The organism is Streptomyces sp. CB02980 (genome assembly GCF_014451325.2).
Lineage (GTDB): Bacteria > Actinomycetota > Actinomycetes > Streptomycetales > Streptomycetaceae > Streptomyces.
On the sequence record NZ_JACSCH020000008.1, the window covers coordinates 284,190 to 339,567 of the forward strand.

Genomic DNA, 55,378 nt, shown 5'->3' on the forward strand with positions numbered 1-55,378 from the left:
CCGACGGCCACGGCGACGACCGGCCGAGCGCCGTGAGGCTCCGTCAGGGCCCGCACGGCCGGCAGGACCTGGTCGAGGAAGTGCCGGGCGGAGATGCCGCCGGGGCCGGTCCGCACCGGTTCGCGCGACGCGCGGGTGTCGAGCACGGTGCCGCTCGCCGCCTCGGCCAGCGCGATCCGGAGTCCCGAACCCCCGGAGTCGACACCGACGACCAGAGCGCCGGAAGGGTCGTTCACGGAAGCCACGGAGACGACAGGGGTCACGGTGCACCGTCCTCGCAACGAGTGGGGCGGGGGAGTGGGCGGAGTCTAGGGGGTGGCCCGTGACGGCGCCCGAACCGGGGTGTCACAGTGGGCCGGTAGAGTGACGGACCGTGACAGCGCGACCTTTGAAGGAACTGGTGGAGCCCGGCTGGGCGGAGGCTCTGAGCCCCGTGGCAGGCCGAGTGGCGGAGATGGGTGACTTCCTGCGGGCGGAGATCGCCGCGGGCAGGACCTATCTGCCGGCCGGACAGCACGTCCTGCGGGCATTCCAGCAGCCCTTCGACGACGTGCGGGTCCTGATCGTGGGTCAGGACCCCTATCCGACACCGGGAATGGCGATCGGGCTCAGCTTCGCGGTCGCGCCCGAGGTCCGTCAGCTGCCGGGCAGCCTGGAGAACATCTTCCAGGAGCTGCACACGGACCTCGGGATGCCCCGGCCGTCGAACGGCGACCTGACCCCCTGGACCCGGCAGGGCGTCCTCCTCCTCAACAGGGCGCTGACCACCGCCCCGCGCAAGCCGGCCGCGCACCGCGGCAAGGGCTGGGAAGAGGTGACCGAGCAGGCGATCCGCGCGCTCGCCGCCCGGGGCAAGCCCCTGGTGTCGATCCTGTGGGGCCGTGACGCGCGCAACGCCCGCCCGCTCCTCGGCGATCTGCCGGCGATCGAGTCCGCGCACCCGTCCCCGATGTCGGCGGACCGCGGCTTCTTCGGCTCCCGTCCCTTCAGCCGCGCCAACGAACTCCTCCTGGAGCAGGGCGCCCAGCCGGTGGACTGGCGCCTGCCCTGACCCGACCGCCGGCCTCTTTCGTACGGAGGAGGCCACGGAACGGCCCGACCACGGAACCGCTCGGGCTCGGAACGGCCCGGCCCGGAACCGTCCCGGCCTCGAAGCCGCCCCGGCTCGCGAGCGCCCCGCCTCAGATCGTGGCCGCCCGCACGCACAGCACGTCCGGCAGGTGTTCGGCGAGGAGTCGCCAGCTGTCGCCGTCGTCGGCGCTCGCGTACACCTCGCCGTTGCGGTTGCCGAAGTACACGCCCGCCGGGTCCGCGTCGTCCGTGCACAGCGCGTCCCGGAGCACCGTGCCGTAGTGGTCGCCCTCGGGCAGGCCCCGGCTCAGCGGCTCCCAGGTGGCTCCTGCGTCGGTCGTACGGTAGACCCGGCACCGGCGGCCGGCCGGGACCCGGTCGGAGTCCGCGGTGATGGGGAAGACATAGGCGGTGTCCGGGCGGTGCGGGTGCGCGGCGACCGCGAAGCCGAAGTCGGACGGCAGGCCGGAGCCGATGTCCGTCCAGCCGGCACCCCCGTCGTCGCTGCGGAAGACGCCCCAGTGGTTCTGCAGATAGAGCCGGTCGAGATTGCCCGCGTCCTGGGCGATCTTGTGGACGCACTGCCCGAAGACCGGGTGCGGGTCCGGCAGGAACACCGCCGACACGCCCTTGTTGGAGGGCTCCCAGGCGGCCCCGCCGTCCTGCGAGCGGAACACCCCGGCGGTGGACACGGCGACGGTGACGGCGGCCGGGTCGCGCCGGTCGGTCACCACGGTGTGCACGGCCTCGCCGCCCCCGCCCGGCACCCACTGGGAGCGGGTCGGGTGCTCCCACAGCGGGCGGACGAGCTCGAAGGACTCCCCGCCGTCCCCGGACCGGAAGAGCGCGGCGGGCTCCGTCCCCGCGTACACGACGCCGGGGGAGTGCTCCGGTGCCGGGTGCAGCTGCCAGACGCGCTCCAGGGAGGCGCCGGTGTCCTCGGGGAACTTGACGGCCGGCCGCGCCGGTTCGGTCCAGGTCCTGCCGAGGTCGTCGGAGTGGAAGACGGACGGCCCCCAGTGGGCGCTGTCCCCGCCCACGAGCAGCCGCGGGGTCGGCCCGCGGGTGTCGATGGCGACCGAGTAGACCGCCTGCGCGGGGAAGGCCGGGTCGTCGAACTCCCATCGGCCGTCGTGCCTGCGGCCGATGAAGAGCCCCTTGCGGGTGCCTACGGTGAGGAGTACGTCGGGCATGGCTGCCAACCTCCAGGACGCCGTTGTCGCGGATACGGGCCAGTCTGCACCCGGCCACTGACAACGGCTCCCGGACACTCCCGGAGCCGCCCGCGCCACGCCGTACCCCCGTGGTTCAGGGGCGGGCGCTCACCTCGCGGTCCTCAGATCGCCCAGGCGTACTGCGGCGGCGCCGCGTGCGTCGTCGCGCCCAGGTCGCGGGCGGCGCGGCGGGCCCAGGAGGCGTCCCGCAACAGCTCGCGGCCGAGGAGGACCGCGTCGGCCTCGCCGTTGGCGACGATCTTCTCGGCCTGGTCGCTCTCGGTGATCAGGCCGACGGCGGCCACCGGCAGCCCGGTCTCGGCCTTGACGCGGGCCGCGAAGGGCACCTGGTAGCCGGGGCCGACCGGGATCTCGGCCGGTCCGCCGTTGCCGCCGCTGGAGACGTCGAGGAGGTCGACGCCGTGCTCGCGGAGGAGCGCGGCGAACCGTACGGTCTCGTCGACCGTCCAGCCCTGCTCCTCCAGCCAGTCGGTGGCGGAGATGCGGAAGAAGACGGGCAGTTCCTTGGGCCACACGGACCGCACGGCGTCGACGACCTCCAGGGCGAGCCGGGTCCGGTTCTCGAAGGAACCGCCGTACGCGTCGGTGCGGTGGTTGCTGTGCGGGGAGAGGAACTCGCCGATCAGATAGCCGTGGGCGCCGTGCACCTCGATGACCTGGAAGCCGGCGTCGAGCGCGCGGCGGGCCGCGTCCGCGAACTGCCCGGTGATCTCCCGGATCCTGTCGACGGTGAGCTCGGTCGGCACCGGGTGGCCCTCGGCGAACTCGACGGGGCTCGGCGCGACGGGCTGCCAGCCGGGGCCACCCTCGGGGACGGGCCCGCGGCCCTCCCAGGGGCGCTTGGTCGAGGCCTTGCGTCCGGCGTGCCCGATCTGGATGCCGGGGACGGTGCCGTGGTCCTTGAGGAAGCCGGCGATGCGGCGGAGGGCCTCGGTCTGGGTGTCGTTCCAGAGGCCGAGGTCCGCCGGGCTGATCCGGCCCTCGGCGGCGACGGCGGTCGCCTCGACCAGGATCAGTCCGGTGCCGCCGGTGGCCCGGGAGGCGTAGTGGGCGAAGTGCCAGTCCGTGGCGACACCCGCGTTCGGTCCGGTCATCTCCGCCGAGTACTGGCACATGGGCGCCATCCATACCCGGTTGGGCACGGTCAGCGACCGCAGGGTGTAGGGCTCGAACAGGGCGACGCTCATGACGGACTCCGTTTCGGGATGCCTCGAAGGACGTTAGTACGGTAACCATCGTAGTACGGCATCTGTCAAACTACGAGGGTCCTCGTACAATGGCTCGTATCCCGGATGAAGTGGAGCCGCCGCCATGACGACCGCCACCAGCCCTCGCGCCCTCGAACACCCCGCGCGCGACCAGATCCGACTGGAGGCGGTGCTGCACGCGCTCGCGGACCCGGTGCGGCTCAGGATCGTGCGGGACATGGCGCGCGAGCGCGCCGAACTGAGCTGCTCGTACTTCGACCTCCCGGTGACCAAGTCCACGACGACGCACCACTTCCGGGTGCTGCGCGAGGGCGGAGTCATCCGGCAGACGTACCGCGGTACGGCCAAGCTCAACGCCCTGCGCGAGGACGACCTCGAAGCCCTCTTCCCGGGCCTGCTCGCCACGGTCCTGACAGCGGCCGGCGCCCAGGCCGTGCGCGAGGACGCGACGGGCGCCCAAGGCCGGTCGTGAGGACGCGGCCGGCGCCCAGGCCGGCCGTGAGGACGCGACGGCCTGGGCGCCGGTGAGGGGACGCGCCCCAGGGGGTGAGCCCCGCGGTGCCGTGCCCCTACAGTCCCCGCATCCTCCCGATCTCCGCCGACTGCTGGGCGATCACGTCGTTCGCCATCTCCTCCACGAGGACGTTGTTGCCCTCGCTCAGCACCTCGGCGGCCATCGTCACCGCCCCCTCGTGGTGCGTGATCATCAGCTTCAGGAACAGCTCGTCGAAGGCCTTGCCCTTCGCGTTCCCGAGCTGCTTCAGCTGTGCCTCGCTCGCCATGCCCGGCATCGAGTGGTGGTCGTGGCCCGCCTGTTCGCGCGGGCCGCCGTTGTTTTTCAGCCAACCTTCCATCGCGCCGATCTCCGGCTTCTGCGCCGCCGCGATCCGCTCGGCGACCCCCTTCACCTGAGCCGAGGCCGCCCGCTGCGGGGCCAGCGCGGTCATGGTGAGGGCCTGCCGGTGGTGCACGATCATCATCTGCGCGTAGGCGAAGTCGGCGCTGTTCGGGCTCTGGTCCGGCAGCAGCTTCGCGGCCTCCTCGGGGGATATCCGCCTGGCCGCTTCGCCGGGCTTGCCCGGCGCGATCACCGTCCCGGTCGATCCCTTCGCCGCCTCCGGAGAACCCTTGTCGGGCCCGGACTCGCAGGCGGTCAGGGCGAGTACGGCGACGGCGGACAGGGCCACGGCGACGACGGCACGCTGACGGCGGATCAACAACGCGACCTCCAGATGTTCTTGCGGGGACAGTGACCGTTCCTAGCACTTTTCTCGGGGCTACCGATCAAAAACCTTCATTACGTCTGTGTTGCCATCTGTTGAGATGTGCACGGCAAGGAAGATACTGCCGGGGTCCAACACCCGTTCAACGCTGAACGGATACCAGGGAGGACGGAGTGACTTCGTTGCGTACCCCGCGTACCACGTCCATCACGCGCGACCCGCGTGCCAGGCTCAGACGCCTTGGCGTGGCATCCGCCGCGGCCGGACTGATGGCCACACTGCTCGTGGCCGGCCCCGCCACCGCGACCCCCGACCCCGGAGACGTGCCCGCTCAGGGCAAGGTCTCCTCGGGGCAGGCGGCCGAGGCGCGTGCCGCGATACAGAGCGGTGAGATACCCGGCGTGGACGAGATCGTCCACAGCTCGAACATCGAGCACCTTGCCAACATCCCCAAGGACGCCCTCCCGGGCACCAACTCGGACCTCGCCTTCCAGGGCAGGTACGCCTTCGCCGGCAACTACGACGGCTTCCGGATCTTCGACATCAGCAACCCGAAGTCCCCGAAGACCGTCGCCCAGGTCCTCTGCCCGGGCTCCCAGAACGACATCTCCGTCTCCGGGGACCTGCTGTTCCTCTCGACGGACTCCTCCCGGAGCGACAACTCCTGCGCCAGCACGACGCAGCCCGCCTCGGTCAAGGAATCCTGGGAGGGCATGAAGATCTTCGACATCAGCGACGTCCGGAACCCGAAGTACGTCGCCGCCGTCGAGACCGCGTGCGGCTCGCACACCAACACGCTGGTTCCCAAGAAGCGGGACGTCTACATCTACGTCTCGTCGTACTCGCCCAACGCCGCGTTCCCGGACTGCCAGCCCCCGCACGACGGCATCTCTGTCATCAAGGTGCCCCGCAGGGCGCCCGAGAAGGCCGCGCTCGTCGGCTTCCCCGTCCTCTTCCCGGGCGAGGGCCCGGACGGCGGCGGCAACCCCGGTGGCCCGACCAACCCGGGTGTCTCCAAGACCACGGGCTGCCACGACATCACCGTGCTCCCGGAGAAGGACCTCGCGGCCGGCGCCTGCATGGGTGACGGCATCCTCTTCGACATCGAGGACCCCGAGCACCCGCGGGTGATCGACCGTGTCCAGGACAACGTCAACTTCGCGTTCTGGCACTCCGCGACCTTCAACCAGAAGGCCAACAAGGTCGTCTTCACCGACGAGCTCGGCGGCGGCGGCGCGGCCACCTGCAACGCCGAGGTCGGCCCGAACCGCGGTGCCGACGGCATCTACGACATCGTCGGCAAGGGCAAGAAGAGCAAGCTCGTCTTCCGCAGCTACTTCAAGATCCCGCGACACCAGGCCGACACCGAGAACTGCGTCGCCCACAACGGCTCGCTGATCCCGGTCAAGGGCAAGGACATCATGGTCCAGGCCTGGTACCAGGGCGGCATCTCCGTCTGGGACTTCACCGACTCCCGCAAGCCCAAGGAGATCGCCTACTTCGAGCGCGGCCCGCTGTCCGCCACCACCATCGCCACCGGTGGCTCGTGGTCCGCGTACTACTACAACGGCTACATCTACTCGAACGACATCGCCAAGGGCTTCGACGTCCTGAAGCTCTCCGACCGCCGTACCGACCCCGCGAAGCGGATCCGGATGGACGAGCTCAACGTCCAGACCCAGCCGGACTACTTCGACTTCGGTCACTGACCGGAGTCGTGACCGCCGGCCGTCGGCTCACGACGGCCGGCTGACGGCCTGACCACCGGCGCGCCGTCGGGCGGACCCCCGTCCGGCGGCGCGCCCGCCTCCCAGTCCAGGCCGTAGCGGTGGAACAGCTCCGACCGCAGCCGTGCCAGCGGCATCTGCGCCCCCGGCAGCAGCACCGCCACCACCGCGCCCATCAGCAGGGCGCGCAGCATCGGATAGTCCGTGTCCACGTCCTCGGAGCCGTACCGCGTCACCGTGTCCCGCAGCAGGAACGCGAGGCGCTGCTGCTCCGGGCACTGCACGAAGCCCTCGGCCTGCAGGATGCCCGCCATATGGGTCCGCATCAGGGTCGGCCGGTCCGCGGCGAGCCCCAGGATCGCGTCGATCGCGCGGGCCATGCGCTCGCGGCCGTCCTCCGTGCGCGGCTCGCGCTCCAGCGCCTCCTCCAGGGTGAGGTGCATCAGCCGGTGCACCGCCGACTGGAGGAGCTGCCGCTTGCCCGGGAAGTAGTACGAGATCAGCCCCCGCGCCGAACCGGCCCGCTCCGCGATGTCGCCGAGTGTCGTCGCCTCGTAGCCCCGAGTGTCGACGAGCTCCACCGTGGCCTGCAGAATGCGCTCCCGGGACCTGCGGCGGAGCTCTTCATTGACCGATGGGCTACGCGGGGACATGCTTGACTCCTGCGTTGACTGGCTGCCGGCCAATATACTCGGCGCATCCCGTCGGGCTGCCCTCGTGACAGACCGCCGGGGATGCCGTCTGTTCTGGGCGACACGGGGGATCGTCCAGAACAGGCGGCTTCATCCTGTTCCTCCCATTCTGCTCCCCTCGCCGTCGCCCTCTCCGGGGCCGGCCCGGGGGTCACGACGCTCGCGCCGGCGGTACGTCAGGACCGCGGTGGCCACACAGCACCAGCCGAGCAGCCAGCCCCCGAGCACGTCCGAGGGCCAGTGCACGCCCAGATAGACCCGCGTCCACCCCACCCCGAGCACCGAGACGACCGCCGCGCTCGCGAGGGCGCCCCAGCCGCGCCACTCGCCGCGCCACCGCAGCGCGAGGACCCAGAGCAGCAGCCCGCAGGTGACCATGGCCGTCATCGCGTGCCCGGACGGGAAGGCGGCGAAGCGCGCCGAGTCGACCGGATCGGTCCACTGCGGCCGGTCCCGCCCCACCAGCGTCTTGAGGGCTTGCTGGAGCCCCACGGCCAGCAGGCTCGTCACGGCCACCCACAGGGCGAGCCGCCGCTCCCGCCCCCACCACAGCAGCACCACCGTGGCGGCGGCCAGCGCGCGCATCGTCCACGGGTCCCACACCCAGTCGCTGAGGAAACGGTGCACCTGGGTCAGCCCGGGCTCGGCCACCGCGTCACGGTGGAGTGTCTCGGTCACCGACCGGTCGAAGGAGAGCAGGGGCGTCCACCCCACGGCGACGAGGACGAGCAGGAGAACGGCCAGGACCCCGGAGATCACGGCGGAGGAGCGCATGCGTCGATCCTGCCCGACGATCGGCTCCGGCTGATCCTTCCCGCCCCCCGCGCGCGCCGTCGCCCGCGACCGGACCGGCGAGCCTGCCGTCACCCCTGTCCCAGCGCGCTGAGCGCCGGGACGAAGGCCACGAGCACCGGGACCACCGGCACCAGGGAGGCGGCCGCGGTCAGCCGGAGCCGGCGGCCCGCGGTGAGCCGGGGCGCCGCGGTCAGCAGCCGGTTCACCCGGCGCGGCAGATCGCCGTACGGGGCCTGACCGGGCCCGAACACGCCCCGGTCCTCGTTGAGTTCGACCAGCGCGAGCGCGATCGTCAGCCGCCCGAACCGGCGCGAGGCCACATCGTCGGCGGCCAGCTCCACCAGCCGGTGCATCTCCTCGCGGAAGGCCGCGAAGACCGGGATCCCCGGGAACCCGGCGGCCAGCGCCGCCGAGGAGTGCAGCAGCCAGTCGTGCCGGGCGCGCGCGTGCCCCTGCTCGTGCGCGAGGACGGCGTCCAGCTGACGCCCCTTCAACCGCCGCAGCGCCGCCGTGGTGATGACCAGCTGGGGTGTGCTCCCCGCCAGCCACCAGGCGTTCGCCCGCTCGCCCTCCAGGACCACGAGGCGCTCGCCGCCCGGCTGCTCGCCGGGGAGCAGGGGTGCGCGGACGAGCAGATCGCAGCGGCGCCGTCTGCGCCGCGACCGGGCCTGGCTGAACTCCCGGCCCAGCATCGCCCCGGACCACACCCCGCCGGCCGCCAGGGCCACCGCGAGCACCGCGGACCAGGGTCCGGTCGTCCCCAGTTCGTACGCGTCGACCACCGCGCGCGGCGCGGGCGCGAAGATCTGCCCCCGTACGGCCTGCCAGGCGGTCGACGCGCTGAACGTCATGGAGAGCGCGAAGCTCAGCAGCACGGCGGCGATCACGCATTGCCACACCCAGAGGGCCACCACGGGTTCTCGCTCGACCCAGTCCGCCCGCGACAGCAGCCGGGGGGCCGCGAGGGCGGTCAGAACTCCGAGCAGGAACAGCGCGAGGGAGACCCACATGGCGCCAGCCTATGAGCGCGGTACTGGTCGGGGGTATGCCCCGGGGCGGCAAGTGACGTACGCCACGGTTTGGTTGAGCCGGGCCGCCCTCAAAGCCAGGTCGGGCGCCGGGCGGCACTCACAGCGTCACCAGCATGGCCAGCATCGCGAGGGCCATCGACAGCCGGCAGGCGAGCGCCAGCTCCGGGCGGGCCGCCCAGGCCGGCCGCGGCCCGCGGCCCGGGCCGCCCGCCGTCGCCGTCACTGTCGCCGGTACCGCGACCGGCACCAGTCCCGTGCCCGCGTGCAGCACGTACGCCATGTAGTAGAGGAGCAGCCCGCCCGTGAGGGCGGGTATGCCGCCCGCCGTGCCCGCCGTGTGTCCCGTGTGCGCCCCCGCGCCGGGAGCCGCCATCGACAGCGCCATGTAGACCATGGCGAGCGAGCCGACGAAGTGGTGCAGATGGTGTCCGCCGTGCCGGACCGCCGCGAGACCGTGCAGCGCGGCGCCGCCGAACACCGCCGCGTAGACCGCCCAGCTCCACTCCGGCGGGGTGAGCACCGCCCCGGGCAGCGCCATCGACGCCATCCCGAAGCCCATCACCGCCTCGCCGCCCGCGGCCCGCCGCTCCTCCCCGGCGGACGCGCGCATCCGCAGCAGGCAGTACACGCCCGTCACCGCGCAGAGCACGACCATCAACCACCCGGACAGGGCCGGTCCGTGCACGGCACACCTCCCCCTCGACGCGGTCCCCTTCCCGGAGGATGCCCGCGCCCGTCCGGACACACGCAGGCGCACGGGTGCGTACAGGCGTACGAGGGGGAGTGAAAGGTACGGGCGTTAGGCTCGGGACGATCGCGTACGGCGATCGTCAGCGCCCGAGGGGAGCCCCGTTCACATGGACACCGCCACGTCGCACGAGACAGGCCGGATCAGCTACCGCGAGGCGGTCCTGGAGGACGTCCCGGCCCTCGTCCCGCTCGTGGAGTCGGCCTACCGGGGCGACGCCAGCCGCGGCGGCTGGACCACCGAGGCGGACATCCTCCAGGGGCAGCGCACCGACCCCGAGGGTGTCGCCGCCGTGATCACCACGCCGGACAGCCGGCTCCTGGTCGTCGAGCGCGACGGCGGGATCGTCGCCTGCTGCCAGCTGGAGCACCGCGGCGAGGCCGCCTACTTCGGGATGTTCGCGGTCCGCCCCGAACTCCAGGGAGCGGGTCTGGGCAAGCAGATCATCGCGGAGGCCGAACGCCGGGTGCGCGAGCTGTGGGACGTCCGCGAGATGCACATGACGGTGATCTCCGTACGGGAGGAGCTCATCGCCTGGTACGAGCGCCGCGGCTACCGGCGCACCGGGCGGATGACCCCCTTCCCGTACGGCGATGAGCGCTTCGGTCTGCCCCAGCGCGAGGACCTGGAGTTCGAGCTCCTGGTGAAGCCGCTGAGCTGACGAACGCGGCGGAAGGGTGGCTTCCCCCCTGGCTGACAGGAAAAACTTCTGTGATCAGGGGGGTCGCACAGGATAATTTCTCTTGCCCCCTCTTGTGGCCGAGAACCGTCCACGGTTACGGTGTCTTAACGCGAGGTTCTCCTGTGAAGGAAGAGGCATGACGGAAATTCTTGTGCAGGACGTGACTGGTGGGGGGATATCCACCACCGCCCGGGTGATCGACCACCCCGCCTGGCCCGAGCTCAAGAATGCCGTGGAGGAGATCCGCAGCTGGCAGAGCGCGGACGGCTCCATCGACTTCGAGCGCGAGGGCGCGCCCGCCAAGGCCCTGGCCGAGCTGACCCTCGGCCGGGTCACCGCCGCGGTCGAGCAGCTCTCCCCGCTCGTCCCGCACGACGGCGCCTACCACCGCGCCCTCGTCTCCGACCTGCGCAAGTGGGCCGAGAGCGGCTTCACCGTCCCGGACTTCCTGGACTCGCTGCTCGCCTTCCAGCCGGCCGCCGACCGCGTGGACGGGCTCCAGCACCTGGTGCTGTTCCCGATGTACACGCAGAACGGCAACCCCGACCGCAACCTCGAAGCCGTCGTGCTCCGCATGGTGTGGCCGGAGTGGCTCGCCGAGCTCGAGCGCACCCGCTACGACAACCCGCTGTTCTGCGGGATCACCTTCGAGGACTTCACCGCCGGGTACGACACCAACTCGGCCGTCCTCTTCCCGGAGACCATCGCCGTCCGCGAGGCCCCCGAGCGCTTCACCTGGGGCGGGATCTTCTGCGACCGCGAGGCCGCCCGCTTCCGCAAGGTCACCGAGGCCGCCGTCGACACCCTCGGCATCCAGCTGCCCGCCGACATCGCCGCGATGATCGAGGACCAGGAGCGCTGCGAGAAGGCCTTCGTGCTCTGGGACATGGTCCACGACCGCACCCACAGCCACGGCGACCTGCCGTTCGACCCCTTCATGATCAAGCAGCGCCAGCCCTTCTGGATGTACGGCCTCGAGGAGCTCCGCTGCGACCTCACCGCCTTCAAGGAGGCCGTGAAACTGGAGGCCGAGGGCAACACCCACGGCCGTGACGTGCAGTACGCGGTCCTCTTCGACCGGATGTTCCGCTTCCCGCTCTCCGGCGACCGCAACCGCAACTACGACGGTCTCGGCGGCCAGCTCCTCTTCGCGTACCTCCACAAGAACGACGTGGTGCGCTGGACGGACAACACCCTCAAGATCGACTGGCAGCGGGCCCCCGAGGTCACCAACCAGCTCTGCGCCGACATCGAGAAGCTCTACCGCGACGGCATCGACCGCCCCAAGCTCGTCCACTGGTTCAAGGCGTACGAGCTCGTCTCCACCTACCTCGCCCCGCACCCGGGCTCGAAGTGGGCCAAGGGTCCCGACGCCCTCGACCTCTCCCTCCCGCCCCGCAAGCTCGTCGACGACGTGCTTCCGGACGAGTTTCCGCTCAGCATGTTCTTTGAGGCCCTCGCCAAGAAGCTGAAGGGCGTGATCGCCGACACCAAGGGGATCACCGCCGCCGACGTCTCGCGGACCGAGCAGGCCGAGCGGGCTGCCGCGTGAGCGCTCGTACCGACGACACGGAGGAGGCGTCGCCCATGACCGCCAACGGAAACGGCGGGCCGCTCGACGGCGCCGTCATCGCGGTCGCCGGTGCGGCCGGCCCGGCCGGTCGCGCGGCGCTGATGCGCCTCGCCGAAGCGGGCGCGACCGTCGTCGGCTCCGACGCCGACCCGGCGCGCCTCGCGGAGGCCGTCGACGCCGCCCGCTACGCCCACGGCGGCGCCAAGGTGGTCGGTGACACCGTCGACCTGCTCGACCTGGACGCCACGCGCGACTGGGCCGCGAAGACCGAGAAGGAGTTCGGCCGGATCGACGGCCTGGTCCACCTCGTCGGCGGCTGGCGCGGCAGCTCCTCCTTCACGGAGACCGACCTCGCGGACTGGGACTTCCTGGAGAAGCTCCTCATCCGCACGGTCCAGCACACCTCGCTCGCGTTCCACGACGGGCTGCTGCGGGCCGGCGGTCGCGGTCGCTACGCCCTGATCAGCCAGGTCGGCGCGCACAAGCCGCTCGCCAACAACGCCGCGTACAACGCCGGCAAGGCGGCCGCCGAGGCCTGGACCCTCGCGATGGCCGACTCGTTCCGCAAGCTGGGGGGCGACGACGGCCCGCAGGCGGCGGCTGCGATCCTGGTGATCAAGGCATTGGTGCACGACGCCATGCGCGCCGAACGCCCCAACGCGAAGTTCGCGGGCTTCACCGACGTCAAGGACCTGGCCGATGAGATCGCCGGGCTCTGGGACAAGCCCGCCCAGGAAGTGAATGGACAGCGTCTGTGGCTGACCCCCAAGCCGTGACCGCGGCCCTCGGCCCCAGGACCGACGCACGTCGTCACCACGACCCGTCGGTCCGGGGCTTCGCCAGCGACAACTACGCCGGCGCCCACCCCGAGGTCCTCGCGGCCCTCGCCCTCGCCAACGACGGCCACCAGGTCGCCTACGGCGAGGACCAGTACACCGAGCACCTCCAGCGGATCATGCACAGCCACTTCGGCCCCAGCGCCGAGGCCTTCCCGGTCTTCAACGGGACCGGGGCGAACGTGACCGCCCTCCAGGCGCTCACCGACCGCTGGGGCGCCGTCATCTGCGCCGAGTCCGCGCACATCAACGTGGACGAGGGCGGGGCGCCGGAGCGCATGGGCGGCCTCAAGCTGCTCACCGTGCCGACCCCGGACGGCAAGCTCACCCCCGAGCTGATCGACCGGCAGGCCTGGGGCTGGGAGGACGAGCACCGGGCGATGCCGCAGGTCGTCTCGATCACCCAGAACACCGAGCTGGGCACCGTCTACACGGTGGACGAGATCCGCGCGATCGTCGAACACTCCCACGCCAAGGGCATGAAGGTGCACCTCGACGGGGCCCGGATAGCCAACGCCGCCGCCTCGCTCGACGTGCCGATGCGCGCGTTCACCAACGCCGTGGGCGTCGACGTCATCTCGTACGGCGGCACGAAGAACGGCATGCTCTTCGGTGAGGCGATCGTCGTCCTCAACCCCGACGCGGTCAGCCACATGAAGCACCTGCGCAAGCTGTCCATGCAGCTCGCGTCGAAGATGCGCTTCGTGTCGGTGCAGCTGGAGGCCCTCCTCGCGAAGGACCTGTGGCTGCGCAACGCCCGCCACGCCAACGCGATGGCCCAGCGCCTCGCGGCCGGCGTGCGCGAGCTGGACGGGGTGGAGATCCTGTACCCGGTGCAGGCCAACGCGGTCTTCGCGCGCCTGCCGCACGAGGTCACCCGGCGGCTCCAGGAGCGGTTCCGCTTCTACTTCTGGGACGAGACGGCCGGCGACGTGCGCTGGATGTGCGCCTTCGACACCACGGAGGACGATGTGGACGCCTTCCTCCAGGCCCTGAAGGAAGAGCTGGCCCGCTAACTCACTGCATGGATATACGGCCGGACGGAAAGTCATTGACTTCCGTCCGGCCGTTTCCGTACGCTCCACGCGCATGGAACTCATCCAGCAGAACCCCGACATCTCCGCCTATCTGGCCGCGAGCGAGGCCGTCGACCATGGCCATCCGGTGGTCCGGGCGGCCGTGCACCGCCTCACCGATGAGCACCCCGACGCATACGCATACGCCGAAGCGGCCTACCGGTACGTACGCGACACCGTCCCGCACTCCGCCGACGCCGACGACCCCCGCGTCACCTGGCGTGCCTCCGACGTCCTGGAGCAGCGCACCGGCATCTGTTACGCCAAGTCGATCGCGTACACCGCACTCCTGCGGGCCCGTGGCATCCCGGCCGCCCTCTGCTACCAGCGGCTCGCCGACGACGACGGCTCGAACCCGGTGGTCCACGGTCTCGTCGCCGTACTGCTGCCCGGGGAGCGGACCTGGGCCCGCCAGGACGTGCGAGGGAACAAGCCCGGAGTCGACGCCCGGTTCTCCCTGCGGGAGGAGCGACTGGCCTGGACGGTGCGACCAGAGTTCAATGAAGTGGATTATCCAGTGCTCTACACTGAACCGCATGCGGCTGTTCTGGACGCGCTGCGCGCCGCGCCCGACCGGCCCCACCTCTGGCGGACGCTCCCCACGGAGCTCTGACCCCGGACATCAGCGAACGGCGGACCATGACCCTCACGCTCACCGTCTCCGACGAGGTGCGCACCCTCGTACCCGGCTTCACCGCTCTGGTGATCGAGGCCCACGGCCTGGTCAACGGGCCCAGCGACGAGGCCAGTTCGGCCCTCCTCGACGACGCCGCGCGACGGCTCGCCGAGCGGCTCGACGGCCGGACCCCGGACCGGGACCCGCACATCGCCGCCTGGCGCGCCGCGTACACCGCGTTCGGCGCCAAGCCCTCCCGTACCCGCAACTCCGCGGAGGCGCTCGCCAAGCGGGCGCTCGCGGACGGCGGGCTGCCCCGCATCAACCGGCTCGTCGACGCCTACAACGCGGTGAGCGTCGCCCACCTCATCCCGGTCGGCGGCGAGGACCTGGGCAGGATCCGGGGCGCCATGCGCCTGGTCCGCGCCACCGGCGACGAACCCTTCGTCACCACGGCGGGCGGCGCTGAGACGGTGGAGCACCCCGAGGCCGGGGAGATCGTCTGGTGCGACGAGGAGGGCGTGACCTGCCGCCGCTGGAACTGGCGCCAGGGCCCCCGTACCCGCATCGACGACGACACCGTCGACTCGTTCTTCCTGCTCGAGTCGCTCGCCCCGATGACCCGGGACGAGCTGCTCGCGGCGGGTGCCGAGCTGGCGGAGTCCCTGGAGAAGCTCAGCCCGGAAGCCCGGATCACGGTCCGCGACCCGGAGTGACGATGTGTCCGCGACCCCGGCGTGACGATGCGCCCGCGACCCGGAGTGACGATTCAGCGGGATGCCGTTCGGCGGCGCCCCGTTGTCAGCCGGCTTCCTTGACCTGGGCCGGAGTCGGAGCCGTACCTCCGAGGTGCGCGGGCACCCACCACGTGTCGTTCGCGTCCTTGGGGCGCACCGGGTAGGCGCGCTGCGCGGCCTCCAGGAGCTCCTGGACGCGCTCGCGCAGCCGCCGCGTGATGGCGCCCGCGTACTGGTCGGCGGGAGCCATCACGGGCTCGCCGACGCGGATCGTCACCGGGATGTGGCTGCGCTTGAAGTTGCGGGGACGGCCCTTGGTCCAGACGCGCTGCGTACCCCAGAGGGCCATCGGGATCAGCGGGACCCCGGCCTCCTGGGCGAGCCGCGCCGCACCCGTCTTGAAGCCCTTGAGGGTGAACGACTGGGAGATGGTCGCCTCGGGGAAGACACCGATGATCTCGCCGGCCCGCAGCGACTCCAGCGCGTGCTTGTAGGCGTGCTCGCCCGCCGAGCGGTCCACCGGGATGTGCTTCATGCCGCGCATCAGCGGCCCCGAGACCTTGTGCCGGAAGACCGAGTCCTTCGCCATGAAGCGCACGAGACGCTTCTGCGGGAGCGCGGCCAGGCCCGTGAAGATGAAGTCCAGATAGCTGATGTGATTGGAGACGAGCACCGCGCCACCCGTGCGCGGGATGTGCTCCGAACCCTGCGTGTCGATCTTCAGGTCGAGCGCCTTGAACATGGTCAGAGCGGCGCCGATGACCGGCCGATACACGAGTTCTGCCATCTGAGAGGAACCCTTCTTCTGTGCCTGGGGAGGGTTCTCCCGGCGAAGTTACGCAGCCGTAGGTTTTCGGCTTTGGGCAGATCGTGCCCCATGTGGGCCGCCGTGACCAGTCCAGGCGGCTTCGTACAGGGAGATTCTCGTCACTCGCGGTGGTCGTGGCGGGAATCGAACCCTGCCGTGCGACGCTGCACCAGGTGAGACGGCCGAAAGAGAAGGGAAACAGGGGTGACCGACATTCCCGGGATACCCGGAACCGACACGCTGGGACCCGAGGCGCTGGGCGTCGCACTGGGGGAGCGGGCCACCCTCGTCCAGTTCTCCACCGCGTTCTGTCAGCCGTGCCGCGCCACCCGGCGCACCCTCGCCGAGGTCGCCGCGATGGTCCCGGGCGTCGGGCACGTGGAGATCGACGCCGAGGAGCGGCTCGATCTCGTACGTGCCCTCGGCATCGCCAGGACCCCCACCGTCCTCGTCCTCGACCGGACGGGGCGTGTCGTCCGCCGGGCCTCGGGACAGCCCCGCAGGGCGGACGTCATCGCCGCCCTGGGGCGGGCGGTCTGACGCGGTGACACTTCTCCCACATCCCGGTACGCACTTGACTGCACGCGGCAACGATCGCCACTCTGACGGGGTGCCCCAAGAACTCCTTCTCTACGGCCGGACCCACGTGGACCTGGCCCGCAACGCGAGCGCGCGCTGTCCGGGTGTCTGACCACCCCCGGACCTCTCTCATGCCGCCCTCCCAGAAGGACAACTCCATGACGGTCACGCCCGACCTCCGGCCCGGCACCGTTCCCACCATCGGCGCACCCCGCCAGGCCTCTCCGGATCTGCTCCGCTCCGTCTTCCGCCGGCACGCGGCCGGCGTCGCGGTCGTCACCGCGCACGGGGAGCGCCCCGTCGGCTTCACCGCGACCTCGCTCAACTCCGTCGCCGCCGAACCCCCGCTCATCTCCTTCGGGGTGGGCACCACCTCCTCCAGCTGGCCCGTGCTCGCCGAGGCCGAGCACATCGGCGTCCACATACTCGGCGAACACCAGCAGGAACTCGCCGCCACCTTCGCCCGCAGCGGGGCCGACCGCTTCGGCGAGGGGACCCGCTGGAGCCTGGGGCCCGAGGGCGTGCCCGTACTCGACGGCGTACTCGCCTGGCTGGTCTGCCGCGTGGTCGCCCGGGTGCCCGCCGGTGACCACCGGATCGTGATCGCCCAGGCCGTCGCCGGGGACCCGGACGGGGCGGGCCGGCCGCTCCTCTATCATCACGGCCGCTTCAACGCGCTGCGCGACTGAAGGTTCCCGTGCGCGCCGCTCTCCGCGCGTTGGGCAGATCACACCGCTGAGCGCTTGCTTACTGGTAACGGACTGGGTGTACTGGCGAGTAATATTTCGGTCGGGGCGTCCGGCGCCCCGACCGGAAACCCGCCCTTCAGGCGCCTATGCTGCGAGCAACAAGGCAGCCCAGTTATGACGATGCAGTAGGAGAGCCGGCGTGAGCTTGAGGATCGTTGTCTGTGTGAAGTACGTGCCCGACGCGACCGGAGACCGGAAGTTCGCGGACGACCTGACGGTCGACCGCGACGACGTCGACGGCCTGCTGTCGGAGCTCGACGAGTACGCCGTCGAGCAGGCACTGCAGATCGCCGAAGAGGCGGACGACGCCGAGGTCACCGTGCTGACGGTCGGCCCCGAGGACGCCAAGGACGCGCTCCGCAAGGCGCTTTCCATGGGCGCCGACAAGGCCGTCCACGTCGAGGACGACGACCTGCACGGCACCGACGTCATGGGCACCTCGCTGGTGCTCGCCAAGGCGATCGAGAAGACCGGCTACGACGTCGTCATCGCCGGTATGGCCTCCACCGACGGCACCATGGGTGTCCTCCCGGCGATCCTCGCCGAGCGCCTGGGCGTCCCGCAGGTCACGCTGCTCTCCGAGGTGAAGATCGAGGACGGCAAGGTGACCGGCCGTCGCGACGGCGACACCGCCTCCGAGCAGCTCGAGGCCTCCCTGCCGGCCGTCGTCTCCGTGACCGACCAGTCCGGCGAGGCGCGCTACCCGTCCTTCAAGGGCATCATGGCCGCCAAGAAGAAGCCGGTGGAGTCCCTGGAGCTGGACGACCTGGACATCGACGCGGACGAGGTCGGCCTCGCCGGTGCCTGGACCGCGGTCGACTCCGCCGCCGAGCGTCCGGCGCGCACCGCCGGCACGATCGTCAAGGACGAGGGCGAGGGCGGCAAGCAGCTCGCCGAGTTCCTCGCGAGCCAGAAGTTCATCTAAGGCTCGCGCGAGCCGCTCAGACCGTCCCTTTCGTTCGCAGGAGATTGAAGTCCCATGGCTGAGATTCTCGTCTACGTCGACCACGTCGACGGAGCCGTCCGCAAGCCCACCCTGGAGCTGCTGACCCTCGCCCGCCGCATCGGCGAGCCGGTCGCCGTCGCGCTGGGCAACGGCGCCGCCGACACCGCCGCCGTCCTCGCCGAGCACGGCGCGGTGAAGGTCCTGACCGCCGACGCCCCCGAGTTCACCGAGTACCTCGTCGTCCCCAAGGTCGACGCGCTCCAGGCCGCGTACGAGGCTGTCTCCCCGGCCGCCGTGCTCGTCCCGTCCTCCGCCGAGGGCAAGGAGATCGCCGCCCGCCTCGCGGTCCGCATCGGCTCCGGCATCATCACGGACGCCGTGGACCTGGAGGCCGGTGACGAGGGCCCGGTCGCGACGCAGTCCGCGTTCGCCGCCTCCTTCTCCACCAAGTCCCGTGTCTCCAAGGGCACCCCGGTCATCACGGTCAAGCCGAACTCGGCCCCCGTCGAGGCCGCCCCGGCCGCCGGTGCCGTCGAGGCCCTCGCGGTCTCCTTCGGCGCGCTGGCCACCGGCACCAAGGTGACCGCCCGCACCCCCCGCGAGTCGACCGGCCGCCCGGAGCTCACCGAGGCCGCGATCGTGGTCTCCGGTGGCCGTGGCGTCAACGGTGCCGAGAACTTCGGCATCATCGAGGCGCTCGCCGACTCGCTCGGTGCCGCCGTCGGCGCCTCGCGTGCCGCCGTCGACGCCGGCTGGTACCCGCACTCCAACCAGGTCGGTCAGACCGGCAAGTCGGTCTCGCCGCAGCTGTACATCGCCTCCGGCATCTCCGGCGCGATCCAGCACCGCGCGGGCATGCAGACCTCGAAGACGATCGTCGCGATCAACAAGGACGCCGAGGCGCCGATCTTCGACCTGGTCGACTACGGCGTCGTGGGCGACCTCTTCGATGTCGTCCCGCAGCTGACCGAAGAGGTCAAGTCCCGCAAGGGCTGATCTCGCCGCGCAGGCGTGACCTGCGCTTCTGTACGGTCCGGGGGCCGCGTGGTGATGATCACCGCGCGGCCCCCGGTCGTTTCGGACAACCATTGACTCAGGTCCCGACGGACTACTAACTTCGCCATACGGATTGTTGATTCCGTGAAGCGGAAAATAGGAGGATGTGGGATGGGTCAGCAGGAGAAGGTGTCGACGAGCCTCGCGGGCGCGGTCAGCGAGGGCATCAGCGCCTCCCTCGCAGCGGTGGACGCCGAGCTGGACCGCCGCTACCCGGGAGACCCCGGCACCCGCCAGCCCGTCCACACCGTCTACGTCCCCGGCAACGTCTTCGAGGCCGGCACCATCCGTTCCTGGGGTGACCAGGCCCTCGCCGCCCTCGACGAGCACGCCCCCGACGCCGCCTCCTTCGCCGCCGTGCTCGGCCTCTCCGACGACCTCGCCGAGGACGTCTACGACCGCGTGGTCGCCAAGCTGCGGCGCGAGCCCGTCGAGGACCTCCGGGTCGACTTCGAGGACGGCTACGCCGGTGCCGACGAGGACCAGGACGCCGCCCGCGCCGCCCGGCTGATCTCGGAGGCGTACGCGAACGGCACGGCCGCCCCGTACATGGGCATCCGGATGAAGTGCATGGAGTCCGCGGTACGCGACCGGGGAATCCGCACCACCGACGTCTTCCTCACCGGCCTCCTGGAGAACGGCGGCCTGCCCGACGGGCTCGTCCTCACCCTCCCCAAGGTCACCTACCCCGAGCAGGTCTCCGCCTTCGTCCGGCTCCTGGAGGCCTTCGAGAAGGCCCACGGCCTCGACGCCGGCCGCCTCGGCTTCGAGATCCAGATCGAGACCAGCCAGTCCATCCTCGCCACCGACGGCACCGCCGCCGTCGCCCGCATGATCGGCGCCGCCGAGGGCCGCGCCACCGGACTGCACTACGGCACCTTCGACTACAGCGCCTGCCTCGGCGTCTCCGCCGCCTACCAGGCCAGCGACCACCCGGCCGCCGACCACGCCAAGGCGATCATGCAGGTCGCCGCGGCGGGCACGGGCGTACGGGTCTCCGACGGCTCCACCAACGTCCTCCCGGTCGGCTCCACCGAGCACGTCCACGAGGCCTGGCGCCTCCACTACGGCCTCACCCGCCGCGCGCTCGCCCGCGCGTACTACCAGGGCTGGGACATGCACCCGGGCCACATCCCCACCCGCTACGCCGCCGTCTTCGCCTTCTACCGCGAGGGCTTCGAGGCCGCCGCCAAGCGCCTCTCCGCGTACGCCAACCACGCGGGCGGCGATGTGATGGACGAGCCGGCGACCGCCAAGGCCCTCAGCTCCTACCTGCTGCGCGGCATCGACTGCGGCGCCCTCGACACCGCCGAGGTCGACGCGCTCACGGGCATGAACCGCGCGGCCCTCGACCGCTTCGCGGCCCCGCGCCGCGGCGACCTGACGGCCTCCGCCGAGTAGCGGGAGCGCCGTCGGGGCCGCCGCGTCGGCCGCCCCGACGGCTGCTGTGCGGACCGCGGGGGCTCGGACCGCCGCCGCTCGGGGTGACGGCCCCGAGCCGACGGCCGTCGCTCAGACGGCCGACGGCGGAATCTCGCCCGAACCGCGCGCCAGGAGCGAGGTGCCGAGCACCACCCGCTCCGGCGCGTCGTCGGCCCCGTCGAGACGCCGGAACAGACGCTCCGCCGCCGTCCGGCCGAGCGCGGCCGCGTCCTGGGCGATGACCGTGATGCCGAGCAGGTCGGCCAGTTCCATGTCGTCGAAGCCGACGAGGGCCACCGGCCGCGGGCGCCCCGCGAGAGCGCGGACCACCGTGACCATCACCCGGTTGTTCCCCGCGAACAGCGCCGTCACGGGCTCCGTCGCGTCCAGCATCTCCCGTACGGCCGTCCTCACCCGCTCCGGCTCCGTGGAGCCCAGCGAGACCCAGGAGTCGTCGACCGGCAGGCCCGCGTCCTCCATCGCCGTGCGGTAGCCGCGCAGCCGCTCGGACGCGGTGTGGATACGCGGCCGGTCGCCGATGAAGCCGATCCGGCGGTGTCCGTGGGCGATCAGATGGGCCACGCCGTCGCGCGCCCCGCCGAAGCTGTCGGACAGCACGGCGTCGGCGTCGATCAGCCCCGCGGGGCGGTCGACGAAGACGGTGGCGACACCCGCCCTGATCTCCGGCTCCAGATAGCGGTGATCGTCACCGGCGGGGATGACGATCAGGCCGTCGACCCGACGCGCGCAGAGGGCGAGCGCCAGCTCCTGCTCCCGGGCCGGGTCCTCGGCGCTCGAACCGTTGATGAGCAGCGCCCCGTGCGCCCGCGCGACCTCCTCGATCGCCCGGCTGAGCGGCCCGTAGAACGGGTCGGCGAGATCCTCCAGTACCAGGCCGACGGTCGCCGTCCTGCCCTTGCGCAGGACCCGCGCGCTGTCGTTGCGGCGGAAGCCGAGGACCTCGATGGCCTCCTGGACCCGTCGCTCGGTGTCCGGGGTGACCCCGGGCTCGCCGTTCACGACCCGGGACACCGTCTTCAGGCCGACGCCCGCGCGCGCGGCGACGTCCTTCATCGTGGGCCGGATGCCGTAGCGGTGCTCGGTGCGGCGGGCGATGTCGGCCACGGTGCGCGGTTCCTCCGTCGAAGGTCGGGTCGTCCGGCCGAAGAGCGGTTCGGCCGGTCGTACGGCGGTGTCTGATCGACTCCCTGGCCGAATCATAGGGCCTGGACAACGTTGTCATGGGAAGGGAGACTGTACGGAACGGGACACCATAGACAACGTTCCGTCCGCTCGTCGCCGACTGGAGACCCCGCGCCCATGCAGACCGATCCCGCCACGGGCCCCCTCGACGGACTCGTCGTCGCTCTCGACATCGGGGGCACCAAGATCGCCGGCGCCCTGGTCGACGAGGAGGGGCGCATCCGCGTCCGCTCCCAGCGGCCCACGCCCGCGCGTGAGGACGGCGAGACGGTGATGGGCGCGGTCGGGGACGTGCTCGCCGAGCTCGCGGGCTCGCCCCTGTGGGAGGCCGCCGGGGCCGTCGGCATCGGCAGCGCGGGCCCGGTCGACGCGTACCGGGGGACCGTCAGCCCGGTCAACGTGCCCGGCTGGCGCGACTTCCCGCTGGTCGAACGGGTCCACAAGGCGACGGGCGGACGGCCCGTCACCCTGGTCGGCGACGGCGTCGCCATGACGGCCGCCGAGCACTGGCTCGGCGCCGCCCGCGGCCACGACAACGCCCTCTGTCTCGTGGTCTCCACGGGCGTCGGCGGCGGCCTCGTCCTCGGTGGAAAGGTCCACCCCGGTCCCACCGGCAACGCCGGTCACATCGGCCACATGGTGGTGGACATGGACGGCGAGCCCTGCGCCTGCGGCGGACGCGGCTGTGTCGAACGGATCGCCAGCGGCCCGCACATCGCCCGCCGCGCCCTGGAGAACGGCTGGCGCCCGGGGCCCGACGGCGACGCCTCCGCGGCCGCCGTGGCCGCCGCTGCGCGCGCGGGGGACCCGGCCGCCGTCGCCTCGTTCGAGCGGGCGGCCCAGGCTCTCGCGGCGGGCATCGCCGCGACGGCGACCCTCGTCGAGATCGACATCGCGGTCGTCGGCGGCGGGGTGGCGGGCGCCGGAGAGATCCTCTTCGCCCCGCTGCGCCGCGGCCTCGCCACGTACGCCACGCTCGACTTCGTCCGGAACCTGACGGTCGTCCCGGCCCTCACGGGCACGGACGCGGGCCTCCTGGGCGCCGCCGCGGCGGCGGTGTCCTGAGGCGCCCGCCCGGCGGGCGGGACCCCCGGCTCATCACTCCCGTAGCCGCTCCGCCGTCCGTTGTTCGACGATCACCAGGAAGGCGTCGGACTCCAGGTCCATGACGACCCGGGCCGCCACCCCCTCGTCCCTGCGCGCCCCGGCGAACTCCTCCGCCGGCCAGCTGCCCCGCGGGCCGCCGGCCGGAAATCGTTCGAGAACCCTGCGACTCATCTCTCCGCACCCCCTCGTGCTTGCCGTTCTCAACGACCCCCGCGCGGAAGTGTCACGCTCATGCCCAAGCGGACGCATATGCCAGGACATGCGTTCGTGGTTTTCGTGGCAGGGTGTTGGGGGCAATCCACAGGGGGCTGTCGAAGAGGGGGAATCGTGATCGTCTGGGTCAACGGTGCGTTCGGCGCGGGGAAGTCCAGCACCGCGCGCGAGCTGGTCGATCTGATCCCGAACAGCACGCTGTACGACCCCGAGGTCACCGGCGGGGGCCTGCGCGGCATGCTGCCGGCCAAGCGGCTCGCCGAGGTCGAGGACTACCAGGACCTGCCGATCTGGCGGCGCCTGGTGGTCGACACCGCCGCCGCCCTGCTCGCCGAGCTCGGCGGAGTCCTGGTCGTCCCCATGACCCTGCTGCGCCAGGAGTACCGCGACGAGATCTTCGGCGGGCTCGCCGCCCGCCGCATCGACGTCCGCCATGTGCTGCTGGCCCCGGAGGAAACGATCCTGCGGCAGCGGATCGACGACAGGTCCGAGTACGGCGACCCCGACGTCGACGCCCGCGTCCGGGAGTGGTGTCACGGCCATCTCGCGCCGTACCGGGCCGCGCTCGGCTGGCTCGCCGCCGAGGCGTACGTGGTCGACACCTCGGCGCTCACCGTGGCCGAGGCCGCCCGGTCCGTCGCCGACGCGGTCCGGGCCGGCCGTGCCGCCCCCTGCGGCATCGTCCAGACCCCCGAACCGACCGGCGAGACCGTCGCCGCCGGAGTCCTGCTCTTCGACGAGCGGGATCGTTTCCTCCTGGTCGACCCCACCTACAAGCCGGGCTGGGAGTTCCCCGGCGGTGTCGTCGAGGCCGGCGAACCCCCGGCCCGCGCCGGAATGCGCGAGGTGGCCGAGGAGATAGGCCTCGAACTCGACGCCGTGCCCCGCCTCCTGCTCGTCGACTGGGAACGCCCCAAGCCGCCCGGGTACGGCGGACTCCGCCTCCTCTTCGACGGCGGCACGCTCGGCCCCGCCGACACGGAACGCCTCCACCTACCCGGCGCCGAACTCCGCGACTGGCGCTTCGTCACCGAGGAGGAGGCCGCCGACCTCCTGCCCCCCGTCCGCTACCGCCGCCTCCGCTGGGCCCTGCGCGCCCGCGAACGCGGCACGGTGCTCAACCTGGAGGCCGGGGACCCGGTGGGCTGACGGCCACGACCGGGAGACCCGGTGGGCCGACGGTCGCGGCCGGGCGTCCCGGTGGTGGGCCGACGGTCGCGGTCAGGCCGTAGCCGTCGCGGTCAGGCCACCGCCGTCGCGGCCGCCGCGGTCAGTCGCGCCGCCGTGTCCGAGGTCACCGGCGCGCCGTGACCGCAGCACAACACCGACGGGCCCAGCTTCGCGAGCAGCCGCATCGAGTCCAGCGCGAGAGCGCGGTCGACATGGAGCACGCCGAACATCACGTCCGGCACCGACGCCACCGTGTCCCCGGTGAACAGCACACCGTGGCGCGGGAGATGGACGGCGATCGAACCGGGCGTGTGGCCGGGGGCGTGCACCACCACCGCGCCGCCGCCGAAGCCGAGCACCTCGCCGTCCTCGACCTCCCGGTCGACCCGGGTCGGCGGCGCCTCCGGCGAGGTCACACCGTGCTCGAAGATCGGGATCTCCCAGTCCAGGACGTGCGGCTCCGGCACCGGCGCCTCGCCCCGGATCACCGGCGCGTCGAGCCCGTGCGCGAGGATCTCGGCCCCGTGCCGGTCCGCCAGCTCCTGCGCCGAGCCCACGTGGTCCCGGTGGCAGTGGGTCAGCACGATCCGGCGCAGCCGGTCCGGGTCCAGGCCGACGGACCGTATCGCCGCGGCCGTCTCGTCCGCCATGCCGGCCCAGCCGGCGTCGATCAGGGTCAGCTCCTCCTCGTCCTGCCACAGGTAGGCCTGGCCGATGGAGTAGTCGAGGAGGTGCAGACGTGGGGTGATCCTGCCGAGCTCGATGGATGCCATACGGCGAACCTACGTATCTCCGCAGGTCCGCCGCATGCTTCTACGCTCTCGGCGAGCTTCGCCGAACGCTGAACGTGTCCGCCCGTCAGTTCTGCTTCTGGCGCGCGTAGTTGAGCAGGAAGTGCGCCTCGGCCACGGACAGCCGCTCCAGCTCGTCCGGCGAGACGGACTCGTTGGGCGCGTGGATCTGGGCCTCCGGCTCGCTCAGACCGATCAGCAGGATCTCCGACTCCGGGTACAGCGAGGCCAGCGTGTTGCACAGCGGGATCGAGCCGCCCATGCCCGCCGTCTGCATCTCCTGACCGGGGTACGCGATCCGCATCGCCTCGGCCATCGACGCGTACGCCGGGCTCGACGTGTCCGCCTGGAACGGCTGACCCTGGCCGACCTGTTCGAGCGAGACCCGGGCGTTCCACGGCGTGTGCTTCTCGATGTGCGCGAAGAGCAGCTTCGTCACCTCGGCCGAGTCCAGACCCGGCGGCACCCGCAGGCTGAGCTGGGCGCGGGCCGAGGACGGGATCGACGGGGTCGCCCCGGCGACCGGGTGGCAGTCGATGCCGATGACGGTGACGGCGGGACGCGCCCAGATCCGGTCGGCGACCGTACCGGCACCCGGCAGGGCCACTCCCGTGAGGACCTTGGCGTCCTGGCGGAAGTCCTCCTCCGGGTACTGCAGCCCCTCCCACACCTGGTCGCCCGGCAGCCCGTCGATGACGGTGGAACCGTCCGGGCCGCGCAGCGAGTCAAGTACGCGGATCAGCGCGGCCAGCGCGTCCGGCGCGGCACCGCCGAACTGACCGGAGTGCAGATTGCCCTCCAGGGTGTCGATCCCCACCCGGATCATCGTCATGCCGCGCAGGGTCGCGGTCACGGTCGGCAGCCCCACCCGGAAGTTGCCCGCGTCGCCGATCACGATCGCGTCGGAGACGAGCAGTTCGGGGTGCTGCTCCGCGTACCGCTCGAGACCGCCGGTGCCCTGCTCCTCCGAACCCTCGACGATCACCTTGACCGTCACGGGAATGCCGCCGTTCGCCTTGAGGGCGCGCAGCGCGAGCAGGTGCAGGATGAAGCCGCCCTTGCAGTCGGCCGTGCCACGCCCGTACCAGCGCCCGTTGCGCTCCGTCAGCTCGAACGGCGGGGTCAGCCAGGCGGACTCGTCCAGCTTCGGCTGTACGTCGTAGTGCGCGTACAGAAGGACGGTCGGCGCGCCGACCGGGCCGGGCAGGAGGCCGTACACGGCCTGCGAGCCGTCCGGGGTGTCGAGCAGCGCCACGTCCTGGAAGTCCTCGGCGCGCAGCGCGTCCGCGACCCAGTTCGCGGCGCCCTCGCACTCGCTGCGGGGCGCCACGGCCTCGTCCGCCACCGACTCGAAGGCCACCAGCTCCGTGAGCTCGGCCTTGGCACGGGGCATCAGGGACCGGACGGTCTCGGCGATCGGATTCGAGGTCATGGGCACGCTCCTGATGGGTGCGACGTTTACGACGTAAGGACGGCGTTCGGCGTATGTCGTGGTACGGCGAACGCACCGCCGATCCTACGGCGCGGGCCTCTGGCTACCGCGCCGTAGGATGCGTCAGGAGCAGACCACCGGTCGGATCAGGAGCAGAAGCACATCGTGAGCAGCGAGCAAGCGGAGAACGCCGGTCCGGAGAACACCGCGCCCGAAGGCGCGGCTCCTGAGGGCATCACGGACGGGGTGTCGGACGCGGTGTCGGACGAGGTCACGGACGCCGAGGCGTCCCACGTATCGCACGAATCGCACGACGGGGCGCCCGCGGAGGAGGCCTTGGACGCCGTGACGGCCGACGCCGTGACCGCCCTGGACGATGTGGGCGGTGTCGATGGCGCGGAGGGCGCGAACACCGAGGTCTGGGACGTCGTGGTCGTCGGCGCGGGGCCCGGCGGCGCGTCCGCGGCCTACGCGGCGGCGGTCGCCGGACGACGGGTGCTGCTCCTGGAGAAGTCCGAGCTGCCCCGGTACAAGACCTGCGGCGGAGGCATCATCGGCCCCTCCCGCGACTGTCTGCCGCCCGGCTTCGAACTGCCCCTCCAGGACCGGGTGCACGCCGTCACCTTCTCCCTGGACGGCCGTTTCGCCCGTACCCGCCGCTCGCGGAAGATGCTCTTCGGGCTCATCAACCGCCCGGAGTTCGACGCCCAGCTCGTCGAGCACGCCCAGAAGGCCGGCGCCGAGCTGCGGACCGGGGTCACGGTGACCCGCGTGGAGCAGCACGGCCCGGCGGTGCCGGACCGGCGGACCGTCGCCGTGGTGCTCGCCGACGGCGAGACCGTGCTCGCGCGCGCGGTCGTCGGCGCCGACGGCAGTGCCAGCCGGATAGGCGCGCATGTCGGGGTGAAGCTCGGTCAGGTCGACCTGGGCCTGGAGGCGGAGATTCCGGTACCGCCGTCCGTGGCCGAGGACTGGAAGGGCCGCGTCCTCATCGACTGGGGCCCGATGCCCGGCAGTTACGGGTGGGTGTTCCCCAAGGGCGACACCCTGACGGTCGGCGTCATCTCGGCGCGCGGCGAGGGCGCCGCCACCAAGCGGTACATGGAGGACTTCGTCGCCCGGCTCGGCCTGTCCGGTTTCGAGCCCACGATCTCCTCCGGCCATCTGACGCGCTGCCGCACCGACGACTCGCCGCTCTCCCGCGGCCGGGTCCTCGTCTGCGGTGACGCGGCGGGGCTCCTGGAGCCGTGGACGCGTGAGGGCATCTCGTACGCGCTCCGCTCGGGCCGCCTTGCCGGCGAGTGGGCGGTACGGGTCGCCGAGGCCAACGACGCGGTCGACGCACGGCGTCAGGCCCTGAACTACGCCTTCGCCATCAAGGCCGGCCTCGGTGTCGAGATGGCCGTCGGGCGGCGGATGCTCGCCGTCTTCGAGCGGCGGCCGGGGCTGCTGCACGCGACGCTGACGGGGCTGCGTCCCGCCTGGAACGCGTTCGCCGACATCACCCGGGGTTCGGCGACGCTCGGCGGCATGGTCCGCTCGAACGGCATGGCCCGGCGGGCCCTGGAGATCCTCGACAAGCGCATGGACACCTCGTCGGGTGTCGGCCCGGCGGGTCGGGGCGTCGGCAAGGGCGAGCGGTCGGCACCCGAGGCCGAGGTGAACGCGGATGCGAGCACGGATGCGACGGTGGATGTGAAGGCGGAGGGGCAGGCCGAGGTGCAGGCCGGCTCGAAGGCCGACGCGTCCGCGAAGCCGGAGGCTCCCGAGGCCCCGGAAGTGGTCTGAGGCCTTGGACCGGCGCCCCTGGCGTACATGAAGTGAGTGTGGTGGACGGGCTCCGCCGCTCCGGCCGGTTTCACGCGGCGGGAGTGGTGGGGCCCGTCGGCGTGACGCGGAAGACGGGATGCTTCGGCGCGATCGCGCGCAGTTCCTCGTCGGAGGAGTCGGGGCCGACGCCGCCGAAGAAGACGCCGACCTCGGCCTTCCAGCGCTTGAGGTAGGCGCGCAGCAGCGCGGGCTTGTCGTCATCGGCGACCTCGACGACGGTGAAGTCCTGCACGTGCTTGCCGAGGATCAGCTGCCCGCCGCCGGCGACCCGCATGTTGTGGGTCCACTGGACGTGGCCGCGGGGCGCCACGAGGTAGCGGACGCCGTCCACCGTCAGGAGGTTGACGGGGGTACGGCGCCACTCGCCGCTCTTGCGGCCGCGGACGGCGAGCACGCGGGAGCCCCAGACGCTGAAGCCGCGGCGGGTCGCCCAGGCGACGGTGCGGTTGAGGACGTTCACGGTGAACCAGCCGGGCTTCATGACGTGGGCGGCGGGGTCGGAGTGGGTGGGCCGTGCGGACATGGTTCCTCCTGGGGCATCAAGCGGTGCCGGGTGGCAGCGACCGGGAGCAAAGTGTGAGCACTGCTCTCGCTTGATTCGAGTGTGCAGGAATTGCCGCTCACAATCAAGAGCACTGCTCTCGTTTCGTATCGGCGATCTGAAAGTGGCACACTGCTCTCCATGACGACCGTTCGAGGGGCCCGCGCCCGCGCCCGTATCGAGATCACCGCCGCCATCAAGGACGAGGCCCGCACCCAGCTCGCCGCCGAGGGGGCCGCCAAGCTGTCCCTGCGGGCCGTCGCCCGTGAGCTGGGCATGGTCTCCTCCGCGCTCTACCGCTACTTCCCGAGCCGCGACGACCTGCTCACCGCACTGATCGTCGACGCGTACGACGCGATCGGCGCCGCAGCGGAGAAGGCCGCCGCCGAGACGGCGGGGCAGCGCCCCCTGGACCGGTGGACCGCCGTCTGCCGGGCCGTCCGCGCCTGGGCCGTCGCCCACCCGCACGAGTACGCCCTGATCTACGGTTCTCCCGTCCCCGGCTACAGCGCGCCCCAGGACACGATCGTCCCCGCCTCCCGCGTCGGCCTCGTCCTCATCGAGACCGCGCGCAGCGCGCACACCGGCGAGGGCGTCGCCCTGCCGCCGCTCCCCGAGGGACTCCGTCCCGAGGCCGCCCGGCTGGCCGCCGACATCGCGCCGGACCTTCCGCCGGCCCTCGCGGTCACGCTCGTGGCCGCCTGGTCGCAGCTCTTCGGGCTGATCTCCTTCGAGGTGTTCGGCCACTTCCACAACATCGTCGAGGACCGCGACGCGTTCTTCGCGGCGACGGCCCGCCGCCTCGGCCAGGACGTGGGCCTGCTGCCGCGCGGCTGAGACGGCTCGACACGCCCCGGGGACGGGACGCCGTCTACTCCGCCGGGAGTACGGGCGACCACCCCGTCGGGCTGACGTTTCCACGGCCCCCGCACGGTTAGCGTGGCGGACATGGGTAAGGAGCGGAGGCGCGGGCACGAGCGCGGGCGCGGCGACGCGAGGCCGGCGCGCGGGCCGGGGGAGCGGCGGGCACGCGAGCACCGGTCGCATGAGCACCGGACGAGCGAGCACCGGACGAGCGAGCACCGGACGAGCGAGCACCGGACGCACGAGCACCCGGGTCGGGCGGCCGGCCGCGAGTGGGGCCGGTGGCAGCGCGGGGACGGCGGCGGCCTGCCCTGGCGGTCCACGCTCCTGATCGCCGTGGTCGTCATGGCGGGGACCGGGTTCGCCGCGAGGAACCAGCCCGACCGGGAGGCGCTCGACGCGCTCGGACGCGCCCTGCTGCTCCTCGGAGCGGCGCCCCTGCTGTTCCGCCACCGGTGGCCGGTGCCGGTGGTGTTCGGCGTCGCGGCCGTCACCCTCGGCTATCTCCTGGCCGGTTACCCGTACGGCCCGGTGTTCGTCATGGTCGCCGTCGCCTGTTTCGCGGCCGTCGTGCACGGACACCGGACCGCCGCCGCCTGGGCCCTCGGCCTGCTGTGGGCGGGCCATCTGCTGCTCTCGCACTGGCTCTACCGCTGGCTGCCCCCGGCGGGCGACGGGCCCGCCCCCTGGGGGCAGGAGCTGCCCGCGGCGGCGTTCGCCGTGGCCGTGCTGGCCGCCTCCGAGACGGTCCGCGTACGGCGCGAACAGCGGGCGCAGCTGCGGGCCGACCGGGCCGCCGCCGAGCAGCGGCGCGCCGACGAGGAACGGCTCCGTATCGCCCGCGAACTCCACGACGTGCTCGCCCACTCGATCTCCGTGATCAACGTGCAGGCAGGGGTCGGCCTCGCCCTCCTGGACTCCGACCCCGAGCAGGCCCGCACCGCGCTGACCACCATCAAGGCGGCCAGCAAGGAGGCGCTCGGCGAGGTGCGCCAGGTCCTCGACACCCTCCGCACCCGCGGCGACGCGCCCCGCGCGCCCGCCCCCGGACTCGGCCGGCTCCCCGAACTCGTCGAACAGGCCGGCGCCGCGGGCCTCACCGTCACCGTCACGACGACCGGACCGCGTACCGACCTGCCGCCCGGCGCCGACCTCGCCGCCTTCCGGATCGTGCAGGAGGCGCTCACCAACGTGGTGCGCCACTCCGGTTCGCGTGCGGCCCGGGTGCGGATCGGGTACGGCTCCGGGCACCTGGACCTGACGGTCGACGACGACGGCCCGGCCACCGGCACCGAGGCGGGTGGCAGCGGCAACGGACTCGCCGGCATGCGGGAGCGGGCCGCGGCCCTCGGTGGCACCATCGAGGCGGGCGCGCGCCCGGACGGCGGCTTCCGTGTCCACGCCGTGCTCCCGTTCCACCAGGAAGAGACCCCGTCACCGCAGGAGACCCCGTGATCCGAGTGCTGCTCGCCGACGACCAGTCGCTGGTCCGGGCGGGGTTCCGCGCGCTGCTCGACGCCCAGCAGGACATCGAGGTCGCGGGGGAGGCATCCGACGGCGACGAGGCCGTGGAGCGGGTGCGCGCCCTGCGCCCCGACGTCGTCCTCATGGACATCCGGATGCCGCGGCTCGACGGTCTCGAGGCCACCCGCCGCATCACGGCCGACCTGGACCTCGCCGAGGTCCGGGTCGTCATGCTGACCACCTTCGAACTCGACGAGTACGTCTTCGAGGCGATCCGCGCGGGCGCCTCCGGCTTCCTGGTCAAGGACACCGAGCCGGAGGAACTGCTGCGGGCCGTGCGCGCCGTCGTCCACGGGGACGCCCTGCTCTCCCCGGGCGTGACCCGCCGTCTGATCGAGGAGTTCGCCGCCCGCTCCAAGGCCCCGGGGGCGACGGCGGCCCTCGGCGCCCTGACCGAGCGGGAGCGGGAGGTGATGGCCCTGGTGGGCATCGGCCTGTCCAACGAGGAGATCGCCCGCAGGCTGGTCGTCAGCCCCCTCACCGCCAAGACCCACGTCAGCCGCGCCATGGTGAAACTCGGCGCCCGGGACCGCGCCCAACTCGTCGTCCTGGCCTACGAGTCGGGCCTCGTACGCCCCGGCTGGCTCGGCTGAGCACCGAGGGAGGCCGGACCGGCGGTCGCTCGGGACGGCCGGGCCCGGGCCGACGCCTGCGGACCTCGCCGGGCGGCACGTGCCCGGCGGGATCCGGACGTCCCCCCACGGTCTGACCGACGGGCCCTAGTCGCGGACCGCGACCTTCGCCGGGGCGCTCTCGAATGCCGTACCGCTGTCGGTGGTCGTACCGCCCTCGGCGGCCGGAGCGCCAGCCCCCGCCGGCGTGGAGCGGGCGACGACGACCGACGGTTCGCCGTCCTGCTTCCGCTTCGTCCGGAGGCCCGGCAGCGTGACGAGCAGTCCGGCCAGGGCGATGACCGTGACCACGGCCAGCCCCGGACGGAAGTTGTCCAGGACCGCCTGCGGCGAGGCGGTGCCCTCGCCGCCGTCCGCGGTGATCACGGCGGTGATGACGGCGAGGAACAGCGCGCCGCCGACCTGGATCGAGGTGTTGAGGAGTCCCGACACCATGCCCTGCTCGTCGTCGTCGACCCCGTTGGTGGCCTGGATGTTGAGTGACGGGAACACCAGGGCGCAGGCCGCGCCGAGCAGCAGCATCGACGGCAGGATGACGGCGGCGTACTGCGGGGTGAGGGAGATCCGCAGGAACAGCGCGTACGCCACGACGAGCAGCGTGAAGCCGACGGCGATCACCCGGGGGGTGCCGAAGCGGTCCACGATGCCGCCGATCTTGGTGGAGGAGAGTGCCACGAGCACACCGGCCGGCAGGAAGGCGAGGGCCGTCTGGAGCGCTGACCAGTGGAGCAGCGACTGCATGTACTGGGTCACGATGAACTGGAAGGCGACGTACGAGCCGAAGAACGCCGCCGCACCGAGCTGGGCCCGTACCTGCGAGCCGGAGCGCAGCACTCCGAGCCGTACGAGGGGACTCGCGCTGCGGCGTTCGATCAGGACGAAGGAGACGAGCAGGGCGGCGGCCACGGCGAAGGACAGCAGGGTGCGCACGGAGGTCCAGCCCGTCTCGGTGGCCTGGACGACGGTGAACACGAGCAGCAGCATCGCGGCCGTGCCGGTGACGGCGCCCGGCAGGTCGTAGCCGCCGGAGGAGTTCTCCCGGGCGCTGTGCGGGATGAGGCGGAGCGCGAAGACCAGCGCGATGAGGGCGACGGGGGCGGGAAGCAGCATCGTCCAGCGCCAGCTTAGCTCGGTGAGGAGCCCGGACAGGACCAGGCCCATCGAGAAGCCGGTGGCGGCGCAGGTGGTGTAGATGGACAGGGCCCGGTTGCGCTGCGGGCCCTCCTTGAAGGTCGTGGTGATGATCGACAGACCGGCGGGGGCGGTGAACGCGGCGCTCAGCCCCTTGATGAAGCGGCTGGCGATCAGGAGGGGCCCGGAGTCGACGAGCCCGCCGAGCAGGGAGGCGAGCGCGAAGACGGCCAGCGCGATGAGGAAGACCCGGCGGCGGCCGAGCAGATCGGCGGCGCGGCCGCCGAGGAGGAGCAGGCCGCCGTAGCCGAGGATGTAGCCGCTCACGATCCACTGGAGGGTGGCGGTGGAGAGGCCGAGATCGGTGGCGATCGAGGGCAGGGCCACACCGACCATGGAGACGTCGAGGGCGTCGAGGAACATCGCGGCGCAGAGCACGAGCAGGGTGCCCCAGAGGCGCGGGCTCCAGCGTTCCTGGGCGGAGTCGGACACACCGGTGGGCGCGTCGGTGAGCGGAGAGGTCATGGGCAGGACAGTACATGCACATGCATTGAATGCGAGTGCATTTAATTCCCGTGCAACAAAAAGGGTCGTTTCTGCTACCGTGCGGCCATGGCAGCGAACAAGTCCGAACGCGCGCTCGTGGACGAGTGGCGTGACGTCCTTGCCCTGCACGCCCGTACGACCTGTGAGCTCGACCGGGCGCTCCATCCGTACGGCCTCGGTGCCAGCGACTTCGAGGTCCTCGACGTGCTCGCGGAGGGCGCGGCGGAGGACGGCCCGGGTTCCTGGCGCGTCCAGGAGCTGGCAGGTCGGGTCCACCTCAGCCAGAGCGCCCTGTCCCGGCTGATCGCGCGTCTGGAGAAGGACGGCCTGGTCGTGCGGGGGATGTGTGCCGAGGACCGGCGCGGCGTCCAGGTGAAGCTGACCGAGAAGGGCCTGGCCCGCCATGCCGAGGTCCGGCCCCTCCAGCGCGACGTACTGACCCGGATGCTGGACGAGTCGGCCTGAGCGGTCCCGGGTTCAGGACCAGGCGATCCCGGAGGTCTCGCGCCACACCCGTGCGAGCTCCTCGTCACCGGTGAGCGTCACGGCGTCGAAGGGCAGCCGGTTCCACAGGACGAGGTACAGCCGGTCGGCGGCCCCGACGAGCTCGGTGTCCACCGGCCCCGACGCCCGACCGTCCCGCTCGGTCCGGGGCGGCTCGGTCGCCGAGAGCCGCACGGTCCACACGTCACCCGTGTCGGTCGCCCGCACCCGCAGGGTCCGGGGCTCGGCCGTCCGCACCCGGCTGCGGTTCCGGCCGTGGAACCGGAACAGCAGCTCGTCGATGCCGTCGACCGCGACCGGCGGCTTCACCGGCCGCGGCCCCGCGGCGAGCGCCGACTCGGCGTCCGCGCGGTGGACGATGGTCTCGTGCGCCTGCCGCCGCGCCCAGAAGGTGAGCGGCGAGGGCGCGGGCAGGAAGGTCCAGCACTCCAGGGACTCCGGCGCCGCCCGCAGGGCGGCGACCAGACCCGCGTGCCCCTCGCGGAAGTAGGTCAGGAGCTCTTCGCCGTCGAGCGAGGTCTCGCCACCGTCCGGCCGATACGTGGTGCGCGCGTGGACCACGAGGTCCGTGGCCCAGCGGTGCACCATCGAGGTGTGCCGGAGGAGGTCCCGAACCCGCCACCCGGGACAGGTCGGCACCTCCGCGTCCGGCCCGGCCTCGCCCGCCGCCACCGCGAGGGCCCGGCCGGCGGTCTCCAGGGCGTCGACGTACTCGACGACCTTCAACGTTCCCTCGCGCGACGCGTCCATGGGCGAATTCTCGCAGCCAAGGGCGCGCCGCGGGATCAACTCGCCCGAGTGGCTCCGGCGTTCCGCGCCCAGTAGCCCATGGCGGCGGCACCGGCCGCGAGCACGGCGACGGTCGTGAGCGCCACCGGCAGGGAGAACCAGTCGGCGAGGAACCCGATGGACGGCGGGCCGAGCAGCATGCCCCCGTATCCGAGCGTGGACGCGGTCGCCACCCCGCCGGGTCCGGCGACGGCACCGGCGCGGGCCACGGCGACGGGGAAGATGTTGGCGAGCCCGAGGCCCGTGATCGCGAAGCCGAGCAGGGTGGCCCAGATGCTCGGCGCGAGCGCGCCGAGCAGCATGCCGGCGGCGGCCGTGGCGCCACCGAGGACCAGGGTCCGCGTCTGGCCCAGGCGTTCGAGCAGGGCGGTGCCGGAGAGGCGCCCCGCGGTCATGGTCAGCGCGAACACGGAGTACCCGGCGGCGGCCACTCCCGGATGCGCGCCGAGGTCCTGCTCCAGGTGGAGGGCGCCCCAGTCGGCGAGCGCGCCTTCGCCGTACGCCGTGCAGAGGGCGATCACACCGAAGACCAGGACGATGCGCCGCGACCCACCGGGCCGCCCGCTCTGCGCACCGGCCGCGGGCGCCGGCGGTTCGGGCGCCGGGGCGGGGGAGGGGTGACGCAGGAGTACGGGCCCGGCGACAGCGGTGAGCGCCAGCCCGACCACGGTCAGCCCCAGCAGATGGGCGGTCGGGGACAGGCCCCCGGCGAGCAGTCCGCCGAGCCCCGCGCCGATCATGCCGCCGAGGCTGAACGCGGCGTGGAAGCTGGGCATCACCGGGCGCCGGAGCGCGGTCACGAGGTCCACGGCGGCGCTGTTCATGGCGACGTTGATCCCGCCGTACGCGGCTCCGAACACGAGCAGGACGAGGCCGAGGGTGAGCGGCGACCGGGTGAGCGCCGGCAGGGCGACCGACAGCGACAGGAGCACGGCGGTGGCGACGGTGACGGCGTGGGAGCCGTAGCGACGGCAGAGCCGTCCGGTCAGCGTCATGGTGATGACGGCGCCGGCGGACACCCCGAGCAGGGCGAGGCCGAGGTCACCGGCCGAGGCGCCGGTCTGCTGCTTGACGGCGGGGATCCGGACGACCCAGCCGGCGAACAGGAAACCGTCGAGGGCGAAGAAGAGGGTCAGGGCGACGCGGAGGCGGGACAGGGGGTGGGTGGCGGTGTCTCCGCCGGAGCCCCCCGGAACGGCCGTCCGTACTTTGTTTAGTAGCGGCACAAACTCAGGATAGGGGGATCCCGCGGCCGCAATCAAGCGGGCGGCGGGCGAACCCGAAGGCGGCCCTTGATCATCGGTGGCGTCGCCCCTACGGTCCCGAAGGTATGACGGCCCTCGCCTCCTTCACCTTCGTGCGCCACACCGACGGGCTCCGCCACCGCTTCGAACGCGACGGCGAGCACCACGGCCGCCCCGCCTATCGGCGCACGGACGGCAACGTCCGCTGCGTCTGGTCGCCGGCCGAGGGCTGGCACTGCGAGATCGCCGACGGCCTCGTGACCGCCCGTCCCCTGAACGGCGACGCCGAGGGAACCGAACCGCCGGCCACCGTCTGGCGCAGCTTCAAGGGCGACCGCTCCTACCTCTACGACCTCCGCCCCGAAGCGTGATGCCCACTGCCGTGCAGGCTGTCCGGGTGACAAAGACCAGGTCATCGCAGTGAGGGCGATCCCCAACGGGCCACTGGAGAGCATCGTTTCTGCGCCCGTGCCACCCCGGGATCCGACTGCCCGGCATTGGAGTGAGACGCCGTGTCTCGCCTTTTCCCGAGGCGTTTGACCGGCAGACGAGCACCTTTTGGCACGTCATTCCGAGATCTTGAGGAGTAGTCATGCGTTCTCTCGCCGCGTCTGTCCTGGCCGTGGGCATTCTGCTGGGCGGCGCCGGTTCCGCGCTCGCCGACGACGGATTCGGTGCGGGGTACTTCTCCGCCGGCGGCGCGGGCTTCAGCTCGCACTGCTCGGTGGCCGGCGTCCCGGCCGTCTACGGAACGATCTTCACCGGCTCGTGTCACGAGAAGGGCTGGGAGAAGGGCCCGGAGGGCGCGTTCCTCGGCGCGCACTGACCTGACGCACCGGCTCGGGCGAGGCCACGGCCCTCGCCCGGGCCGCCCCACTCCGGCGGACCCGCCCGACCGCCCGGCGGACACCCGCCCAGCGGCCCCCACCTCCCAGGGGAGACGCCCAGGGGGACACCCCACCCCCCGATCATGGGAGACTCGCCCCCATGAACGGCAAGGCGACGACGACCCGGACACGGCTGGACAGGGGGCGCAACGCGCTCGGCCCCGCGCTGGAGCTGGTGCACACCGGCAGGGCGCCCACCAGGGCCGTCCTGACCGCCGAACTCGGCGTCACCCGTGCCACCGCCGGTGCGGTCGCCGCGGAACTGGAGGCCCTCGGCCTCATCCGCGTGGACTCCAACCCCGGCGCCGCCGCGGGTTCCCAGGGCCGCCCCAGCCACCGTCTCGCCGTCGACGAGAAGGGCCCCGTCGCCCTCGCCGCCCAGGTCCATGCCGACGGATTCCGCGCCGCACTCGTCGGCCTCGGCGGCACCATCGTGGCCACCGTCCCCGGCTGCGTCACCGTCTCCGCCGACCCGGCCCAGGTCCTCGGCGAGGTCGTCGAGGCCGGAGTCGCCCTGCTCAAGGAGAGCGGCCGCCGCTGCGTCGGCGCGGGGCTCGCCGCCCCCTCGGCCGTGGCGGAGCCCGAGGGCACCGCGCTGAACCCGTTGCACCTCGCCTGGCCCGCCGGGGCGCAGGTCCGGGAGATCTTCGCCGAGCGGGTGCGGGCCGCCGGGATCGACGGCCCCGCCTTCACCGGCAACGACGTGAACCTCGCCGCCCTGGCCGAGCACCGCCACGGCGCGGGCCGCGGCGCCCGCGACCTGCTCTGCGTGGCCACCGGCCACCGGGGCGTCGGCGGCGCCCTCGTCCTGGACGGGCGCCTGCACACCGGGAGCGCGGGCCTCGCCCTGGAGGTCGGCCACCTCACGGTGAACCCGGAGGGTCGCCCCTGTCACTGCGGCAGCCGCGGCTGCCTGGACGTGGAGACGGACCCGCTGGCCTTCCTCACGGCGGCGGGCCGCGCACCCGGCCCCGAGCTGTCCCTGCTCCAGCAGGCCCGCGACCTGCTGCGCACGAGCCCCGACGACCCGGGCGTACGGGTCGCGGTGGGGGAGCTGATCGACCGTCTGGGCCTCGGCCTCGCGGGCCTGGTGAACATCCTCAACCCGGACCGGATCATCCTGGGCGGCCTCCACCGCGAGCTTCTCGACGCGGACCCGGAGCGCCTCCGCGCGGTCGTCGCCGACCGCAGCCTCTGGGGCCGCAGCGGCGGAGTGCCGATCCTCCCCTGCACCCTGGACCACAACAGCCTCGTCGGTGCCGCCGAGCTGGCGTGGCAGCCGGTCCTGGACGACCCGCTGGCGGCGCTGAGCCGCGAACCGGTCTGAACGCTCGCCCTGCGCGAGCCGGTCTGACAGCCGGCCCTGCGCGAGCCGGTCCGACCGCTCGCCCAGCGGGAGCCGCTCTGACAGCTTGCCCCGCCCAGGGGCGTCACGCCTGCGGGTCGGGCCGCCCCTCGGCCAGCGCGGCCAACCGCTCCAGGGCCATCCGGGTACCGGCCTCGTTGTCGGCGGCGGGCACGCCGTCGGGCACCCCCTCGTGAACGAGGACCACCTCCGTGCCGCCCCCCAGGGCGATCAGGGTCGTGGTGAGCGTCATGGGGCCCTGAAGCCCGGGGTCAGAGGTCTCGAACTCGATGATCTCGACGACGCGTTCGTCCGGAAGCAGCTCGACGAAGCGCCCGTGGTACGTGTCCGTGCGGGCCCCCGACTTGCCGGCGCCGTCCGCGGTGCCGTAAGTGAGGGAGACCCGGAAGGTTCCCCCCTCGCGCGCGTCGAACTCATGGACCTCGCAGGTCATTCCGTACGGCACGCGCCAGCGCGCGACCGCCTCCGGGGCGAGCAGGGCCCGGTAGACGGCCGCGGGCGGGGCGTCGACATGGCGGGACACGCGCGTGGTGTACACGTCTCCAGGCTAGAGGCTGAGGGCGTCCTCCGCGTTCGTCATCCACGCGGTCACCGAGTTCTTGTCCGGCGACACGTACAGGCCCGGGGTCGAGACCTTGAGCGGCTTCTGCTCCAGGTCGGAATCGGTGCTCATCGTCATCGCGATCGAGTGGACGGTCGTACCCTTGCCGTCCTTGAGGCCGCCCATGAGTCCCGCGTACGCCGACTGTCCCGGCGCGAGCCGGATCGCGTCCTCGATGCCGGGGGCCGGACCCCGCTCGACGGCCTGCCCGTCGAGGTCGCCGAAGGTGACGACCGGGTGTCCCAGGGCCCGGCAGGGCTTGCTGCCCTTGTTGGTGATCTTCAGTAGGTAGCTGCCGGTCGTGGGCTCCGCCAGGGCCGCGGTGAAGGTCACGTCGAAGGTGCTGCACGGGAACACGTCGTAGTCGGGGTCGACCGAAGGCGACGCGGGCTTGGAGGGGGCCGGGGTCTTCGGGGGAGCGTCCGTCGGGGCATCGCTCGGCGCTTCCGTGGGGGCCTTCGTCGGCGCGTCCGTCGGCGTCACGGACTTCGACGGAGTCGCCGACGGTGCTGCGGGACCACCTGCCGCCCCGTCATCGCCGGGCCCGCAGGCGGTCAGCGAGACCGCGGCGAGGGCGACGAGAACGACGGCGGATCTGCGGACGGTGCTCATGATGGTGTCCCCCGATGAGAAGCGCGCACGGCGCGGTGACGAACGAACTGGTCAGATCCGATCTGATCCGAGCTGACCCGGTCCGAGCTCGGTCGGTCCGAATTCCCAGGATCCCGAAGAAACTTCACGGCTTGGTGACGACGGCTTGCCGAAATCACCACGGCGTCGTCGGGAGGTCCCCCGCCGCACCCTCATCGGCCGGAAACCCCTGGCCGGCGCCCGTTGGACGACGTACCGTTCCACCTCATGACCATTTCTGATCATGATCTTCCTCCGCGTCTCGGCAGCCTCACCTTCCACAGTCCGCTCTCGGAGGCCCGTGCGACCCGCATGGTCGAGCGGCTCGCCGCCATCGAGCCCGCCGACGTGCTCGACATCGGCTGCGGGTGGGGCGAGTTGCTGCTGCGCATCGCCGAGGCCGCGCCGGCGGCCAAGGGTGCGGGGATCGACATCAACGGCGAGGACCTGGCCCGCGGCCGGGCCCTGGCCGAGGTCCGTGGCCTCGCCGACCGCGTCGAGTTCGTCGAGGAGTCGGCGTTCGGTACCGGCCGGGGACCCGTCGACGTGGTCCTCTGTCACGGATCGAGCCAGGCCCTCTGCGACCCCGATCAGCCGCACGACCTCTCCGCCGCCCTGAGCGAACTCCGCCGTCTCGTCAGGCCCGGAGGGCATGTCGTGCTCGGGGAGTGCTTCTGGGACCGCACGCCCACGGACGAGGAACTGGCCGGGATGTGGCCGGGCGCGAACGAGGGGGACCACACGTCCCTGGGCACCCTCGTCGACCTCGCGATCGAGGCGGGATTCCGGCCCGCGTGGATCGAGACGGCGACCGCCGAGGAGTGGGAGGAGTTCGAGTCGGGCTACCGGTACGACACCGAGCTCTGGCTCGCCGCCCACCCCGACCACCCGCTCGCCGCCGAGACCCGGGAGCGCGTCGACCGGCAGCGCTCGACGTGGGTGAACGGCTACCGGCGCGTCCTCGGCATGGCCTACCTGACGCTCGTCGCCGTGGCCTGATCCATCAGGCGGGGGGCCACCGGGCCGGGGTCGACTCAGCAAGGGCCACCGGGCTCAGGCCGACCGAGCCGGGGCCACCGGGCTCAGGCCGACCGAGCCGGAGCCACCGGGCTCAGGCCGACGACGTCGGGGCCACCGGGCCCCGGCTCACCACTGCCGCCCCGCCCCCAACTGCCCCCGCCCCGGCGCGGACAGATGCAGGACACGGAAGCGCTCGCCCTCGCCGGCGGGCGCTTCCGCGTCGGCCCACAAGGTGAACGCGAGCAGCTCCCAGTGCCGCGGATCGACCGCCAGGGCGGAGGCCACCACCCCGTCCCGCCGCGCCTCTCGCGCGTGCCCGGCGACCGCGTCCGCCACGGCCTCGCCGGGCGGGACCCCTTCCCCGAGCGGGGTCCTGCGACGCGTCGCGGTGCGCGGCGCCGCACCGGACGCGGGCCCCTCCTCGTACGACAGGCCGGTCCAGTGCTGCACCACGGGACGGCCGAAGTCGTTCACGATGCCCTGGAAGCCCGGGCCCCAGAGGAAGGAGTTCATGCCCTCGGGGGTGGTCCACAGATAGAACGGCGCGTACTGGTTGACCGGCGACGCGTCCCCGCGCTCCCGCACCAGATACGCCTTCAGGCCGAGCCCGGGGAAGTCGTCGAGCAGACGGCCCCTCGTCGCCACCCGCTCGCGGATGATCCCCATGTCGTAGTCGGCGGGCAGGCTGATCTCGTACTGCATGGCGTGCACTGGAAGGCTCCCATCGCCTCTCGGGGCAGATCTGTTCAGCCGACGGCGGTACGAGGGGCGAGCAGGCTCAACAGCCCCCGTACAGCGCTGTCGAAGGGCTCCCGCGCCCCTGTCGCGCGCGCCAGCACGTACCCGCCCTGCACGGTCGCCAGGACCGTCGCCGCGACGTCCTCCGCGTCGAGGACGGCGCTCAACTCGCCACTGTCCAGGCCCTCCTGGGCGACCTCGGCGAGCCGGGCGCGCAGTCGCCCGAGCACCTCGTCGACCGGCGCGCGCAGCACGGGATCGGCGATGACCTCGGGATCCATCGTCAGCCGGCCCACGGGGCAGCCCCGCAGGACGTCCCGCTCGCGCAGCAGATAGGCCTCGATACGGGAGTACGCCGTGCCGTCGCCGCTCAGGACGGCGTCGGCGGCGGCGCCCATCTCCTCGGCCGTCCGCCGGATCGCGGCGAGCGCCAGATCGGGCTTGCCCGCGAAGTGGTGGTACATGCTGCCCTGACCCGCCCCCGCCGCCTGCTGCACGGCCTTGGGGCTGGTCCCCACGTACCCCCGCTCCCACAGGAGCTCGCGGGTCGCCTCGATCAGTCGCTCGGAGGTGCTCATGACCGCACTGTACATACCAGTAGGTACAGAAGAGAAGGAGAGCCGGAGCCGCCATGTACTCCCGCCGTCGTACACGCGATGCCGCTGCCCGTACGACGCGCCCGACCCCCATCCGGAGGGAGCCTCGAACCACGGAACAAGACCACCACAGCGCACCGGTCACGGCGCACCCGTCACAGGGCGCCGATCGCGGCGCACCGAGGAGCTGAACCCTCATGAACACACTCGCCCACGCGGGCCCCGGCCCGTGGGTCCTTCTCTTCCCCCTCGTCTGGGCGGCGGTGATCGTCGGCGTCGTCACGATCGCGCGCCGCGCCGGATGGCGCCGGGGTCGCGGCCCGTGGCGCGACGTCGGCCCCGGCCGCGCCGAGGGGCCGGACGACAGCTCGCCCATCGCCCTCCTCGGCCACCGCTTCGCCGCCGGGGAGATCGACGAGGACGAGTACTGGCGTCGGCTGACCGTCCTCGAAGAGCAGTTCGGCCGCCGTACCGACTCCAAGGGGCACCGGGCATGACCACCACCGAGAAGCGCCTCAGGACCGTGCCCCCCGCCACCCCCGCCGCCGTCCGTGTCGTCGACGCCGTCAAGGTCTACGGGCGCGGCGACACGGAGGTCAGGGCCCTGGACGGGGTGAGCGTCGACTTCCCCGTCGGTCGCTTCACCGCCGTCATGGGCCCTTCGGGCTCCGGCAAGTCCACCCTCATGCACTGCGCCGCCGGGCTCGACACCCTCACCTCCGGCGCCGCCCTCCTCGGCGACACCGACCTCGCCACGCTCGACGACCGCCGTCTGACGCTGCTGCGCCGCGACCGGATCGGCTTCGTCTTCCAGGCCTTCAACCTGCTCCCGACCCTCACCGTCGCCGAGAACATCACCCTTCCGCTGGACCTCGCCGGCCACACCGTCGACCGGGAGCGCTTCGACCGGATCGTCGACACGGTCGGGCTCCGCGACCGCCTCCACCACCGGCCGAGCGAGCTCTCCGGCGGACAGCAGCAGCGTGTGGCCGTCGCCCGCGCGTTCGCCGGGGACCCGGACGTCGTCTTCGCCGACGAACCGACCGGCAACCTCGACTCGCGCTCCGGCGAGGAGGTCCTGCGCCTGCTCGGCCGTACGGTGCGCGAGACCGGCCGTACGGTCGTCATGGTCACCCACGACCCGGTCGCCGCCGCCCACGCCGACGAGGTGATCTTCCTCGCGGACGGCCGGCTCGTCGACCGGATGACGGCCCCCACGGCCGACCGCGTGCTCGACCGCATGAAGGCGTTCGAGACGACGACCGGGACCGGAGCCCGTACGAGCGACGGTCACCCGACCGGCTCGAACCCGACCGACACCCACCCGACCGGCCCGGAATCGGCCGGCTCGAACCCGACCGGCCCGGACCCGACCGACGGTCACCCGACCGCCCTCACCTCCGGGGGTGTGTCCCCATGAGGACTCCCTCCGCCCCCGCCTCGCTCCGCCTCGCCCGTTCCTCCCTCAGCGCCCACCGGCGCCGGTTCCTCGGCACCTTCGTCGCCGTCCTCCTCGGCGTCGCCTTCCTCACCGGCACCCTCGTCATGGGCGACACCCTGCGCGCGAGTTTCGACTCGATGTTCACCGGCGCGAGCCGGGGCACCGACGCCGTCGTCCGCAGCGCCGTCACGGTGACGGCCTCGGGCGACGCCCAGGGCACCCGCGGCCCCGTCGACGCGGACCTCGCCGAGCGCCTCGCGCGCGTGCCCGGGGTCGCGGCCGCCGCGCCCCGGATCGAGGGCGCCGGCCAGCTCCTCGCGGCCGACGGCACCCCCGTCGGCGGCAAGGGCCCGCCCACCCTCGCCGGGAACTGGATCGACGACCCGGCCCTCAACCCGTACAAGCTCGCGGAAGGCCGTGCCCCGAGCGCCCCCGGCGAGGCCGTCGTCAACCGGGGTGCCGCGAAGGCCGCGGGTCTCGCCCTGGGCGACACGACGGTCCTGCGCACCCCTGACCCGGTGCGCGTCACCGTCGTCGGTCTCGCCACCTTCGGCGGCGCGGACGGCATGGGCCAGGTCACCTGGGCGGGTCTGACCCGCGCCGACGCCGAGCGGTATCTGACGGCACGCCCCGGCGAGGCGACGAGCATCGCCGTACGGGCCGGGCCCGGCGTCTCCCAGGAGGAGCTGGTCGCCGCCCTCGCCCCCGCCCTGCCCGACGACGTCGAGGCGATCACCGGGCAGCGCGCCGCCGAGGAGAACACCGAGATGGTCTCCGGCCGCTTCCTCAGCCTCTTCACGACCTTCCTGCTGGTGTTCAGCGGGGTCGCGGTGCTCGTCTCCGTCTTCAGCATCCACAACACCTTCGCCGTGCTCGTCGCCCAGCGGACCCGTGAGAACGCCCTGCTCCGCGCGATCGGCGCCGCCCGGCGCCAGGTCGTCACCGGCACCCTCGCCGAGGCGCTGACCGTCGGTCTGCTCGCCTCCCTCGCCGGACTGCTCGCCGGGATCGGCGTGGCGGCCGGCCTCCAGGCCCTCTTCCCCGCCATCGGATTCCCCTTCCCCGAGGGCGACCTGGTCGTGACCGGCACCTCCCTCGTGCTGCCGCTCGCCGTCGGCCTCGCGGTCTGCGCGGGCTCGGCGCTCCTGCCCGCCGTACGGGCCGGGCGCACGGCCCCGCTCGCCGCGCTCCGCGAGACGCAGGTGGACGCCTCGGGCACGTCACGCGCGCGCGTGGTGACCGGCGGCGTCCTGCTCGCCGTCGCGGTCGGCACGGTCCTCGCCGGCGTGCTCGGCGCCCCCTCGCTGTGGTTCGCCGCCACCGGAGCGGCGCTCGCCGTCGCGGCCTTCGTGGTCCTCGGCCCGGTGGCCGCCTCGGTCGCCGTACGGGTCCTCGGCCGCCCCCTGCGCGGCGCCAACCGCGGGCTCGCGCGCCGCAACGCCCTGCGCAGCCCGGGGCGTACGGCAGCGACCGCGACCGCCCTGATGATCGGCGTCGCGGTGGTCACCCTCTTCACGGTCTTCGGCGCCTCGCTCAAGGCGACCATGGACCGCACCGTCGACCGCTCCTTCGCGGGCGACGTGGCCATCAGCGGTGCCACGTTCGGCGCCGGCGGCGCGGGGCTCAGCCCGCGTCTCGCACCGGCCGTCGGCGCGCTGCCCGAGGTCGACACCGCCGTGGGCCTGGGGCGCGGGGTGGCGGAGGTGGACGGCAAGGGCCGTGCCCTGACCGTCACCGACCCGGCCGCGCTCGCCCGGGCCCTCGACCTGGGCGAGGTGAGGGGCTCCCTCACCGGCCTCGGTACGGACGGCCTCGCCGTCGCCGCCGACGAGGCGGCCTCCGCGGGCCTGGCTCCCGGGCGGACGACCGAGCTCACGTTCACGGACGGCACCCGGCACACCTTCACCGTCCGGGCGGTCTACGAACGCTCCGACCTGGCCGGCGACTACCTCGTCACCCGCGAGGCCTGGGCCCCGCACCGCACCCAGGACTCCGACACCCTGGTCGCCGTCTCCTTCGCGGACGGGGTCGGCACCGAGGAGGGCAAGGCGGCCGTGACCGAGGTCGCGGACCGCTACGGGCAGCCCGAGGTGCAGACCCGGGAGGAGTACGCGGAGTCCTCGGCGGGCGGCATCGACATGATGCTCACCCTCGTGTACGCGCTCCTCGCCCTCGCCGTCCTGATCGCGCTGCTCGGCATCACGAACACGCTGACCCTGTCCGTCCACGAACGGACGCGTGAGCTGGGCCTGTTGCGGGCCGTCGGCCAGACCCGGGCGCAGCTGCGGGCCATGGTCCGCTGGGAGTCGGTCCTGGTGGCGGCGTTCGGCACACTCGGCGGACTCGTCCTCGGCGGCTTCCTCGGCTGGGTGCTGGTCCGCGCCTCGGAGGGCTCGGGCGACAGCGCGTTCGCCTTCGCCGTACCGGCGGTGCAGCTGGCGACCGTGGCCCTGGTGGGTCTGGTCGCCGGGGCCGTGGCGGCCCTGCGCCCGGCGCGCCGGGCGGCCCGTCTGGAGATCCTCCGGGCGATCGCCACGGAGTGAGGGAGGGCCCGGGGCCGGCCCTCTCGGGCCGCCCCGTCAGCCCGTGCGGCCCGCCGGCACCCGGCGGGCCGCAGCCACGGCCATGGCGGGGGCCGGTGCGAGAGCGGGTTCGAGGGTCGCCGGGGCGGGGGCCGGGTCGGCCGGGGCGCTGAGCGGCACGCCGGGGAACGGCGCGTACCCCCGGAACGGGCCCTCGGTCGTCGAGCCGTACACGGCGCGGGAACGCGTCTCGACCGGGACGGCGCGCGGCGGCGCGGCGAGCGTGAACCACACCACCTTCCCGTCGGCCCCGCACGGGCGGACACCCCAACTCTCGCTGACCGCACCGACGATGGCGAGGCCGCGACCGGACGTGGCCAGCCCGTCGTACCCGTCGCCCCCCTCGTACGCGTCGAGCGGGTCCGGGCAGCCGACGGCCTCCGGTATGCGCGGGTCGTGGTCCCGGACGGAAACCGTGAGGCGGTCGAGCAGCAGCTCGATCTCGACGGTGCACCGCTTGTCCGGCTGGGCATGCCGGTGGACGTTCGTCAGGAGCTCGGTGACACCGAGCACGGCATGGTCGATCAAAGCGTCGAGCTGCCAATGACGGAGATGCGCGGAAACAATCCTGCGGACCTGTCCGATCCGCGACGGCAGGGCCTGGAGCTCCACCGCGTAAAACCTGCTCGGCTCGCTGATCACGGCTGCGACTCCCCGAAGTAGTCCGGAAGAAGACGAAGATTCGGATCTCACATGCGGTACAGCAGGGTGGCGACCTGAGCACACTGTCACCACCGGTCAACCCTCGGTGAGGTGGTTCCCAGCGTGAACCAGTGGTGAGCGTCGCGCAACTCACGGCGACCCGCGACACGCCGAGGCGTCGCTTCGGCGCCGCCCGGGCGCCCTGCCTCGGCGCCGCCCAGGAACCCGGCTTCAGCGCCGCCCCGCCGCCCGCTTCAGCGCCGCCAGGAACCGCCCCGACTCCTCCGACGCGCCGCGGCCGTCGCCCCCGGTGGCGCCGCCCTTGTCGAGGGTCAGCCGGTAGCGCGTGCCGTTCACGGTGGCCACCGCCTCGTCGGGCTTCGCGAACCACGGGCGCCCCGCCCGGACCGCCGTCACGGGCGCGCTGTCGATCTCGCTGCCGTAACTCGTGAGGAGGGCGAGCCGCCCGTCCTCGATCCGCACCTCGCCGGCGCGTGTCAGTGAACGCGGCCAGCGGGCGATCCGTACGCCCCTGGCGCTGAACTCGGGTTCCGACATGCCGATCCGCCCCTTTCACCCGGTTGCCCTCCCAGTGTGCCGGGCCGTCGCGGCCCGCACCAGAGGCCCTTCCGTACGGCGTCCGCAAGTCATCCCTATGGACAGTCAAAGGAAACGTTTGCCCAGGTGAGAGGGGTATCGTCGGCAGCGGGGGAGTACCCGGGAAGCGATCGAGGAGAGGCGCGGATGAGCACCACCGAGAACAGTGTGGAGAGCGGTGTCACGGCCGCGGCGGTGACCGTCGACGTCGACCGCACCGATCCGGCGTACCGGTCCTGGCTCAAGGAGGCCGTCCGCAAGGTCCAGGCCGACTCCAACCGCTCGGCCGACACGCATCTGCTGCGCTTCCCGCTCCCCGAGAAGTGGGGCATCGACCTCTACCTCAAGGACGAGTCCACCCACCCCACCGGCAGCCTCAAGCACCGCCTCGCCCGCTCCCTCTTCCTGTACGGCCTCTGCAACGGCTGGATCCGGCCGGGCAAGCCCGTCATCGAGGCCTCCAGCGGCTCGACCGCCGTCTCCGAGGCGTACTTCGCGAAGCTGATCGGCGTCCCCTTCATCTCGGTGATGCCCCGCACGACCAGCCCCGAGAAGTGCCGGCTGATCGAATTCCACGGTGGGCAGTGCCACTTCGTCGACGACTCGCGCACGATGTACGAGGAGGCCGCCGCGCTCGCCGAGCGCACCGGCGGTCACTACATGGACCAGTTCACCTACGCGGAGCGGGCCACCGACTGGCGCGGCAACAACAACATCGCCGAATCGATGTACCAGCAGCTGAGGCTGGAGCGCTACCCGGAGCCCGCCTGGATCGTGGCCACCGCGGGCACCGGCGGCACCTCGGCGACCATCGCCCGCTACGTCCACTACATGCAGCACGACACCCGCATCTGTGTCGCCGACCCCGAGAACTCCTGTTTCTTCGACGGCTGGACGCACCACGACCCGCACGCCACCGCCGACTGCGGTTCGCGGATCGAGGGCATCGGCCGTCCCCGGATGGAGCCGAGCTTCGTGCCCGGCGCCATCGACCGCATGATGAAGGTGCCCGACGCGGCGAGCGTCGCCGCCGTCCGCGCCCTGGAGACGGCGATCGGCCGCAAGGCGGGCGGCTCCACCGGCACCGGCCTGTGGAGCGCCTTCAAGATCATCGCCGAGATGGTCGCCCACGAGCGGACCGGCAGTGTCGTCACCCTGATCTGCGACGGGGGCGAGCGCTACCTGGACAAGTACTACTCCGACGACTGGCTGGCCGCCCAGGGCCTGGACATCGGTCCCTACAGCGCCGCTATCGAACGGTTCCTGGCGACGGGGGCCTGGCCGGAGTGAGCCGCCGGTCGAGCCGGCGCGCGGCGTCCCGGAAGGACAGCCCCACGCCCGGCCCCGCCAGGCGCAGTGCCAGCCGGAACGGCGCGGCACCGTCGGCGGCCATCGTCCATCGCAGCCGGGTGCCCTTGCCGACGGGGGAGAGGGTCCACTCCTCCGCGAGGGCCGCCATGCCGGGGGCGTTGGTCGAGTCGACCCGGTAGGCGTACCGGGCGTCGGGCTCGGCGGCCAGGATCGTCTCCTCGAAGACGATCCCGCCCCGGAGACGGACCGTCCGGCCCGCCCCGTCACCCGACGGAACGGCGGAGGAGACCGCGGTGAACCAGGCGGGCAGGCTCCCCACCTCCACGGCGAGGGACCGGTAGACGGTCGGGGGCGGGGCGGCGAGCGTCGCCGTGAAGACCAGACGGACGGGCGCGGACGCGGTGAAGTCGAGCTCCACCGGCCTCAGTCGGCGTGCCATGGACCAACCCTCCCCAGGACGGAACAGGACGGAAGCGGAAGTGCACCCTAGCTGACGGAATGTCAACAGCACAGGGGGTACGGACGGTGGCCCCGCTCACTCCGAACGGACCGGCCTCGGCCCGGCCACCGAAGCCTTGGGAGCGCGCCCGCTGGTCCGGCCGCCGAGGCCGCCTCGGACCGCCCGCCGGTCCGTCCTCGGTCCGGCCACCGAAGCCGCCTCGGCCCCTCGTCGGTCCGGCCGCCGAAGCCCTCGGCCCGCCGGTCGCACCTGCCTCATCCCTCCCGCAGCAGCCCGTCCACCGCCCGGCCGAACAGGGCACGCCCCGCCCGCCCGAGCACCGGGTCGAAGGCCCGCGGCAGGCCCCGTACGGACAGTTCCTCCGTCCACACCACCCGGCTTCCGCCGCCCGGCATCTCTGTCACCTCGACGAGTGCCCACCCCCGTACGACCCGCCCGGACTTCTCCAGACGGCAGACGCCCGACCGGTCCGCCCGCGGCGGTTCCCAGACCACGACCTCCATCGGGTCGTCGAAGGACAGCGGGCCGAGGCCGGTACGGGCCGTGAAGCGGGTCCCGGCCCGGTTCGGCCCCGGCGTCAGCACCCTCGTCCGCGTCAGCGGCACCTGGCGGCCGTGGGCCGGCCAGTCCGTGAGCCGCCGCCACACCTCGTCCGGCGCCGGCGACACGGTCCGCTCGACCCGGAAGAGGGTCACGCCCGGTCCCCGGGAAGGAGGCTCACGCCTGCTCCTCGCCCGCCACCACGAGCCCCGGCAGGTGCTCCGCCACCTCGGCCCGTACGTCCTCGGGCAGGCCCCGGTCCGTCACCCAGGTGTCCACCTCGTCCAGGCCGGCGAACGAACTCAGCCCCACCGTCCCCCACTTGGTGTGGTCGGCGACCACGACGACCCGGCGCGCCGACCGCATCAGGCACCCGTTCGTCTCGGCCTCCGCCAGATTCGGCGTCGACAGACCCGCCTCCACCGAGATGCCGTGCACCCCGAGGAACAGCAGGTCGAAGTGGAGCGACCGGACCGCCCGGTCCGCCACCGGCCCCACCAGGGCGTCGGACGGCGTGCGCACCCCGCCCGTCAGGACGACCGTGGCCGCCCCGCGCCGCGACTCCCCACCACCGCCCGTCAGTTGGGCCTCGTGGAACACGTCCGCGACCCGGACCGAGTTCGTCACCACGGTCAGGTCCGGCACGTCGAGCAGATGCCGGGCCAGGGCGTACGTGGTCGTGCCGCCGGACAGGGCGATCGCGCTGCCCGGCGCGACCATCGCGGCCGCCGTCCGGGCGATCTCGTCCTTGGCGCTCGGTTCGAGCACCGACTTGGCCTCGAAGCCCGGCTCGTGGGTACTCGCCTCGACCACCGGAACGGCCCCGCCGTGCACCTTCGCGAGCATGCCCTGCCGGGCCAGCGCGTCCAGGTCGCGACGGATCGTCATGTCCGAGACGCTGAGGCGCCGGGTCAGCTCGTTGACCCGTACACCGCCGCGCCGCCGTACCTCGTCGAGGATCAGGGCACGCCGCTGCTCCGCGAGGAGGTTCTGGTTGTCAGTCACCGCCGGGGCCGGTCCTTCCGCAGGAGACAAGGGGATGGGTGTCGGATTCGGTGAGGAACGGTGCGCGGGCGCACCACTGTCCGCGATCCTGGTGCCGACGTCGCATCTTCCCACCCTGAGAGGAAGTCCCCTCAGTGTCCCCTGCCACACCCGCTCCGGAGAGCGGAGGCGCGGCGCTCGAACTCCTCGTCCACGGAGTCGGCGGAGCCACCCCCCAGGACATGCTCGACGACCCGAGGACCGTGCGGATCACCGGCGACCGGACCGCCGCCATGCACCGGCGGGCCGAGGACGTCGACGCCGAGGACCACCCGGAGCGGTACGCGGCCCGCCCGGTCCCGGAGGCGTACGTCTGGTCCAATCTGACCTCCGGCGACGGCGCCCGCGCCCTGTGGCTGCTGCTCCTGCCCTTCATGGTCGCCAATCTCGCGCACTGGATGCGCCCGCCCGCCCAGGGCAGGCCGGGGCTCGTCCGGGCGTACGGGGTCCTCGTCCGGCTGGTGGCCCTCACCCTCACCGTGCTGCTCACGGCCGCGGCCTGCGAGGTCGCCCTCGACCTGACGGCCTGGCAGTGCGCCGCGAGCGCCGCCTGCACCGACGCGTACTCCTGGCTCGGCTTCCTCTCCGAGGCGCGGGGCGGCTGGTGGTCGGCGCCCGGCCGCCGCCTCGCCCTCGCCGCCCTGGTGCCGACCCTGCTCGTCGGCCTCCTCTGGTACCTGTCGAACCGGACGTGGAGCGCGTACGAGGCCCAGCGCCCGCCCACCGGATACGACGACCCCGTGGCGGCACCACGGGCCGCCACGGCGTCGGACCCGGTCACGGACGGGGCCGCCGACACGGAGAGCGCCGACCGGGGGGACGACGGCCCCGGCCCCGTCGAGCTGCGGCCGGCCCTGGGCCGCCCCGGCTTCTGGTACGGCCGCCGGCTCGTCGCCCGCCTCAGGGCCGCCCACACCGCCGCCGGCTTCCTCACCGTCGCCGCCGCCCTCGCCACGGCCGCCGCCCGGCACGACGTCACCACCCCGGGCGCCGGCGCCTTCCTCGGCCGGGCCCTCCAGGCCGCCGTCGCCGCCCTCGCGGTGCTCGTCCTCTGGGTCGTGTGCCGCCGCGGCCGCAGCGAGCGACGCCTCGACCTGCGCGTCGAACGCGCCCTCGTGTCCTGGCTGCCCGGCGTCTCGCTCGCCGTGCTCGCGCTCACCGCCCTCTACGCCGGCTGGTCCCGCCCCGGCTGGACCTCCGGCGGAGCCCTGCCCGGCAACGTCGCCTTCGGCGGACTCACCCTCGCCCAGGGCGGCCTCGTCGTCGCCCTCGGCGTCGTCGCCGTGCTCCTCCAGCGGCCCCGCGGGGACGCCCGCACCGCGCTGCGCGGACTCGGCGGACCCGCCGTCGCCATGCTCGCCTGCGCTCTCGCCGGAGTGATGTCCGGCGGTGTCGCCCAGCGTGTCGCCGACTGGCTCGACGGGCCCGCCACCCCCGGCATGGGCGACGGCGGCCCCCGGATCGGCCCGCCCGTGCTGCTTAGCTGGCAGGCGTCCGTCATCCCCGTGCTGCTCCTGCTGCTGCTCGTGCCCGCCGTCCTCCTCGCCGTACGGACCGTGCTCGCCGGACGGCGGCTGCGCGCCCGGGTCGAGGCCGACTACGACGCCGCCGACGAACGCGACCCCGTCCGCACCGGCCAGATCGCGGCAGGCCGGGCACGGGCGTCGCTCACCGACTCCGCCCCCGTCCTCGTGGGTGTCCTCTCCGGAGCCACCCTGCTCCTCGGGGCGGGCTCCGTCGCCGGCGCCTGGGCCAGTGGAAACGTCCCCGGCCGGGCCTTCGACGGAGCCCATCCGGCGATCGCCTCCCTGGCCACCGTCACCCAGGCCATCGGCTCCTGGATGATCGGCTTCGGCTTCCTGCTCTTCGTCACCTGGGGGCGCCGCGCCTACCGGGACGCCTCCGCACGCCGCACCATCGGCATCCTCTGGGACGTCGGCACGTTCTGGCCGCGCGCCGCCCACCCGTTCGCCCCGCCCTGCTACGCCGAACGGGCGGTCCCCGACCTGACCTGGCGGATGAGCTCCTGGACCCGGAGCACCGGCGGCCGGCTCGTCATCTCAGGACACTCGCAGGGCAGCGTGCTCGCCGCGGCCGCCGTCTGGCAGCTGCCGCCCGCCACCCGCGGCCGGGTCGCGCTCCTCACGTACGGGTCACCCCTGGAGCGGCTCTACGGGCGCTGGTTCCCGGCCTACTTCGGCCCGGAGGCGCTGGGCGCCCTGAACCGTACGGTCCACTGCTGGAGCAATCTGTACCGCGCCACCGACCCCATCGGCGGACCCGTCCGGGTCCCCGCCGAGGGCGGCAGACCGGCCGTCGACGCGGAGGTCCTCCTCGACCCGGTCGCCTACGGCCGCACCCGCGCACACCCGCTGCCCGAACCGATCCTGGGCCACTCCGACTACCAGGCCGACCCGGCGTTCGCCCACCGGCGGGGCGCCCTCCTGGACCGGCTCCCGCCCGCCGTTCCCCATCAGCGCGAGCCGAACGCGTCCGCCGATCAGGGGAGTTCGGGCAGATCCTCCGGGTAGAGCAGCGTCAGGTCGTCCGTGCTCGCCTCGGCGAGCTCGGCGACCCGGCCCGCGTGCCGCTCCACCATCGACTCGAACGTCTGCCGCGCCGTACGCCCGTTGCCGAAGGCCGGGCCCTTGGGCAGCTTCGCGAAGTACACGAGCAGCGCCTCGTCCGTGCCGGGGGCGAGCCGGTACTCGTGCTCGTCCGCCTGCTGCCCCACGATCCGGAGCAGCTCGTCCGGGTCGTAGTCGCCGAAGGTGATGGTCCGCGAGAAACGGGACGCCACACCGGGGTTGACCGTGAGGAAACGCTCCATCTCCGCCGTGTAGCCCGCGACGATCACCACCACCGCGTCCCGGTGGTCCTCCATCAGCTTCACCAGCGTGTCGATCGCCTCACGGCCGAAGTCGCGGCCCGAGTCCTCCGGCGACAGGGCGTACGCCTCGTCGACGAACAGCACCCCGCCGCGCGCCCGGTCGAAGGCCTCCTGGGTACGGATCGCCGTCGAGCCGATGTGCTCGCCGACCAGGTCCACCCGGGAGACCTCCACCAGATGCCCGCGCTCCAAGACCCCGAGCGAGGCCAGGATCTCGCCGTACAGCCGGGCCACCGTCGTCTTTCCCGTGCCCGGGTTGCCCGTGAAGACCAGATGGCGGCGGACCGATGCGGCCTTGAGCCCCGCCTCCTGACGTCTGCGCCCCACCTCGATCATGTTGGTGAGGGTCCGTACCTCCAGCTTGACGCTCTCCAGACCCACCAGGGCGTCCAGCTCCCCGAGCACGTCCTGCGAGGAACGGGCGTCCACCGCCGGGACGTCCGCGACCGCTGCGGCGGCCGGGACACGCGGCGCAGGCACCGTCCCGAGCAGCCCCCCGGACTGGGTGGCCGTCAGCACCGTCCCGCCGTCGGGCACGGAGGACCGGACCGCGCTCTCGTCACTGGTGCAGTCCTCGGCGCTCGCGCCCTCCTCCGGGAACTCGTAACCACCGCGCGCGCACCGCTCCGTACGGCACTTGCGCAGGGTGGTCCGGCAGCCGTCGGTGACATGGAACCCGTACCCGCCGCTGCCCGTGACCCGGCAGCCGGTGAAGGAACCGCGGCCCTCCGCCGACACGTAGAAACCGGCCTCCGCGGGCGAGGTGACCGTGCACCGGTCGATCGTGGGATCGGCCCCCTTGGTGACGATGACCCCGGTCTGTACGGAGTCGATCGTGCAGCCGCCGAGCGTGCCGCCGCTGCCGTGGTCCCGGAACCAGGCGCCCGTCGACGCCTCCCGGATCCGGCAGTCGTCGAGCTGCGCCGTCGCCCCGTCGCTCACCGAAACCGCCGTGTTCCGCACCTGCGACAGATCGCTGTCGACGACGTCCACGCGCGAACCCCGGTCGAGGACGAACAGCGCGTCCGGTACGTCGTGCACCCGGCAGGCGTCGAGGACGGCGGTCGCCCCGTCGCTCACCCACACCGCCGGGTAGTCGCCCGTACTGTCGTGGATCTCGCACTGGTTGGCGTCCACCCGGGTCCCCGGGTCCCACACCGAGAGGCCGTTGCGGCCGAAGCGGCGGACGGTCGACCGGGTCAGCGTGAGGACCGAGCGCGAGCGCAGGTCGACGGCGTTCTCCGGGACGTCGTGGATGTCGCAGTCGGAGAGCGTGAGGACGGCGTCGGTGTCGAGCGTGATGCCGTCGCCCGAGGTGCGGTGCACCGAGGAGTCGGTGAGATGGGCGGTCGCACGGGCCGCGATCTGGAGACCCGCGCCCTTGATCTCGTACACCTCGCAGCCGACGCCTTCGAGTCCGCTGCCCTCACCGGTCACGGCGATCCCGGCGCCGGAGGCGTGGTGCACCCGGCAGCGTTCGAGCCGCGGATGCGCACCGCCCCGCACCGAGATGCCCGCCTGCCCGGCGGAGACCACCTCGCACTCCTCGAACACCCCGCCCGCGCCGTCGACCACGGCGATGCCGACCCCGGCGGGATTGTCGACGGTGCAGCGGCGGACCGTCGGCCTGGCCGCGCCCCGCACCTCTATCCCGGCCGCCGAGCGGGTCATGATCCGCAGATCGAGCAGCTCGGGGGTGCCG

Annotated in this window: 56 protein-coding genes and 1 pseudogene (2 of these 57 only partly in view); 30 read left to right on the plus strand and 27 right to left on the minus strand. The window is 72.8% G+C overall.

Annotated features, from left to right (window positions below):
* On the minus strand, positions 1-245 hold the 5' portion of the coding sequence (locus E0F75_RS19360) for a BadF/BadG/BcrA/BcrD ATPase family protein (protein ID WP_229312741.1). The gene continues 829 nt to the left of window position 1, outside the view; the window shows 245 of its 1,074 coding nt (coding positions 1-245); its start codon is at positions 243-245; its stop codon lies off the left edge, out of view.
* A gap of 128 nt (positions 246-373) precedes the next feature.
* On the opposite strand from E0F75_RS19360, the gene E0F75_RS19365 reads away from it, so the two are divergent.
* Positions 374-1,051 (plus strand): uracil-DNA glycosylase, encoded by a 678-nt coding sequence (locus E0F75_RS19365; protein ID WP_187623768.1) that lies wholly within the window; start codon positions 374-376, stop codon positions 1,049-1,051.
* A gap of 130 nt (positions 1,052-1,181) precedes the next feature.
* Here the strand turns inward: E0F75_RS19365 and E0F75_RS19370 are convergent, their stop codons facing one another.
* Together E0F75_RS19370 and E0F75_RS19375 are read right to left on the minus strand one after the other, a co-directional pair.
* A complete protein-coding gene (locus E0F75_RS19370; protein WP_187623769.1) occupies positions 1,182-2,264 on the minus strand; it encodes a sialidase family protein in 1,083 nt (360 codons plus the stop codon).
* A gap of 143 nt (positions 2,265-2,407) precedes the next feature.
* On the minus strand, positions 2,408-3,493 hold the full coding sequence (locus E0F75_RS19375; protein ID WP_187623770.1) for an NADH:flavin oxidoreductase/NADH oxidase: 1,086 nt from the start codon (positions 3,491-3,493) through the stop codon (positions 2,408-2,410).
* A gap of 124 nt (positions 3,494-3,617) precedes the next feature.
* Here E0F75_RS19375 and E0F75_RS19380 point away from each other — a divergent pair, with 124 nt between their 5' ends.
* Complete coding sequence (locus E0F75_RS19380; RefSeq protein ID WP_187623771.1) at positions 3,618-3,986, plus strand: helix-turn-helix transcriptional regulator; 369 nt, start codon at positions 3,618-3,620, stop codon at positions 3,984-3,986.
* Positions 3,987-4,083: 97 nt separating this feature from the next.
* On the opposite strand, the gene E0F75_RS19385 is transcribed toward E0F75_RS19380, so the two are convergent.
* Entirely contained in the window at positions 4,084-4,734 is a 651-nt protein-coding gene (locus E0F75_RS19385) for a DUF305 domain-containing protein (RefSeq protein ID WP_187623772.1), read from the minus strand.
* A gap of 272 nt (positions 4,735-5,006) precedes the next feature.
* On the opposite strand from E0F75_RS19385, the gene E0F75_RS19390 reads away from it, so the two are divergent.
* Positions 5,007-6,446 (plus strand): LVIVD repeat-containing protein, encoded by a 1,440-nt coding sequence (locus tag E0F75_RS19390; protein WP_187623859.1) that lies wholly within the window; start codon positions 5,007-5,009, stop codon positions 6,444-6,446.
* On the opposite strand, the gene E0F75_RS19395 is transcribed toward E0F75_RS19390, so the two are convergent.
* The 4 genes from E0F75_RS19395 to E0F75_RS19410 form a co-directional block, all read right to left on the minus strand.
* On the minus strand, positions 6,440-7,117 hold the full coding sequence (locus E0F75_RS19395; RefSeq protein ID WP_187623773.1) for a TetR/AcrR family transcriptional regulator: 678 nt from the start codon (positions 7,115-7,117) through the stop codon (positions 6,440-6,442). The two genes, E0F75_RS19390 and E0F75_RS19395, sit on opposite strands and share 7 nt — an antisense overlap.
* Before the next feature lie 129 nt (positions 7,118-7,246).
* Positions 7,247-7,930 (minus strand): phosphatase PAP2 family protein, encoded by a 684-nt coding sequence (locus tag E0F75_RS19400; protein WP_187623774.1) that lies wholly within the window; start codon positions 7,928-7,930, stop codon positions 7,247-7,249.
* A gap of 89 nt (positions 7,931-8,019) precedes the next feature.
* Positions 8,020-8,961, minus strand: coding sequence for a M56 family metallopeptidase (locus E0F75_RS19405; RefSeq protein ID WP_187623775.1), 942 nt, complete (start codon positions 8,959-8,961; stop codon positions 8,020-8,022).
* Between the two features lie 118 nt (positions 8,962-9,079).
* Complete coding sequence (locus E0F75_RS19410; RefSeq protein WP_187623776.1) at positions 9,080-9,667, minus strand: DUF5134 domain-containing protein; 588 nt, start codon at positions 9,665-9,667, stop codon at positions 9,080-9,082.
* A gap of 172 nt (positions 9,668-9,839) precedes the next feature.
* Here E0F75_RS19410 and E0F75_RS19415 point away from each other — a divergent pair, with 172 nt between their 5' ends.
* The 6 genes from E0F75_RS19415 (at position 9,840) to E0F75_RS19440 (ending at position 15,229) form a co-directional block, all read left to right on the plus strand.
* Positions 9,840-10,391 (plus strand): GNAT family N-acetyltransferase, encoded by a 552-nt coding sequence (locus E0F75_RS19415; RefSeq protein ID WP_187623777.1) that lies wholly within the window; start codon positions 9,840-9,842, stop codon positions 10,389-10,391.
* A gap of 157 nt (positions 10,392-10,548) precedes the next feature.
* A complete protein-coding gene (locus tag E0F75_RS19420; protein ID WP_187623778.1) occupies positions 10,549-11,964 on the plus strand; it encodes a DUF6421 family protein in 1,416 nt (471 codons plus the stop codon).
* 35 nt (positions 11,965-11,999) lie between these two features.
* On the plus strand, positions 12,000-12,761 hold the full coding sequence (locus E0F75_RS19425) for an SDR family oxidoreductase (RefSeq protein WP_187623779.1): 762 nt from the start codon (positions 12,000-12,002) through the stop codon (positions 12,759-12,761).
* Entirely contained in the window at positions 12,758-13,837 is a 1,080-nt protein-coding gene (locus E0F75_RS19430; RefSeq protein ID WP_187623860.1) for a low specificity L-threonine aldolase, read from the plus strand. The genes E0F75_RS19425 and E0F75_RS19430 overlap by 4 nt, the downstream gene beginning before the upstream one ends.
* A gap of 73 nt (positions 13,838-13,910) precedes the next feature.
* The gene (locus E0F75_RS19435) at positions 13,911-14,510 is read left to right on the plus strand and encodes a transglutaminase family protein (protein WP_187623780.1); all 600 of its coding nucleotides are present in this window, start codon (positions 13,911-13,913) and stop codon (positions 14,508-14,510) included.
* A gap of 26 nt (positions 14,511-14,536) precedes the next feature.
* Entirely contained in the window at positions 14,537-15,229 is a 693-nt protein-coding gene (locus E0F75_RS19440; protein ID WP_187623781.1) for a B3/4 domain-containing protein, read from the plus strand.
* Positions 15,230-15,314: 85 nt separating this feature from the next.
* Here the strand turns inward: E0F75_RS19440 and E0F75_RS19445 are convergent, their stop codons facing one another.
* The gene (locus tag E0F75_RS19445) at positions 15,315-16,037 is read right to left on the minus strand and encodes a 1-acyl-sn-glycerol-3-phosphate acyltransferase (protein WP_187623782.1); all 723 of its coding nucleotides are present in this window, start codon (positions 16,035-16,037) and stop codon (positions 15,315-15,317) included.
* Positions 16,038-16,262: 225 nt separating this feature from the next.
* On the opposite strand from E0F75_RS19445, the gene E0F75_RS19450 reads away from it, so the two are divergent.
* The 5 genes from E0F75_RS19450 to E0F75_RS19470 all read left to right on the plus strand — a co-directional run bounded on the left by E0F75_RS19450 (position 16,263) and on the right by E0F75_RS19470 (position 20,789).
* On the plus strand, positions 16,263-16,598 hold the full coding sequence (locus E0F75_RS19450; RefSeq protein ID WP_374115413.1) for a TlpA family protein disulfide reductase: 336 nt from the start codon (positions 16,263-16,265) through the stop codon (positions 16,596-16,598).
* Positions 16,599-16,795: 197 nt separating this feature from the next.
* The gene (locus E0F75_RS19455; RefSeq protein WP_187623783.1) at positions 16,796-17,326 is read left to right on the plus strand and encodes a flavin reductase family protein; all 531 of its coding nucleotides are present in this window, start codon (positions 16,796-16,798) and stop codon (positions 17,324-17,326) included.
* A gap of 199 nt (positions 17,327-17,525) precedes the next feature.
* Positions 17,526-18,311 carry an electron transfer flavoprotein subunit beta/FixA family protein gene (locus E0F75_RS19460; RefSeq protein WP_187623784.1) on the plus strand — a complete coding sequence of 262 codons (786 nt, stop codon included), beginning with the start codon at positions 17,526-17,528 and terminating at the stop codon, positions 18,309-18,311.
* A gap of 54 nt (positions 18,312-18,365) precedes the next feature.
* Positions 18,366-19,328, plus strand: a complete 963-nt coding sequence (locus tag E0F75_RS19465) for an electron transfer flavoprotein subunit alpha/FixB family protein (protein WP_187623785.1) — start codon at positions 18,366-18,368, stop codon at positions 19,326-19,328.
* Between the two features lie 171 nt (positions 19,329-19,499).
* Positions 19,500-20,789: an aldolase/citrate lyase family protein gene (locus tag E0F75_RS19470; RefSeq protein WP_187623786.1), complete on the plus strand. Its 1,290-nt coding sequence runs from the start codon at positions 19,500-19,502 to the stop codon at positions 20,787-20,789.
* Positions 20,790-20,900: 111 nt separating this feature from the next.
* Here E0F75_RS19470 and E0F75_RS19475 read toward each other — a convergent pair whose 3' ends face one another.
* On the minus strand, positions 20,901-21,935 hold the full coding sequence (locus tag E0F75_RS19475; protein ID WP_187623787.1) for a LacI family DNA-binding transcriptional regulator: 1,035 nt from the start codon (positions 21,933-21,935) through the stop codon (positions 20,901-20,903).
* Between the two features lie 195 nt (positions 21,936-22,130).
* Here E0F75_RS19475 and E0F75_RS19480 point away from each other — a divergent pair, with 195 nt between their 5' ends.
* The gene (locus E0F75_RS19480; protein WP_187623788.1) at positions 22,131-23,078 is read left to right on the plus strand and encodes an ROK family protein; all 948 of its coding nucleotides are present in this window, start codon (positions 22,131-22,133) and stop codon (positions 23,076-23,078) included.
* A 33-nt stretch (positions 23,079-23,111) separates the two neighbouring features.
* On the opposite strand, the gene E0F75_RS19485 is transcribed toward E0F75_RS19480, so the two are convergent.
* Positions 23,112-23,291, minus strand: coding sequence for a hypothetical protein (locus tag E0F75_RS19485; RefSeq protein WP_187623789.1), 180 nt, complete (start codon positions 23,289-23,291; stop codon positions 23,112-23,114).
* A 156-nt stretch (positions 23,292-23,447) separates the two neighbouring features.
* On the opposite strand from E0F75_RS19485, the gene E0F75_RS19490 reads away from it, so the two are divergent.
* Positions 23,448-24,482, plus strand: a complete 1,035-nt coding sequence (locus E0F75_RS19490; RefSeq protein WP_187623790.1) for an NUDIX hydrolase — start codon at positions 23,448-23,450, stop codon at positions 24,480-24,482.
* A 92-nt stretch (positions 24,483-24,574) separates the two neighbouring features.
* Here the strand turns inward: E0F75_RS19490 and E0F75_RS19495 are convergent, their stop codons facing one another.
* Positions 24,575-25,276, minus strand: a complete 702-nt coding sequence (locus tag E0F75_RS19495; protein ID WP_194481191.1) for an MBL fold metallo-hydrolase — start codon at positions 25,274-25,276, stop codon at positions 24,575-24,577.
* Positions 25,277-25,361: 85 nt separating this feature from the next.
* On the minus strand, positions 25,362-26,726 hold the full coding sequence (locus tag E0F75_RS19500) for a dipeptidase (RefSeq protein WP_187623791.1): 1,365 nt from the start codon (positions 26,724-26,726) through the stop codon (positions 25,362-25,364).
* 378 nt (positions 26,727-27,104) lie between these two features.
* Here E0F75_RS19500 and E0F75_RS19505 point away from each other — a divergent pair, with 378 nt between their 5' ends.
* Complete coding sequence (locus tag E0F75_RS19505) at positions 27,105-28,514, plus strand: geranylgeranyl reductase family protein (protein ID WP_374115414.1); 1,410 nt, start codon at positions 27,105-27,107, stop codon at positions 28,512-28,514.
* A gap of 70 nt (positions 28,515-28,584) precedes the next feature.
* On the opposite strand, the gene E0F75_RS19510 is transcribed toward E0F75_RS19505, so the two are convergent.
* Positions 28,585-29,079 carry a nitroreductase/quinone reductase family protein gene (locus E0F75_RS19510; RefSeq protein ID WP_187623792.1) on the minus strand — a complete coding sequence of 165 codons (495 nt, stop codon included), beginning with the start codon at positions 29,077-29,079 and terminating at the stop codon, positions 28,585-28,587.
* Between the two features lie 159 nt (positions 29,080-29,238).
* Here E0F75_RS19510 and E0F75_RS19515 point away from each other — a divergent pair, with 159 nt between their 5' ends.
* From E0F75_RS19515 to E0F75_RS19525, 3 genes are all read left to right on the plus strand, one after another.
* Positions 29,239-29,934, plus strand: coding sequence for a TetR/AcrR family transcriptional regulator (locus tag E0F75_RS19515; RefSeq protein ID WP_187623793.1), 696 nt, complete (start codon positions 29,239-29,241; stop codon positions 29,932-29,934).
* A gap of 372 nt (positions 29,935-30,306) precedes the next feature.
* Positions 30,307-31,416, plus strand: a complete 1,110-nt coding sequence (locus E0F75_RS19520) for a sensor histidine kinase (RefSeq protein WP_187623864.1) — start codon at positions 30,307-30,309, stop codon at positions 31,414-31,416.
* Positions 31,413-32,078, plus strand: coding sequence for a response regulator transcription factor (locus tag E0F75_RS19525; RefSeq protein WP_187623794.1), 666 nt, complete (start codon positions 31,413-31,415; stop codon positions 32,076-32,078). Before E0F75_RS19520 ends, E0F75_RS19525 begins: the two co-directional genes overlap by 4 nt.
* 126 nt (positions 32,079-32,204) lie before the next feature.
* Here the strand turns inward: E0F75_RS19525 and E0F75_RS19530 are convergent, their stop codons facing one another.
* Complete coding sequence (locus E0F75_RS19530) at positions 32,205-33,773, minus strand: MFS transporter (protein ID WP_187623795.1); 1,569 nt, start codon at positions 33,771-33,773, stop codon at positions 32,205-32,207.
* Between the two features lie 87 nt (positions 33,774-33,860).
* On the opposite strand from E0F75_RS19530, the gene E0F75_RS19535 reads away from it, so the two are divergent.
* The gene (locus E0F75_RS19535) at positions 33,861-34,259 is read left to right on the plus strand and encodes a MarR family winged helix-turn-helix transcriptional regulator (protein ID WP_187623796.1); all 399 of its coding nucleotides are present in this window, start codon (positions 33,861-33,863) and stop codon (positions 34,257-34,259) included.
* A 12-nt stretch (positions 34,260-34,271) separates the two neighbouring features.
* On the opposite strand, the gene E0F75_RS19540 is transcribed toward E0F75_RS19535, so the two are convergent.
* Positions 34,272-35,024 carry a maleylpyruvate isomerase family mycothiol-dependent enzyme gene (locus E0F75_RS19540; RefSeq protein WP_187623865.1) on the minus strand — a complete coding sequence of 251 codons (753 nt, stop codon included), beginning with the start codon at positions 35,022-35,024 and terminating at the stop codon, positions 34,272-34,274.
* Positions 35,025-35,083: 59 nt separating this feature from the next.
* Entirely contained in the window at positions 35,084-36,313 is a 1,230-nt protein-coding gene (locus tag E0F75_RS19545) for an MFS transporter (protein ID WP_187623797.1), read from the minus strand.
* A gap of 104 nt (positions 36,314-36,417) precedes the next feature.
* On the opposite strand from E0F75_RS19545, the gene E0F75_RS19550 reads away from it, so the two are divergent.
* The 3 genes from E0F75_RS19550 (at position 36,418) to E0F75_RS19560 (ending at position 38,545) form a co-directional block, all read left to right on the plus strand.
* Positions 36,418-36,702 carry a hypothetical protein gene (locus tag E0F75_RS19550; RefSeq protein WP_187623798.1) on the plus strand — a complete coding sequence of 95 codons (285 nt, stop codon included), beginning with the start codon at positions 36,418-36,420 and terminating at the stop codon, positions 36,700-36,702.
* Between the two features lie 221 nt (positions 36,703-36,923).
* The gene (locus tag E0F75_RS19555; RefSeq protein WP_055599491.1) at positions 36,924-37,157 is read left to right on the plus strand and encodes a hypothetical protein; all 234 of its coding nucleotides are present in this window, start codon (positions 36,924-36,926) and stop codon (positions 37,155-37,157) included.
* Positions 37,158-37,318: 161 nt separating this feature from the next.
* Positions 37,319-38,545 carry an ROK family protein gene (locus E0F75_RS19560; RefSeq protein WP_187623799.1) on the plus strand — a complete coding sequence of 409 codons (1,227 nt, stop codon included), beginning with the start codon at positions 37,319-37,321 and terminating at the stop codon, positions 38,543-38,545.
* 103 nt (positions 38,546-38,648) lie between these two features.
* On the opposite strand, the gene E0F75_RS19565 is transcribed toward E0F75_RS19560, so the two are convergent.
* Both E0F75_RS19565 and E0F75_RS19570 read right to left on the minus strand, forming a co-directional pair.
* The gene (locus E0F75_RS19565; RefSeq protein ID WP_187623800.1) at positions 38,649-39,122 is read right to left on the minus strand and encodes an SRPBCC family protein; all 474 of its coding nucleotides are present in this window, start codon (positions 39,120-39,122) and stop codon (positions 38,649-38,651) included.
* A 9-nt stretch (positions 39,123-39,131) separates the two neighbouring features.
* Entirely contained in the window at positions 39,132-39,797 is a 666-nt protein-coding gene (locus E0F75_RS19570) for a DUF4232 domain-containing protein (RefSeq protein WP_187623801.1), read from the minus strand.
* A 246-nt stretch (positions 39,798-40,043) separates the two neighbouring features.
* Between E0F75_RS19570 and E0F75_RS19575 the strand changes: the two genes are divergently transcribed.
* Positions 40,044-40,814 carry a cyclopropane-fatty-acyl-phospholipid synthase family protein gene (locus E0F75_RS19575; RefSeq protein ID WP_187623802.1) on the plus strand — a complete coding sequence of 257 codons (771 nt, stop codon included), beginning with the start codon at positions 40,044-40,046 and terminating at the stop codon, positions 40,812-40,814.
* A 147-nt stretch (positions 40,815-40,961) separates the two neighbouring features.
* Here E0F75_RS19575 and E0F75_RS19580 read toward each other — a convergent pair whose 3' ends face one another.
* Complete coding sequence (locus E0F75_RS19580; protein WP_187623803.1) at positions 40,962-41,546, minus strand: DUF4865 family protein; 585 nt, start codon at positions 41,544-41,546, stop codon at positions 40,962-40,964.
* A gap of 35 nt (positions 41,547-41,581) precedes the next feature.
* Positions 41,582-42,166: a TetR/AcrR family transcriptional regulator gene (locus E0F75_RS19585; RefSeq protein ID WP_187623804.1), complete on the minus strand. Its 585-nt coding sequence runs from the start codon at positions 42,164-42,166 to the stop codon at positions 41,582-41,584.
* 200 nt (positions 42,167-42,366) lie between these two features.
* On the opposite strand from E0F75_RS19585, the gene E0F75_RS19590 reads away from it, so the two are divergent.
* From E0F75_RS19590 to E0F75_RS19600, 3 genes and pseudogenes are all read left to right on the plus strand, one after another.
* On the plus strand, positions 42,367-42,666 hold the full coding sequence (locus E0F75_RS19590; protein WP_187623805.1) for an SHOCT domain-containing protein: 300 nt from the start codon (positions 42,367-42,369) through the stop codon (positions 42,664-42,666).
* A pseudogene (locus tag E0F75_RS19595) lies at positions 42,663-43,424 on the plus strand (ABC transporter ATP-binding protein); the annotation flags it as partial. The gene E0F75_RS19590 and the pseudogene E0F75_RS19595, both read left to right, overlap by 4 nt.
* A gap of 161 nt (positions 43,425-43,585) precedes the next feature.
* Positions 43,586-46,153 (plus strand): FtsX-like permease family protein, encoded by a 2,568-nt coding sequence (locus E0F75_RS19600; RefSeq protein ID WP_187623806.1) that lies wholly within the window; start codon positions 43,586-43,588, stop codon positions 46,151-46,153.
* A 36-nt stretch (positions 46,154-46,189) separates the two neighbouring features.
* On the opposite strand, the gene E0F75_RS19605 is transcribed toward E0F75_RS19600, so the two are convergent.
* The gene (locus E0F75_RS19605) at positions 46,190-46,834 is read right to left on the minus strand and encodes an ATP-binding protein (protein ID WP_187623807.1); all 645 of its coding nucleotides are present in this window, start codon (positions 46,832-46,834) and stop codon (positions 46,190-46,192) included.
* Positions 46,835-47,065: 231 nt separating this feature from the next.
* Positions 47,066-47,392 carry a hypothetical protein gene (locus E0F75_RS19610; protein ID WP_187623808.1) on the minus strand — a complete coding sequence of 109 codons (327 nt, stop codon included), beginning with the start codon at positions 47,390-47,392 and terminating at the stop codon, positions 47,066-47,068.
* 186 nt (positions 47,393-47,578) lie between these two features.
* On the opposite strand from E0F75_RS19610, the gene E0F75_RS19615 reads away from it, so the two are divergent.
* Positions 47,579-48,721 carry a PLP-dependent cysteine synthase family protein gene (locus tag E0F75_RS19615; protein ID WP_187623809.1) on the plus strand — a complete coding sequence of 381 codons (1,143 nt, stop codon included), beginning with the start codon at positions 47,579-47,581 and terminating at the stop codon, positions 48,719-48,721.
* Here the strand turns inward: E0F75_RS19615 and E0F75_RS19620 are convergent.
* The 3 genes from E0F75_RS19620 to E0F75_RS19630 form a co-directional block, all read right to left on the minus strand.
* Positions 48,681-49,181: an SRPBCC family protein gene (locus tag E0F75_RS19620; protein ID WP_187623810.1), complete on the minus strand. Its 501-nt coding sequence runs from the start codon at positions 49,179-49,181 to the stop codon at positions 48,681-48,683. The two genes, E0F75_RS19615 and E0F75_RS19620, sit on opposite strands and share 41 nt — an antisense overlap.
* 275 nt (positions 49,182-49,456) lie before the next feature.
* The gene (locus E0F75_RS19625; RefSeq protein ID WP_187623811.1) at positions 49,457-49,897 is read right to left on the minus strand and encodes an SRPBCC family protein; all 441 of its coding nucleotides are present in this window, start codon (positions 49,895-49,897) and stop codon (positions 49,457-49,459) included.
* A gap of 22 nt (positions 49,898-49,919) precedes the next feature.
* Positions 49,920-50,747 carry a DeoR/GlpR family DNA-binding transcription regulator gene (locus E0F75_RS19630; protein WP_187623812.1) on the minus strand — a complete coding sequence of 276 codons (828 nt, stop codon included), beginning with the start codon at positions 50,745-50,747 and terminating at the stop codon, positions 49,920-49,922.
* Positions 50,748-50,881: 134 nt separating this feature from the next.
* Between E0F75_RS19630 and E0F75_RS19635 the strand changes: the two genes are divergently transcribed.
* Positions 50,882-53,317 carry a hypothetical protein gene (locus tag E0F75_RS19635; protein ID WP_187623813.1) on the plus strand — a complete coding sequence of 812 codons (2,436 nt, stop codon included), beginning with the start codon at positions 50,882-50,884 and terminating at the stop codon, positions 53,315-53,317.
* On the opposite strand, the gene E0F75_RS19640 is transcribed toward E0F75_RS19635, so the two are convergent.
* A protein-coding gene (locus E0F75_RS19640) for a right-handed parallel beta-helix repeat-containing protein (RefSeq protein ID WP_187623814.1) crosses the window boundary here: on the minus strand, positions 53,287-55,378 show its 3' portion. It continues 314 nt past the right edge of the window; the window shows 2,092 of its 2,406 coding nt (coding positions 315-2,406); its start codon lies beyond the right edge, outside the window; it ends in the stop codon at positions 53,287-53,289. The two genes, E0F75_RS19635 and E0F75_RS19640, sit on opposite strands and share 31 nt — an antisense overlap.

Bases quoted from the DNA above. Each gene is read 5' to 3' on its own strand.
- E0F75_RS19590 (WP_187623805.1), top strand. From the start codon at position 42,367: ATGAACACACTCGCCCACGCGGGCCCCGGCCCGTGGGTCCTTCTCTTC.
- E0F75_RS19600 (WP_187623806.1), top strand. From the start codon at position 43,586: ATGAGGACTCCCTCCGCCCCCGCCTCGCTCCGCCTCGCCCGTTCCTCC.
- E0F75_RS19500 (WP_187623791.1), bottom strand. From the start codon at position 26,726: ATGACCTCGAATCCGATCGCCGAGACCGTCCGGTCCCTGATGCCCCGT.
- E0F75_RS19435 (WP_187623780.1), top strand. From the start codon at position 13,911: ATGGAACTCATCCAGCAGAACCCCGACATCTCCGCCTATCTGGCCGCG.
- E0F75_RS19375 (WP_187623770.1), bottom strand. From the start codon at position 3,493: ATGAGCGTCGCCCTGTTCGAGCCCTACACCCTGCGGTCGCTGACCGTG.
- E0F75_RS19610 (WP_187623808.1), bottom strand. From the start codon at position 47,392: ATGTCGGAACCCGAGTTCAGCGCCAGGGGCGTACGGATCGCCCGCTGG.
- E0F75_RS19425 (WP_187623779.1), top strand. From the start codon at position 12,000: ATGACCGCCAACGGAAACGGCGGGCCGCTCGACGGCGCCGTCATCGCG.
- E0F75_RS19420 (WP_187623778.1), top strand. From the start codon at position 10,549: ATGACGGAAATTCTTGTGCAGGACGTGACTGGTGGGGGGATATCCACC.
- E0F75_RS19440 (WP_187623781.1), top strand. From the start codon at position 14,537: ATGACCCTCACGCTCACCGTCTCCGACGAGGTGCGCACCCTCGTACCC.
- E0F75_RS19400 (WP_187623774.1), bottom strand. From the start codon at position 7,930: ATGCGCTCCTCCGCCGTGATCTCCGGGGTCCTGGCCGTTCTCCTGCTC.
- E0F75_RS19555 (WP_055599491.1), top strand. From the start codon at position 36,924: ATGCGTTCTCTCGCCGCGTCTGTCCTGGCCGTGGGCATTCTGCTGGGC.
- E0F75_RS19470 (WP_187623786.1), top strand. From the start codon at position 19,500: ATGGGTCAGCAGGAGAAGGTGTCGACGAGCCTCGCGGGCGCGGTCAGC.
- E0F75_RS19615 (WP_187623809.1), top strand. From the start codon at position 47,579: ATGAGCACCACCGAGAACAGTGTGGAGAGCGGTGTCACGGCCGCGGCG.
- E0F75_RS19395 (WP_187623773.1), bottom strand. From the start codon at position 7,117: ATGTCCCCGCGTAGCCCATCGGTCAATGAAGAGCTCCGCCGCAGGTCC.
- E0F75_RS19495 (WP_194481191.1), bottom strand. From the start codon at position 25,276: ATGGCATCCATCGAGCTCGGCAGGATCACCCCACGTCTGCACCTCCTC.
- E0F75_RS19535 (WP_187623796.1), top strand. From the start codon at position 33,861: ATGGCAGCGAACAAGTCCGAACGCGCGCTCGTGGACGAGTGGCGTGAC.
- E0F75_RS19520 (WP_187623864.1), top strand. From the start codon at position 30,307: ATGGCGGGGACCGGGTTCGCCGCGAGGAACCAGCCCGACCGGGAGGCG.
- E0F75_RS19575 (WP_187623802.1), top strand. From the start codon at position 40,044: ATGACCATTTCTGATCATGATCTTCCTCCGCGTCTCGGCAGCCTCACC.
- E0F75_RS19480 (WP_187623788.1), top strand. From the start codon at position 22,131: ATGCAGACCGATCCCGCCACGGGCCCCCTCGACGGACTCGTCGTCGCT.
- E0F75_RS19465 (WP_187623785.1), top strand. From the start codon at position 18,366: ATGGCTGAGATTCTCGTCTACGTCGACCACGTCGACGGAGCCGTCCGC.
- E0F75_RS19370 (WP_187623769.1), bottom strand. From the start codon at position 2,264: ATGCCCGACGTACTCCTCACCGTAGGCACCCGCAAGGGGCTCTTCATC.
- E0F75_RS19560 (WP_187623799.1), top strand. From the start codon at position 37,319: ATGAACGGCAAGGCGACGACGACCCGGACACGGCTGGACAGGGGGCGC.
- E0F75_RS19445 (WP_187623782.1), bottom strand. From the start codon at position 16,037: ATGGCAGAACTCGTGTATCGGCCGGTCATCGGCGCCGCTCTGACCATG.
- E0F75_RS19405 (WP_187623775.1), bottom strand. From the start codon at position 8,961: ATGTGGGTCTCCCTCGCGCTGTTCCTGCTCGGAGTTCTGACCGCCCTC.
- E0F75_RS19620 (WP_187623810.1), bottom strand. From the start codon at position 49,181: ATGGCACGCCGACTGAGGCCGGTGGAGCTCGACTTCACCGCGTCCGCG.
- E0F75_RS19530 (WP_187623795.1), bottom strand. From the start codon at position 33,773: ATGACCTCTCCGCTCACCGACGCGCCCACCGGTGTGTCCGACTCCGCC.
- E0F75_RS19380 (WP_187623771.1), top strand. From the start codon at position 3,618: ATGACGACCGCCACCAGCCCTCGCGCCCTCGAACACCCCGCGCGCGAC.
- E0F75_RS19485 (WP_187623789.1), bottom strand. From the start codon at position 23,291: ATGAGTCGCAGGGTTCTCGAACGATTTCCGGCCGGCGGCCCGCGGGGC.
- E0F75_RS19585 (WP_187623804.1), bottom strand. From the start codon at position 42,166: ATGTACAGTGCGGTCATGAGCACCTCCGAGCGACTGATCGAGGCGACC.
- E0F75_RS19455 (WP_187623783.1), top strand. From the start codon at position 16,796: ATGACGGTCACGCCCGACCTCCGGCCCGGCACCGTTCCCACCATCGGC.
- E0F75_RS19515 (WP_187623793.1), top strand. From the start codon at position 29,239: ATGACGACCGTTCGAGGGGCCCGCGCCCGCGCCCGTATCGAGATCACC.
- E0F75_RS19510 (WP_187623792.1), bottom strand. From the start codon at position 29,079: ATGTCCGCACGGCCCACCCACTCCGACCCCGCCGCCCACGTCATGAAG.
- E0F75_RS19390 (WP_187623859.1), top strand. From the start codon at position 5,007: ATGGCCACACTGCTCGTGGCCGGCCCCGCCACCGCGACCCCCGACCCC.
- E0F75_RS19570 (WP_187623801.1), bottom strand. From the start codon at position 39,797: ATGAGCACCGTCCGCAGATCCGCCGTCGTTCTCGTCGCCCTCGCCGCG.
- E0F75_RS19415 (WP_187623777.1), top strand. From the start codon at position 9,840: ATGGACACCGCCACGTCGCACGAGACAGGCCGGATCAGCTACCGCGAG.
- E0F75_RS19550 (WP_187623798.1), top strand. From the start codon at position 36,418: ATGACGGCCCTCGCCTCCTTCACCTTCGTGCGCCACACCGACGGGCTC.